This is a genomic window from Anaerococcus tetradius ATCC 35098 (assembly GCF_000159095.1).
Taxonomy (GTDB): Bacteria; Bacillota; Clostridia; order Tissierellales; family Peptoniphilaceae; genus Anaerococcus; species Anaerococcus tetradius.
In genome coordinates this window covers 117,881-162,707 of sequence record NZ_GG666295.1, presented here as the reverse complement: position 1 = coordinate 162,707, position 44,827 = coordinate 117,881, and the positions used below count along the sequence as shown (strand labels likewise).

Sequence of the window (44,827 nt, the reverse complement as noted above, 5' to 3'; positions counted from 1 at the left end):
TATAGGGATATATTTTTGTATCAAGATTAATATCAAATGAAGTATCTTCCATTAGCTTAAAGGCTGTAAGGGTCATTATTGTTTTAGCTACTGATCTAATATTTACTTTAATATCATTTATATTTCCAGTTATTGTCTTATCGGCATTGTTATAGATAATGAAAGAAGTCGCCTTTGAGTTTTTAAGATAATCTTTATAATATTCGGACAGATTTAAAGTCATATCTTACCTTGTTAAAAGAGCTATAGATTCTAAATGTCTAGATCTTGGAAATTGATCAAATATTTCGAAATCTTTTATTATAAAACCTTGGTCGATAAAATCTTTAAAATTTTCTAGCTGAGTCTTTGGATTGCAAGATATGTAGACGAATTTATCTACTTTCATCTTTAGTATTTTCTCTAAGGATTGAGGGGCAATACCCGCTCTAGGCGGATCTAAGATTACTACATCATAACGATTGCTGACTTTCTCTATTTCTTCTAAGACGTCTCCGCAAAGAAAATCAATATTGTCAATTTTATTTAACAAGGCATTTTCCTTAGCCTTTTCTACTGCCTCTTCTACAATCTCTATTCCTGTAGCATGCTTTGCTTTAAGAGCCATAAGCTGAGTAATTGTTCCAGTTCCAGAGTAGAGATCTAAGACATTCATCTTCTCATCAATTCTAGCCAAGTCAAAGGCTTTTTGGTAGAGTTTTTCTGCTGTGAAAATATTTGGTTGAAAAAATGAAAAAGGAGAAATTTTAAAGGATAGGCCCATCATCTCTTCTCTTATGTATTCTTTTCCATAAATTAAATGACTTTCCTCAGCAATTACTGCATCAGCGCAAGAATCATTTATTATATGATAAACTGAAACTATCTTGCCCTCGAGTTTACTATCTAGAAGATAGGATAAAAATAATTTTTTTCTTATACTATCAAAGCTCATATCGCTAGTTGTAACCAAGAGCACCATAATTTCATTAGTCCTATGAGCCTTTCTTACAACTAAATGTCTTAATAGTCCATCTCTTGTACTCTTGTGATAGAAGCTAGCATTCTTTCGTCTAAAATACTCCTCAACCCTAGACCTTATTGTATTAAAGTCTTCATCAATTATGTTACAATCATTTGTCCCTACTATTTCGTAAAATCGATTCTTCCTATGAAGACCTAGGACAAGTTCTCCGCCTTTTTGCCTATCACCAAAACTATATTCCATCTTGTTTCTATAAGCTTTACTTATAGGAGATTGGTTGATTTTTATTTCACCATCATAAGCGATATCATTATCCTTAAATAGATTCTTAATCATATCTACTTTTAGCATTAATTCTGTTTCATAGGCTAGCTTTTGATAGGCACAACCTCCACATATGTCTGGATTAGAACAAGTTTTCGTATTATTTTCTAGGTCAGATTCTTCTATTAAATCCAAATATTTAGCCTTGATTTTATCCTTGCTCTTCTTATTCTCCTTAACTCTTACCAACTGACCTAGTAAGCCTCCCTTAAACTCCACAAGCTTACCATTTTCATTATAGGCCTGGGAAATATTAGGATACTTCATTTTTTCTATTCTAACTTCTTCAATTTTCTTTTTTCTCATCTTTACTCCAAAATTCATCTATTATTGTTTCTGGATTTTCATTTTCATCCAAGTATTTTATATATTTCCAATGTTTGGGAAATAGACTTTGATATTTAGTCCAGGTATATCTATCGTCAACTAAATAGATTATACCCCTATCATTTTCACTTCTAATTACTCTTCCTGCTGCCTGAAAGACCTTGTTAATACCAGGATAAGTATATGAGTAATCAAAGCCTGCCATGTTTTTCCTGTCAAAATATTCTTTTATTAGATTCCTATCAAAGGATAAACCAGGCATGCCAACAGAAATAATCATTGAACCTATCAGCTTATTTCCAATAAGATCAACTCCTTCTGCGAAAACTCCTCCGAGGACTACAAAGGCGATCTCGCTACTATCATCGGTAAATTTCTTTAAAAATCGAGATCTTTCTATCTGATTCATGGATCTATCTTGAATTAGAATTTTTTCATTATGCCTTAGCATATAATCACCTGCAATCTTTTCTAGATAATCAAAAGAAGGGAAAAAAATAAAATAGTTTCCTTTTTTACTTTGCACAAACTCATAAATCAAATCAGAAATCCTAGAAATGTTCGCAAATCTATCCTTATACCTTGTTGATATAGATTTTTGGATAATCATTAGCTTGTCTGATGAAAAAGGCATATCTAACCTAAGTTTAAGGCTTGATTTTGCTCCAAGCATTATCATAAAAAACTTCATAGGCGAAAGGGTAGCAGAGAAAAATACGCTTGTTCTTGCCAAATCATATTTCTTTTTTAGCACATAGGATGGATCAACGCATTTAATTGCAAAAGTCTTTTCTTCATTGTCCTCATCAATGGAGATAACATTATAAAAGCCTTCCATGAATTGATCAGAGATTCTTAGATATGAATTTATCCTAAAATATATTTCCAAAACAAAATCATAGTTTTTGTCGTCTTTTTCTTTAATCAGAAAATTTTCCATTTTTTTAGAAAGCAAGATGAGTTTCTCATCTAAATCCAAAACTTGCTTTGTTGTATAGTAATGGAGTCTTTTTCCGAATTTAATATAATTATTTTCAAAATATTCTATAATATCGTCTACAATTTTTATAATTTTCTTATCCCTTTTAACATCTAGGGAATTTTTAAGTTCGATAAAGTCTGTATTCGAAAAAGAGAAGGAATACATATCTCTAGTCCTATCTAAAAGATTATGAGCTTCGTCTATTAGGAAGATATATCTATTTACTAGCTCATCAAAAAAACGCCTAAGATAAACATTTGGGTCAAAAATATAATTGTAATCGCAAATGATAAAGTCGGAAAAAGTCGATATATCAAATTCAAATTCTAGGGGACATACCCTGTGCTTTTCGGCATAAGAAGTTATTATATCATAGTCCATAATGGACTCATTTGTTAGTATATCTTTGAGAGCATCATTTACCCTATCAAAATGTCCCTTGGCAAATGGACAATCAATTGGATTACATTTTACTTCATCATTAAGACAAACTTTCTCCTTGGAAGTAATTTGCACAGCTTTAAGCCTTAGTCCCTTTTCTTCTAAAAGCTTAATAGCCTTAATAGCTTCTTTTGAAGTAGTATTCTTTGCAGTAAGGTAAAAAATTTTGTCAGCTAAGTCTTCACTAAATGACTTTATTGATGGAAATATTGATGAAATAGTCTTGCCAATTCCAGTAGGTGCATCTATAAAAATATTCTTTTCATCTAGGATAGCTGTATAAATAGCAACAGCCATCTTTCTTTGTCCCTTCCTATAAGAATCATATGGAAAATCAATACTTTTGCTTGTAGAGTTCCTTTGATCGATATTCTTGCTAAGGATTTTTGAAAATTCTATGTATCTATTAAGCAAGTCAATGTAGAAAATTTCTAATTCGTCCTTATTAAAAGTCTTTCTAAAAATTTTAGTCTTATAATTTTCTAAAGAAACATAAGTCAATGTTATATCAATAGTTGATAAATCATTATCACAGGCAAAAAAATAAGCGTAGCACTTAGCTTGGGCCCAATGCATTTGATTAGAACCATCTATCTCATCAAGGTCACGTTTGGTTGACTTTATCTCGTCAATTATATAGCTATCATTTTCTTTTATAAGCCCATCAGCCCTTCCTTCGACAAGAAATTCTGTTTGTGCAATATTTATTCTATGTTTTAACTTATATTCTTTAGTATAATTTTTGCCATATGATTTTTGGATTCTTTGGTGGGCTCTAATGCCTTCAATCATCCTTGCATTATCTCTAAAGCTATTATCAATATCGCCTGATCTCATGACAAATTCTATTAAGTTTCTTACAGAAATTTTAACTAACATCTTATCACCTAAGTAAATTATAGCATAGTGGGTATATAAAGAAAAAGATTGTTAGGAGGAAAAATGAACAATACAATTGATATAGCCTTAAAGCATAGGACTATAAGAGAATTTACCAATGAGAAAATTGACGAGAAAACAATAAATAAATTACTTGAAGTTGCCAATCATTCACCTAGTTCTAATGGTATGCAATTTTCTACTATAATTCGCATAAAAAACAAAACCCTTAAAGATAAGCTAGCAGAAATTGGAGGCCAAGCTTATATGAAAAGAGCTCCTGAGATATGGATATTTGTAGCCGATTTGTTTAGAAACTACAATATTGCAAAGGAGAACTCAAGTGAAAATGATGAAATGATTGGATTTGATAAGTTCATTCAAGCCTTTACCGATTCAATAATTGCTGCCCAAAATGTAGCAGTTGCAGCAGAATCTCTAGGACTTGGAACAAACTATTACGGTAATATCCATAATGATACCCAAAAAATTATTGACTTATTAAAACTACCGAAACTCACTTATCCAGCTATAGGATTAGGTTTCGGCTATCCAAAGCAAAATCCTCAGCTAAAACCTAGAATGCCAATTAATTTAAGAGCCTTCGTCGACTCTTATCAGGTATTTGACAATTATAATGAAAAAATTAGGGAATATGATGAGGAAATGACGAATTATTATGATTTAAGAGATGCAAACAGAAGGAGCGATTCTTTTTCTCTTCAAATTCCTAAAAAACAAGGAACTATTGTTTTTAATAGGAATAAAATGTTTGAGACCTTAATCAATCAAAATTTTATAATAAAATAGAAATAAGCTCTAGCTAAAGGCTGGAGCTTATTTATAATACAATTGAGCTTTTGAATTTCTATCAAGCTTCATAAATTTTTCTATTTTTTTAAATTTCATCCTAAACATACTTACAGTTGTTAAAACAGCAATAGTATCAGCTATCGGTTCTGACAGAAATACTGCAAAGACTTTATCATCAAAAAATCTCGGCAAGATGAAGATTAGGGGTATTAGCACGATCATCTTCCTAAAAATAGCAAGGAAAGTACTTGTTCTGGCATCTGAAAAGGCAATAAATGATTGCTGGCAGGATAATTGCAAGCCAAATAAGAAAATAGATGCAAAAAATACCCTTATAGCCCAAGATGTATTTGCAATTAGTTCAACATTAGAGCTGAAAATCTTTGCAAACAAGCTAGGAAAAATCATCAAGAGTGCCCAAAGGATACTAGTAAAGCCAACACACGCAATAGTTTGAATTTTAAATGCTTCCTTAACTCTACTAAAATCATTTGCTCCAAAATTATAAGATAATATTGCTTGACCTCCTAGGGTTATGCCGTCGACTGGTAATAAGGCAAATTGCATTAAAGAAGAAGTGATTGTCATAGTACCAACAGCGAGGTCCCCTCCAAATTTTAACAGATTATAATTAAAGGCAAGCATTAATACACTTTCTGTCGATTGCATAATAAAGGGTGCTACGCCAAGGGCAAGAGCTGGCAAAAGTATTTTCTTTTCAATTTTCATACATGATTTTCTTATTCTTATAGTTGTCCTTGACCCAGTTAAAAACTTCAAGGCGTGAATAGCTGATAAGGCTTGAGATATTATAGTAGCAAGGGCTGCTCCCCTAACTCCCATAGCAAATACATAGATAAAAATTGGATCTAAAATTATATTAGAAAGAGCTCCTATAATTACGGTTCTCATAGCTATTGTAGAGAATCCTTGAACTGCAATAAAGACATTCATTCCCAAGGTGATATGTACAAAAATTGTTCCTAGAGCGTATATACTTATGTACTCAAGTCCATACGAAATAGTATTAGTGCTAGCACCAAAAATATAAAGTAGCTTTTCTTTAAAAATAATAACAAATATGGATAAGAAAAGGGAAGCTATTAGCAAAGACGTTAGTGAATTACCTAATATTTTTTCTGCCATTTCTTTATCTTTTCTACCAAGATAGATGCTAGATCTAGTAGCGGCACCATAGGAAAAAAGGGCGGCAAAGGAGGATATCAGAATAACTATAGGAAAACCAACGCCTACACCTGTGAGAGCGAGATTGCCAACTTTAGGAATATGTCCAATAAAAACCCTATCAACTATATTATACAAAACATTAACAATTTGTGAGGTAATCGCCGGAATTGCAAGCTTTAAGAGCAAGCCTTTTATGGGATCCTTGCCCAAATCAACATTTCTTTTTTCAACTTTATCTTTCAAATCTAACTCCTTATATAATAGTATATGAGAAAAAACAAATTAATCAAAACTTAAAAAAAGCTCTTCTATTTTTATCAATTTTAGTTTATAATATATCCATCAGAGTAGATAAAGAGCATTAAGTGTTAGGAAATGGGTTGTTGTTCCTAAACGAAGCGAATGCGTGATTCTTTATCGCAACCGCTGCCCTCTGATAGAAAGGGGAAATATGAAAAATAAAATATTAGTAAACAATTTAGTAAAAGCGGCTATGCTTACTGCGTTAAGCATAATCTTATCTAGAGTATTGGGAATACAATTATCTCCTAATATTAAGATATCCTTTGGGACCTTACCTTTGATGCTAGTGGGAATGCTTTTTGGCCCACTCTTAGGTGCCTTAGCAGGTCTTTGTTCAGATATGATAGGAATAATGATAAACCTTGGGGGAACTTTCCATCCAGGCTTTACTCTAGGAGCAATACTAACAGCTATGGTACCAGGATTAATTTTTAAGTACGGAAAAGAGAAAAATATTAACACTAGACTTTTGATAGTCCTTGTTATTCTTTTTGTATATGGAATTAATCACGGTCTACTTACACCTTTATGGCTAACCCAATTATACGGAACTCCATACAAGGTACTATTAGCAGGTAGAGCAATTAAGGTTATACCAGATGCAATCATCAATTATATTTTGCTTCTACTAATTTATGAAAGAATATTACCAAGAATTAAGCACTAAAAAAGGAGCCGTGGATAACCACGCTCCTTTTTGAATTAAAAACTTCTACTAGCTCCACCGCCACCGGTACTTCCACCACCGCCGCTAAAGCCAGATCCAGAAAATCCTCCACCTGAAGACCAACCAGAAAATGGAAAATCATCATCGTCATCATCCCAAAATCCTCTACCAAACCAGCTAGGGAAAGTATTTCTTGGTTGACCATAAAAAGTTCTATTAAAACTTCTAAATCTTGATAATCTGTTGGCAATGATTATAAAAATGATAATCATGAAAAATACATAGAAAGGATTAAATCCATCATCTTGGTCCAATTCCTTTTGATAGCTTTCATAATCACCAGTAAGGTCTACTTGGTATTCTTCGGCAACTTGACTAACAACGGCAGAAAATCCTTGGTTGATTCCCTTTGAGTAATCTCCCTTTTTGAAATCATCCATCATAAAATCATCAATTATCCTGCCGACCTTGCCATCGTTAAGCCTTCCTTCTAGACCATAGCCAGGGATAATTGCAATTTGTCTTTTCTTATCAGCTTTATTTTCAAGAAAAAGAATCAATACTCCATTATCTTTATCCTTAGCCCCTATTTTAAGTTGATTGAATAAATCACTCCCATAGGACATAGCATCCAATCCATCAGGATTGTTTAAGGTCAAAACAAGAATTTGTGATCCAGTTTTCTTTTGAAGTTCCTTATTTGTATTTTTTATATTTTCTTTAGTATTTTCATCTAAAATAGAAAGCTCGTCATAGCAATAGTTATTGATTTTTGATGATAAATCATCTGCCTGAGCAAGCTTTGGAAAAAGGCAGAAGATAATTATAATTATTAAATTTAATTTTATTTTCACGGCCCTTTTCATTTTTTTCTCCTATTTATTGAAATCTACTGTTGGTGCTTCTTGGGCACTTTCACTTGCTTTAAAATATTCTGCTTGTTTAAATCCTGTGACCTTGCCTATTAGATTTGTAGGAAATCTAACTAATTTGCTATTAAATTCTTGACAAGCTTCGTTGTAATTTTTCCTTTCGACTGAGATTCTATTTTCACTACCTGCTATCTCATCCATAAGTGATACGAATTGGGTATCAGCCTTTAATTCAGGATAGGCTTCAACAACTACGTTGATATTTCCTACAGCTTTTGTAAGTTCTTCGTTTGCTTTTGCAAGTTCTTCAGGATTTTTGGCATTGTTTACTCCTGCCCTAGCATTGGTAACTTCTTTTAAAGTATCTTCTTCGTGTTTTGTGTAGCCTTTTACAGTATTTACAAGATTTGGGATGAGATCTGCCCTTCTTTGAACCACATTTTGTACCTGAGCATAGGCCTTGTTTACATTTTCTCTAGAACTAGCTAGATTATTATAAGTTGGGACAATAGCTATTAATAGTATTACGGCTATAGCTATAATTGCGATTATGGCTGAAAAGCCCTTCATTTTTCTGTTTCTATTCATAATTCCTCCTATTAATATTACTTATACCCATTCATAAGAATTATTTTATTCTTATTTAATGAAGCTTTAACATCAATTATCCTCTGATTTGAAGAACCCCTAAAATCTAGGCTTAAATCTTTCAACTCTTCAACAAACTCACCATCAACTAGGACATCTACTAGTTTAAGAATTTCCCTTGCAATATTTATATTATAAAGAACCTCGTATTTGAAGCCACTATAAAGCCAAATTGATTTATCTATTTCTTTTCTTATATCTTTAAGGGCTTGAAGGAGTCCTAGGGGATTTTCTAGAGGTTCTCCACCAAGGATTGTTAGCCCTTCTATCTGATCTAGCTTTAAGTAAGAAAGAACTTCTCTTAAAGCTTCTTCATCCCGTATCTTTCCGAAATTGAAGTCCATATATTCTCTATTGAAGCAGTTTTTACAGTTTCTGTCACATCCTGTTAAGAAAAAAGAGGTCCTGATACCAGGACCATTTGCTATATCGTATTTCCTAATTTGACCATATCTCATATATGAACTACCCTAGCCTTGATTTCTTTGGTTCTTCCTTCATTCCGGAAATTCTCTCCTAGATAGCCACAGGTTCTCCTTACAACTGTTAGGGTATTTCTATCCTTATTGCCACAATTAGGACAATACCAGTTATTATCCTCATCCAATAGTATTTCACCATCAAAACCACATTCACCGCAATAATCGGATTTAGTATTAAACTCTGCATATTGGATATGCTCATATATATATTTTATCATGGTCAAAACTGCCTTGATATTATTATTCATATTAGGTATTTCAGCATAAGAAATGCAACCACCAGTAGATAGTTGTTGGAATTCTGATTCAAAATCAAATTTATCGAAAACAGAAATTTCTTCTCTAACATCTACATGGAAAGAATTGGTATAGAAGCCTTTGTCTGTTACATCCTTTATAATTCCAAATCGTTTTTTATCTATTGAAGCAAATCTGTGGGTCAAGCTTTCAGCAGGAGTTCCATAAACAGCAAAAGCTATGCCGTATTTTTTGCTCCATTCTTCTTTCTTGTCATTTAAAACTTTCATTATTTTAATTGCAAAGTCATGGCCGATTTTACTAGTATGACTCTTACCTGTAACTAAAATACTTGCTTCATATATGCCTATATAACCGATTGTTACTGTAGCATATCCATTTTCAAGAAGAGGTTTTATAGGTTGGTGCCTATTTAGCCTTGCTATAGCACCATGTCTAAAATGTATAGGAGAAGAATCGCTAGTTACCTTAGAAAGGTGGTCATATCTAAGTAGACCTACTCTTTTAATTAGGTCTAATCTCTTATCAAGAATTTCAAAAAACTTATCTTCATCCCCATTTGCAAGGATTCCAATTTGTGGCAGATTTATTGTTGCAACACCCATATTAAATCTTCCATCGAATTTGTAATTTCCAAACTCATCCTTGTATGGTGGAAGAAAGGCCCTGCATCCCATAGGTGAAAAGACATTTCCTTCGTAGTTTTCCCTCATTTTCTTGGCTGATATATAGTCTGGATACATCCTCTTGGCTGTACACTTTGCAGCAAGTTCAGTTAGCTTATAATATTTGCTATCTTCTCTGATATTATTTTCATCAAGAACATAAATGAGCTTAGGAAAAGCTGGAGTTACATATACACCTTGCTCATTTTTAATTCCCATAATCCTTTGCTTTAGGATTTCTTCTATAATTTTTACAGTATTATCAAGATAGGGGTCTTTTTCATCTGTATGCATAAAAAGTGTTACAAATGGAGATTGACCATTACTTGTCATAAGGGTGTTTATTTGATATTGAATAGTTTGTATACCACTTTCCAAGTCCCTTTGGGTCAAGGCTTTTGCCATTTCGATAGCCTTATTATCATCATCTAGGATGCTTTTAGATAAGTCTAAATTTTTCTTATAAGACTTTTCTAAATAAGGGCTAAGGCATGAAATATTGATTGATTGACCTCCATATTGGTTGCTAGCAATTTGTGCAATAATTTGAGTCATAACATTACAAGCAACTTGGAAGGATTTTGGGGTCTCAATCATTTTATCATTAACAACAGTTCCCTTATCAAGCATATCTTTCATATCGACAAGACAGCAATTAAAGATAGGTTGAATAAAATAATCCAAATCATGAATGTGTATGGCAGCTGATTCGTGCGCCTCCACAAGATCTAGGGGAATTAACTTCCTTTTAGCTATATCTTTAGCAACTTCACCTGCGATTAAATCTCTTTGAGTAGATGCTATTATAGGATTTTTGTTAGAATTTTCATCCATAACATCAATGTTTGTTTGATTTAATAGACCTAGGATATCATCATCTGAGGTGTTTATCTCTCTCTTATAAGCCTGAACAGACTTATAGCTTTCATATGATTTTGCTGTTGCTGGATTATTTCTATCAATCAATTTATAGTAGACTTTATCTTCTATATCATAAATTGAAATTTTATCTATATTTAAAGCTTCAGATTCTATTTCGTTTGCTATTTCTAAAGCCTGATTTGAAACAAAGACACCACTTGGTGAGTTCATAGCTTTTTCAATTGCTACTACTATTTTATTTTTTTCAAAGTTGGAAAGACTTCCATCTCTTTTAATTACCTTTAACATAAGACCTCCAATCATTAGTAATTATACCATATATAGTAGTGCAAACAAATATGAATACTATATATGGTGTGTTTCTCTAAAAATAGACCTTGGCTCTTTATTTTTAAAAATGTTTATTCATAAATGAAAATATAAAAAAGCCTCCAAATTCTTAGAGAAATCTTAGAATTTGAAGACTTATTTTGGAATATTTTATTATTTAATTTTAAATTTCAATTGATTATTTTCATCTAAATCTAATAAGGCAGTATCTTTTTCAGCAACTTTTCCTTCAATAATTAATTTACCTAGTTCAGTTTCAACGTGACTTTGTAAAAATCTCTTAACTGGTCTGGCACCATATTCGATATTGTAGGCATTTTTCAAAATATATTCCTTAGCAGCCTTGGATATTTCAAGGTTTATATCTTTATCTTCTAGTCTTAGTCTTATATCATTGATTTGAAGGTCTATAATCTTATAAACTTCATCGCTAGTAAGTGGAGTAAACATTACTATATCATCAATTCTATTTAAGAACTCTGGTTTAAATGAATTTCTTAGGATTGCATCAACTTTCTTCTTGTTTTCATCATCAATTGTTCCATTGTCATTTAAACCGTCAATTAAGTATTCAGAACCAATATTACTTGTCATTATAATTATAGTATTTTTAAAATCAACTGTTCTACCTTGAGAATCGGTAAGCCTTCCATCATCTAATACTTGTAATAAAATATTAAATACATCAGGATGGGCTTTTTCAATTTCATCAAAGAGGATAACTGAATAAGGTTTACGTCTAACAGCTTCAGTTAGTTGGCCACCTTCTTCATAGCCTACATAACCAGGAGCAGCTCCGATTAATCTTGATACTGAGTATTTTTCCATATACTCACTCATATCAATTCTAATCATATTTCTTTCATCATCAAACATAGCTTCGGTTAGAGCTTTGGCTAGTTCAGTTTTACCAACACCAGTTGGTCCTAAGAAGATAAATGAACCTATTGGTCTATTATGACTCTTTAGTCCAGATCTAGCCCTAATTATTGCGTTAGAAACTGCTGTTATAGCTTCTTGTTGACCGATTACCCTTTGATGAAGCTTCTCTGGCAATTTTAGAATTTTACTTCTCTCGCTTTCGACAAGCTTGCTTACTGGAATATTGGTCCAATTGCTAACAACATCAGCAACATCTTCATCTGTTACTTCTTCTTTTATTGAACCATCCTTGCCATCTTTAGACATTTTATTTGCTTTTTCGAGTTTTTGCTTTAACTCTTCAAGCTTTCCATACTTTAATTCGGAGAGTTTTTCGAAGTCATAGTTTCTCTCAGCTTGTTCGATTTCCACATTGACCTTATCAATCTCTTCCTTGATTTTCTTGATATCATCTATGGCGGACTTTTCTTCTTTCCAGCTCATGAAGTCTTCATCGTACTTTTCAGATAAATCTGCAAGCTCCTTTTCAAGTTCTGCTAATCTCTTTTTTGAATACTCATCGTCTTCTTTCTTGAGGGCGGTGATTTCAATTTGCAATTGAAGGAGCTTTCTTTTTTGCTCATCTAGGTAGGTAGGCATAGTATCAATTTCTGTTCTTACTGTTGCGCAAGCTTCATCCATCAAGTCTATGGCCTTATCTGGCAAGAACCTATCTGAAATATATCTATCGGATAATTCAGCTGCAGCTATTACTGCGCTATCTTGTATTCTAATTCCGTGGAATATTTCGTATTTATCCTTTATTCCCCTCAAGATACTTATTGTATCCTCAACTGATGGCTCTTCTACCATAACCTTTTGGAAACGACGTTCCAAGGCTCCATCTTTTTCTATATATTGCCTATATTCGTTAAGGGTTGTAGCACCAATTACCTTTATTTCACCCCTAGCTAGCATTGGCTTCATGATATTTGAAGCATCCATTGCTCCTTCAGACTTGCCAGCTCCAACAATGTTGTGAATCTCATCAATAAACATAATTATCTTGCCATCAGATTTTTGAACTTCATCTATTACAGCCTTGAGTCTTTCTTCAAATTGACCCCTATATTTTGCACCTGCAACAAGAGAACCCATATCCAATGAGAAAATAGTCCTACCTTGGATAGGTTCTGGTACATCATTGTTTACAATTCTTTGAGCTAAGCCTTCAACTATGGCTGTTTTACCAACACCAGGTTGACCAATGAGAACTGGGTTGTTCTTTTTACGTCTTGAAAGAATCCTCAAAGCATTTCTTATTTCGGTATCTCTACCAATAACTGGATCTATTTTACCTTCTCTTGCTTCTTGAGTAAGGTTTCTACCATATTTTTCCAAAGGATTTGTAGTTTCTTCAGGGTTATCGTTATTTACCTTTTGACCTTTCCTGACATTTCCTATAGACTTCTTAAAGTTACTTGCACTAATACCATATTTTTTATTAATAGGATCTACTTGGGTATCCTCCTTTAATAAGCTTAAAAATATATGCTCAGTTGATACAAAGCTATCCCCCATATCCTTAGCATAATCTTCAGCTTTTAGTAGGATTTTTTGGAATAGTTGACTTGGATATATGTTTGAATTGCCTGATTGACTTGGCAAAGAATCTACCTTTTTAGTTAATTCACTCCTATATCCTTCATAGTCAACCTTCATTGATTTTAAGATTTGGCTAACAATTGAATCTGAATTGTTAACCAAGGCGTAGGCTAGATGTATTTCATTTACCTCTGGGTTTGAGTTTTTTATTGCCATAGCTTGTGAGTCATTTATGGCCTCTTGTGATTTTTGTGTGAATTTGTTAATATCCATATTAAGCCTCCTCTTTTAATTGTCTATATAATTCTTCTTGTTTTTTACTTAAATTTTTAGGGTTTTCAATCATTATTTCTAAGATTAAATCTCCTACATTACCTTTTCTATCTTTATAACCTCTACCTTTTAATCTGATCTTTTGACCTGGGTTAACTTTTTCTGGAATATTCACCATCAAAGCTTTTGACTTACTTTGTATTTTTTTCTTAGTACCAAAATAGGCATCCCAAGGAGTTAACCTTACTTTCTTGATAAAATCAATTCCTTCAAGTCTTAAATCGTCATCTTCTAGGATATTGACCTTTACTATAATATTAGCATTAATACCATGGCTTGATCCATCTATTCTGATTTTGTTGTTGCTTTTGATACCCTTAGGGATTTTTACATTAATATCTATAATAGAACCATTATTGTTAACACTTATAGTCCTACTACAACCATTAATTGCTTCATCTATCGATATATCTACACTTGCATCCAAGCTTTGTTTTTTCTTTTTTCCGAAAGTCTGACCAAAGTTTGAAAACTTTGAACCATAGCTTCCTCCACTTGACCTTCCTCCTTGTTGGAATGATCCAAACAAGGTATCAAAAAAATCTGAGAAACCACTTGCTCCTCCAGTAGAGTAAGTATAAGAATTTCCACCAAAGTTATTAAAATCAAATCCAAAATCTCTTGGATCAAAGTTTTGACCTCCTTGGAAGTTGGCATTTTGTCCAAACATATCGTATTTATTACGTTTTTCTGTATCTGATAAAACCTCGTAGGCTTCATTAATTTCTGTAAACTTTTTTTCTGCTTCTTTATCGTTTGGATGAAGGTCTGGGTGATATTTCTTTGCTAATTTTCTATATGCTTTTTTAATTTGGTCGGGACTTGCTTTCTTATCTACTCCCAACACTTCATAATAATCTCTAAATTTCATAATTACCTCCATCGTTTTGACCATCTCTGACCTTAATAAAATTATACTATCTCCCCTGGCTAATGCAAGTTATTTCATATAAATTTGCATTATAAAAGAGTCTCTAAAAGAAACTCTTTAATGATCATATTCTATTAAGGATATAAGCTCATAATCCTTTAGATATTCTCTACCCTTTAGGCTGGTTAACTCAATTAGAAACTCAAAGCAAACAACTTCTCCTCCAACAGCTTCAACTAATTTGGCAGCAGCTTTTGCAGATCCACCTGTGGCTATTAAGTCGTCGATTATTACAACTCTATCACCCTTTTTAAGGGCATCCTTGTGCATTTCAAGTTCACTAGAGCCGTATTCTAATTCATAAGAAACTTTTTCGATTTCACCTGGAAGTTTACCTGGTTTTCTGATTGGTATAAAGCCTTTTTCTAGTCTGTCAGCTAGTGGTGCTCCAAAAATTAGTCCTCTTGATTCTATACCTGCTATGTAGTCAAATTCATATCCAGATAGTTTTTCTTCTAGCTCGTTAATGGTTTGCCTAAAAGCAAGCCTATCCTTTAATAAGGTAGTGATATCCTTAAAAGAAATTCCCTCTGTTGGGTAGTCCTCAATAACTCTGATTTTTGATTTTAAATCCATTTTATCCTCCACTTACATTATCGTCTTTATAAGTATACCCTAATAGGCATAATTTTTTAAATAGGAACTTCTAATTTCGTTGATTGATTCATCATAAACTTCAAAATAGCTAATACCATCATAGTCGACTTCATGGCCATCTAGCCTTACTTGGTTTATATTTGACTTATCCATCCCCCTAAAAGCCATAGCTAATTTAGTTAGCTTTGCAGTATTAATGTTAGTTTTTATTTTATCTTGCATGGCAAGAAAGGCTATAGGTAATTTTGGTAAATTTTTAGCTTTTGTCATCTCTTCTACAAATTGCATTATAAAATTTTGTTGGGTAGATATTCTTCCCAAATCAGCATTTGCATAACCCTTTCTAAAACGCACATAATTTAGGGCTTCTTGACCCTTAAAATGATGGAGACCTGGGCTTATGTCCATAGCTTCGGCTACTTGACTATCAACATCAATATCTATACCACCTATGGCATCTATTCCTTCGACTACTGCTTCAAATGGTATTACCACATAGTAGGTTAGATTAATTCCCATAAAGTCTCTTACGGTTTGCATGGTTAGATCGATTCCGCCATATGAATGGGCAGCGTTGATTTTTTCCGTTGAACCATTTATATCTACCATAGTATCTCTAGGTATAGAAATAAGATCTAAGGTCTTCTTATCAGTATTAGCCTTAATGAGCATCAGTGTATCTGACCTAGTCCCAGTTTCTTCACCTGTACTATCTACCCCAGCCAACAAAAATAGAAATTCGTCGTCATTTCCAGCTAAATTTGTAGTAGAATCTTTCCTAAAGAAATTTATCACGAGAATTATAGCACTAAACAAGACCACGAACATTAAAAATATTATAATTGATTTCAAAAATCTCTTAAAACTCTCTCTCATATTCTTCTCCTTTTATCATTATATACCTTTTTTTGCTAATTATCATATAAATATATCAATTAACTAGTAAGATATAGAAGAGGTAATTATGTTAATTGATAAATTAGACTTATATTTGAATGAAAATTATTATCCCTTTCACATGCCAGGCTCAAAAAGGTCTGACCTACTAAGAAGTGATCTGGCTTACAAAAGGGATTTAACAGAGATAGAAAACTTTGACAATCTAAATGACCCAAAAAGTATATTTGTAGAGATGCAAGATAAAATCGCTGAACTCTATAAGGTTAGAAAATCTATTATTTCAACAAATGGTTCGACATCAGGAATTCTATCTGCTATAAGGGCTTTGACAAGGAAAAATAAAAACATTCTTATCCAAAGATCATCTCACAAGTCAGTTTTTAATGCTTGCGAGCTCAATGAACTTAGGACTTCTTATGTAAATATTAAAACTAATAGTAATCTCGCAATAAAGGATATAGATTATGATGATTTAATTTACAAGCTTTCCCTTAAAGACTATGCAGCCCTTGTCATAACTAGTCCTTCCTATGAAGGCTATAGATTAGACTTGGAAAGAATTTACAAGCTTTGTAAAAAATTAAATGTAAAGCTTCTAGTCGATATGGCTCATGGTAGTCATCTACTTTTAGATGGAACTTACAAAAATACCTTTGATGTGGCCATAACTTCCTTTCACAAAAACTTATCAGCCCTAACTCCAGGAGCAGCTGTTTTAATTAATGACTTAGAATTATATGATGAGATTAAAAGAAATATGGCTATTTTTCAGACCTCTTCCCCTTCTTATCTAATTCTCCAATCTATAGATGAAATGCTAGATAAGTTTTCTAGCTTTTATGGACTCAATGCTAAGCTAACAAAAATGCTGGATAAGTTGTATGAGCTTAAATTAGAAAATTTATATTTAATTGACAATAAGCATAAAGATAAGAGTAAAATCCTTATTTCGACTAAAAATACTAATATTTCTGGAGAAGAATTGCAAAAACTTCTAAGAAAAGAGAAAATTGAAATAGAAATGTCATATCCTGACTATGCCCTGCTGATTGCGACAATTTTTGACAGTAAAGAAGCTTTTGATAGACTGGCTTTGGCCCTTCTTAAAATAGATGAGAAGTTATCAAAACAAGAAGAAAAATTAGAGTTCTTCTTTAATGAAGCCAATAAAAAGTATGAAATTTATGAGGCTCTTAATTATAAAAGGGAAAGGGTTAAATTAAAAGATTCCCTAGGGAGGCTTGCGGCCGATTTTATTTATGCCTATCCCCCTGGTATTCCTATAATAGTTCCTGGCGAAATAATTGACGAAAAAGTCCTTTCAAATATCTATTATTTTCTTAAAAATAAGATTAATGTAAATATCAAAGAAGATTTTATTCATTGTATAATTGACAAGTAGGGGAAAAACTGTTATTATTAAGTAAAGAAAAGGAGAATACATATGAAAAGAATTGTAACTTTAAATACTAGAAATCTCCACAAAAGTAAAAAACATGGCGGCTGTGGCGAATGTCAAACATCTTGCCAATCTGCTTGCAAAACAAGTTGTGGTGTAGCTAATCAAGAATGTGTTAGCAAAAAAAATAAATAATTTATAATGACTTATCTAAGTAAATCCTACTTAGATAAGTTTTTTATTTGTATTAATTAAGTTAAAAGATTCTCAAAAGCTAGTAAAATACTATAGTAATAATAAAGGAGTAATAATGATACACCAATACAAAGCAAAAGGCTTTAATATTGTTTTAGATATATATAGTGGCTCAGTCCACGCCGTTGATGATGTAACTTATGACATCATCAAGGATTATGAAAATAAGGAAAAAAATGAGATTGAAAAATCTATAAAAGAAAAATATAAGCTTGATAGTGATCAATTCGAAGAAGCCTATAAGGAAGTAAAAGATTTAGCAGATGAAGCATTACTTTTTACCGATGATATTTATGAAGGCTTATCAATTGATATTACTAAAAAGCCAACTACTATCAAGGCCTTGTGCCTAAATGTTGCCCATACTTGCAATCTTTCTTGTGAGTATTGTTTTGCTAAGGGTGGTAAATATTCTGGCCCTGATGCGATTATGAGTAAGGAAATCGCAAGGTCTGCTATAGATTTTCTCCTAGAAAACTCTGGCAGCCACTACAATTTGGATATAGATTTCTTTGGTGGAGAACCACTCTTGAACTTTGATGTGGTTAAAGATACAGTAGCTTATGCAAAAAGCAAGGAAGAAGAATACAAGAAACATTTTAACTTTACCCTAACAACTAACGGTCTACTTCTAGATGACGAGGTTATTGACTATCTGAATGAAAATATGAAAAATGTGGTTCTTTCTCTTGATGGAAGAAAAGAAAAGCACGATCAATTCAGGAAAACACTAAACGGTAAGGGATCATATGATGCAGTTGTTCCTAAATTCCAAAATTTTGTCAAAAAACGTGGGGACAAGGAATACTATATGAGAGGTACTTTTACTGCTAATAATCTAGATTTCACCAAGGACTTACAAAACTACATTGACTTAGGTTTCACTAGAACATCTCTTGAACCAGTAGTTGGAAAACAAGACGAGGCTTATGCCTTAAAGGATGAGCATTTAGAGAAAATTTATTCTGAATATGAAAAATTAGCTGATATGTTAATGGAAAAAATCGATAAAAATGAAGAGTTCATTTTTTACCATTATATGATAGATCTTGAAAATGGTCCTTGTGTTCATAAAAGAATATCAGGTTGTGGTTCAGGGACTGAATATATGGCTGTAACTCCAACAGGTGAACTTTATCCTTGCCACCAATTTGTAGGTAACCCAGACTTCGTAATAGGTAACCTCAAAGATGGGATTGTAAATAAGGACTTGGTAAATGAGTTTAAAACATGCAACTGCTATTCTAAAGAAGAATGTAGGGCTTGTTGGGCAAATATGTATTGCTCTGGTGGCTGTGCAGCAAATTCTTATAATGCAACTGGTGATATAAATAATGTTTATGACTATTCATGTAAGTTATTTAAAAAGAGAATCGAGATGGCTATAGCCGTAAAAATTTATGAATATATGAAGGAAGCTCAAGAAATCCATGCTTAGAAAAAATAGCACCGTTAAGATTCGGTGCTATTTTTGAGTTTTTCTTTTCTAATTTTATTTTCTTTGACGATTTTTGTTTTTGAAAATTCTTCTCTTTCCTTTTCTTCAATATTTTGAGAGATAGTTTTAACCATGTCTTCATATTTAGGTATTTGAACTTTTTCAAGACTGTTAACTTTTTTGCTAGTCTTTTTTATCTCCCTATCTAAAGAATTTATAGTAGTGTCAAGTTCTGCAAGTTTAAATATTTTTGACCTAAGTTCATTGAAAGAAAGAATTGCTTCATCAAATCCAGCATTAGTTTCATAAAAGGAATATGAGAGGTTTAGTTTAACTTCATCAAAATCAATTTCTGAAATCTCAGTTTGCATAAATTTGGTGATTTCCAAACTTATACTATCATCTATGGGTACAGTTTTAGAAATTGAATCCATATCAGATTCACCAATACTTACTAGTACCTTTTTAAAATTATGGCTAACGCTTTTTATAGTTTCATTAACCTTTTCATTTAATAAATCACGTTCTTTTATCTTAGAATCATAGGCTTGAATCAAGGCTTTTCTTTTTTTATCGAGGATATCATAACCGCCCTCTAGGAGCTTTAATTCATCCTTAGCCTTGATTAAATTCGCCTTTGTAGCCGCAATATTTGTTTGCATTCTAGTTACCTATAAACTTATCTAAGTTAGCTTTAGAAACCCTGTGAAGCTCATTCCTAGGTAGGATTTTGAGGATATTCCAGCCTAGATCTAGAGATTCATCAAGTTCTCTATTTTCATCTTTGTTTTGAGCGAGGAATTTTCTCTCAAATTCTTCCCCAAATTGCAAATACTTCTTGTCTACATCAGATAAGTCGTCCTCTCCTACTATTTGAGCTATATTTCTAACTTCTTGAACCTTAGAATAAGATTCATAAATTTGGTTCATCAAATCTTCATGATCAGCCCTAGTATATCCTTCTCCTATACCATCCTTCATAAGTCTTGATAGGGATGGTAGAACATTAATTGGTGGATAAATACCCTTATTTGATAAAGCCCTATCAATTACAATTTGACCTTCAGTTATGTATCCAGTAAGGTCTGCAACTGGATGGGTTATATCATCATTAGGCATTGTTAAGATAGGAATTAGAGTAACAGATCCCTTAACACCTTCAATCATTCCTGCCCTTTCATAAAGGCTAGCAAGATCAGAGTATAGATAACCTGGATAACCCTTCCTAGAAGGAACTTCTCCTCTTATAGATGAAACTTCACGCAAGGCTTCAGAATATGAAGTCATATCTGTTATAATTACAAGAACATGGTAGTTTTTCTCATAAGCTAGATACTCAGCAGCGGTCAATGCACATTTTGGTGCAATCAATCTTTCCATTATTGGAGAATCGGCAAGGTTTTGATACATTACTACCTTATCTCTAACACCTGCTTTGTTAAAAGCATCTTCAAAAAACATGGCTTCATCTTTTTTGATACCCATAGCAGCAAAAACAAAGCAGAAGTCCTCGTCTGTCTTTAGCTTTGCTTGTCTTACTATTTGGGCTGCTAATTCATTGTGTGAAAGCCCTGATCCAGAAAAAACAGGTAACTTTTGACCACGGATTAAGGTAGTCAACACATCAATTGAAGAAATACCAGTTTGTATGAAATCTCTAGGATATTCACGAGCAACTGGATTTAGTGGGAGACCTTCAACTGAGTAACAATGATCAGAATAAATATCTCCGCCGTTATCAATAGGATTACCTATACCATTAAAACTTCTACCTAAGATAGATTCATTTAATGGAATCTCCAGTGGCTTTTCGTGAAAGCTTACTACAATATCGTCTAAAGAAAATTCTTCAGTATTACCAAAAACTTCGATTGTTACAGTTTCATCATCTATCTTAACTACTTGACCAACAAAATCCATGCCCAAAGCATGAACAGAGACTACAGCCTTGTAGGCAACATCTGTAACTTTCTCTATTTCTATCATAGATGATTCAATTTTTCTAATCTTAGTATATTCTTTTCTCATCTATCATCCTTCCTTAATACTTACAAAGTGACCATTTATTTTAGAATTTAGTTCAATAAACTTATCTAATTCGTCATTTTTGATATTGTATTTCATCTGAGTTATTTCGTTAATTAAATTCGCATCATATATAGCCTTATGACTTAATCCACTTTTTAGGGCTTCCTTGCTCTTTATATAATAATTATATATAATATCTAGCATCTTAACTTGCTTTTCTAGAGGTACATACTTGTCTATATCATTGTAGGCATTTTGTTGCAAGAAGCCATTTCTAATTAGTCCAGATACATCTAGAATATTTTTTTGACTATTAGATAGGGCGTCCTCTCCTACTAGCATCATGATAGATCTAACTTCATCTTCTTCTAGGAGGACATTCATAAGCTCATTTCTTACAGCAATGATATCCCTGCCCAGTCTTTCTTCATAGTAAGACCTAATCTTTTCTATATAGTTAGAATAGGATGTAAGCCAGTTAATAGCAGGATAATGCCTTGAGTAGGCAAGTTTTCTATCTAGTCCTAAAAATACATTTACACAACGTCTTGTATTTTCAGTTACTGGCTCAGAAAAATCGCCGCCTGATGGAGAAACCGCTCCGATAAGGGTAACTGAACCATAAGATCCATTCAAGTTTCTAAAATAGCCTGCTCTCTCATAAAATTGTGAAAGTCTTGAACCTAAGTATGCTGGATATCCTTCTTCTGCAGGAATTTCTTCAAGTCTTCCAGAAATTTCACGCAAGGCTTCCGCCCATCTTGAAGAAGAATCTGCCATTAAAGCAACGTCATAACCCATATCTCTAAAATATTCAGCCATGGTAATTCCAGTATAGATAGAAGCTTCCCTGGCTGCAACTGGCATGTTTGAAGTGTTGGCTATAAGAATTGTTCTTTCCATAAGTCCCTTACCAGTATTTGGGTCTATAAGATCTGGAAATTCCTCAAGAACTTGAGTCATCTCGTTACCACGTTCGCCACAACCTATATATATAATAATATCAACATCAGAATATTGGGCAAGTTGGTGTTGGAGCATAGTTTTTCCTGTACCAAATCCTCCAGGAATAGCAACAGTTCCACCCTTAGCCAAAGGGAAAAATACATCAAGAACCCTTTGACCAGTTTCAAATAATTTCTCTATAGGTAGATTCGCCATAACTGGTCTAGGATTTCTAACTGGCCAATATTGATAAAGTTTTTCTTCAACTACTTTTTTTTCAGTTTGTATTTTAACAATAGTATCTTCTAGACGATAAGTTGAATCTGGGAGTGCATCTATAACTTCACCATCAACAGATGCCATTAGCCTATGCTCAATAGTTTCTGTTTCTTTGATAGTGGCATATATGTCACCTCTTTTTATCTTATCGCCTTTCTTTACAACAATTTTTACATCCCAAAGTTTTTCGGTATCTAGGTTTTCGAATCCTATACCTGAAGGTATGAAGGATCCATTCTTATCCATAATGTTTTTAAGAGGCCTTTGGATACCATCAAACATATTACCAAGCATACCCGGGCCTAGCCTTACTGAAAGTGGCCTTCCTGTTGGGATGACATCTTCATTAACTTTAAGTCCAGATGTATCTTCATAAACCTGTATGGTGGCTTCTTGACCTTCAAGGGAAATAACTTCACCTATAAGCTTTAATTCACCAACAGATACCATCTCTCTTACTGTAAGATCTCTGGCGTTATTAGCTATTACTACTGGACCATTTATTGTTTTAATTTTTGGATTCATTAAAACTCTCACTTTCAAGAAGTTGATTTAGTTTCTTACCAACTTCATATTTTCTATCTTTCAATTTATTAAGGTAAGTGAAATTATATCTAAAATCACGATCAAGGTTTGAAATATAATATCCACCTATGAAATCATCATCAATAATTTCTTTGTTAGGAAAATCAATTAAAGATAAATCTTTTTCTAAAACACCTACGATTATATCATCATCTGATAAATTTAAGTCTTTCAATGATTGCTTGATATCTTGATTAAGCTTAGCCCTATATTCCTTACTATTTGTGTAGGTAATAAGATTAGCTTTAATCTTTTTTATCAAATCCTCAAGGAGTGATTGTTTATATAAGTAAAGATTATTTTTTGCTTCATATTCTTTTTTTGAAACATTTTCATTTTTTCTTGTCTCAGCAAAAATTTTTCTTTCCCTCAAGCTCTCTTTTAGATTTTCTTCAAGTTCAGACTTCTTATTTTCTATAAGCTTAGAATTTTCTTCTGTTGAATTATATAATTCACTCTCACTTTTTTCTTTTTCTTCATCCCAAACCATCTTTCTAAAGGATGAAATTTTAGCTTGTAAATCTAGCATATCTCCCCCAATCAACCATCAATAACTACGATTAAAGGCTTACTTGCATTTGCTCTATAATCATCAACATAATCTGATATGTGATTATATATATTTTTACTCAAGATAAGAACAGCTAGATTATCATCTTCAACAGATTTCTTAAAGGTTTTAAGACAATCTTCGATATTTTCTACCTGTTCTGTTTCTATAGCTCCAAGCCTAAACATTAAGTTAAGACTTGGATCATTACTTATTAATTTTGCCTTCATTTTATGCGTATAGGATTAGGATTGAGATAATAACACCGAAGATTGCGATACCTTCTGCAAGACCTACGAAGATTATAGTTCTACCAAGGATTGATTGATCTTCTGAAATAGCTCCTAGGGCTGCTGAACCTACAGTACCTACTGCATAACCTGTACCTATAGTTGCTAGTCCTGTTGATAGAGCTGCGCCAATGTATTTAAGTCCATCACTTGCTGCTGCAGCATTTGCACCAGCTTCTGCTGCCCTTGAGCTTGATGGTAAAAGTAGGACAATCATCATTACCATGATTGGCACAAAAGTAAATAAGTTTAGCTTTAGGGCCTTTCTTATTTTTTCCTTAGAACTATCTTCATTAGTTTTTAACAAATACAAACCTGAATAAATTGTCATGACAACAACTGCCAATGCTAAAATTGCAATTCTTAAAATCATATTAACTCCTTAAAATTCTTTAATTGGTCTAAACTTGCGACCATTTCCTTCATAATATTTACTAAACATTTCGTAAAATTCTAGTCTTAGTCCTTGGATGAATACTATCATTCCTTCAAGTCCTATGATTAAAACATTACCTAAAATCAAAATTATAATCCCAATGATGCCTCCGCCAGCAAGCTTTGCCATTACTTCAAAAGCCATATACAAACCAACGTGGTTTATAGCAAAGGCTCCAACTCTTGTAAATGAAACAAGATTAGAAAATACTGATAACAAAGCCTCAACTATAGAAAAGGAGCTTTCAACATAGTAATCTCCTTTGGAACTATCATATAATGGATAATCACCTTCGATTCTTCTTGCTAGAGGCTGTTTAAATATAATCATTACAATAGAGCCTACTAACAATATTATAGCAAATATTATTGGTAGAGGATTTACTTTAACTATATTTAAAATGATAAGGATAAAGGAAATCATCATAATAAGACCAGCAAGTCCTTCTTTACCAAATATTCCCTCTTCGATATTATCCTGTTTTTTTACCTTATTGTAGATTCCTATAATATAGGAAACGACCATCAATAACACACCAAAAGCTACTGATGCTATTAATACAGTCATTATATTATCAAATGGCTTAATCAATAAAGTTGGTATCAATTTTTCTATGCCGAAAAATGAACCATACATTAGTCCAAAAAACGAAGCACTAATACCAATCCTTCTTATAAGGCCGCCAAAGGTCTTATTTATTCTATCAACGTAAAAGCTTAACAAAATAAATACAAGGCCTTGACCAAGGTCTCCAAACATCATTCCATATAGCAATAAATAAGTAATCGCAAAAAATGGTGTTGGATCTATTTCATCATAATTAGGTGAGCCGTACATATTAACCAAAAATTCAAATGGACGAAATAAAATATTATTTCTTAATTTTGTCGGCGGTTGCTGGGAACAGCTCCTATCGTTTATTTTTACCTTAGTTTTTTCATATTTATCTTCCAGTCTCTTGAAATCATTAACCTTTGATTCAGGAACCCAGCCACTAAGGTAGAAGTACTTTTCGCCCTTTGCCATCTTTTCCTTAATACTAGAGCTCTTTTCGTTATAGTCTATTGTATAAGGAATGGCTTCGATGAGATCTTCATTATTATTCTTTAAAGCTTCTATCTCATCTTCTAATTCTTTTATTTCTTTGTTAGTTTCTTCTAATTTTTTATCGATGCTTGATAAGTCATCATCGTCTGGGGTTTGTTTATCTATAAATCCCATAGTATTGACAGCTCTTTTTATATCTTCTGAAACTTGTTTAGGATAAACTAACAAATAATTCTCTTTGCTGTCAATGTTTTTGTTTTTCTTTTTATCTGTCAATTATTTATCCCTTCCTTCTATTATTGATGAAGTAATTTCATCAACTATTTCCTTGCTTTGATTTTCATAAATGTCATCAAGCTTGCCTTTTATTTCTTTGGAATTTGACTTGATTTCTTCTTTAATAACTTCTGCTTCACGCATAATGTTTGAATATATCTCATCTGATTTTTCTTTTGTCATAGCCTGATATTTTTTATCAAGTTCACTAATAACATTGAAAGTATTTTCTTTTTCCTCAGAAATCACTCTGTCAGTATCAGATCTCAACTTACTTGTTTCCTTATCTAGGTTAATAAGTTCATTCAAATAAGTCAAAGAAACATTATCCAAATTATTGTCCAAATGTAGTATCAATGAAGGTAGGTTATCATAGTTATTTTTAAGAATATATCGACCATCCTTGCTAACTTCTCCAAATCTGTGATCGAAATAATTTAGGTTTTTAATCTTTCTTATATCGATACCAAACTTATCTAGAGTTTCAAGGTTTCTCTTGTATTCTTCTAGGTTTTGTTTTTCTTCTAATAATTCATTTTTCTTATCAATCAAGGACTTCAAGCTGTTATATATTCTATCAATATCTTCATCTGAAATATGTTTACTTTTTTGTCTATCAGTAGAACTTATGCTAAACAAGTCTTTTATCAAATTCAACTTTTCAATAATAGCTTTGTTTGGCTTTTCAAAACTAGATATAGTAGATATATCCTCTGTCAACTCGACATTTTCTTTACTAGCCCTGATTGAGAAGGCTCTTGATGCTACTTGATTAAAGGCATCAACTGGTTCAATATCACCTAAGTCGATTACATCTTCTAGAAAATCATCTAAATTTTCCAATTTGGATGTTATATTGACAAGGTGCATCTTTTCTACTGCCATACTTACCTCACAATCACTAGTTCATATCTTTCAGAAAGAGTAAAGCTCTCATCAACCTCTAGCATACTAATCATATTATCTATATTGGTATCTATGATGCTCATAGCAGAAATCACATATAAAACAGTAGACCTTTCTTTGACTATTTCATCTTTGAAAAGTTTCATCTTTTTCCTGTTAACTCTGATATGAGAATACCAAGCATTATCAAATATATCTTTGTATTTGCTTTCATTAAGGTAGTCTAAGAATTCATCTATAGGCAGATTTGACAATTCCTTTAGCCTTTTAGCATTATAGCCCTTGCCTCCTTCTATTAAATAATTAAATATTTCGCTATCATTTAATTCGAAGAATTTCTTTAGCCTATAAAGCATTTCAAAGTTTGATAAATTAATCAATTCACCTATAAAGTCTTCAATCAGCACTCTTTCCTTTGCTTTAAACTTTTTTGCTAATTTCAGAAGGTCTCTAAAATAAAATTTCATTAAAGCGTTACTGGATAAAAATATCAAGGATTCCCTATCCATATTCTTATTTATAAATGGCAGAAGAGTTCTGTAATATTTACTATCTTTTAGTCCATCTATAAATTCCTCTAAAGACATGTCAATTTCAATATTCAAATCTTTAGAAAATGGATTTTCTCGCAAGTTTAATATATTTTTCTCCAAGGTATTGTTCATAATGCACTGAATTACTTCTTGGATAAGATATATTTCGTAAATGGCGAAATATTCTTTAAAGAACTCACTTTCAATACCTTCCAGAAAAAAATCTAAACTTTTTAGTTCTTGATAGAAATTTTTAAATAGCTTAAATTCAACATCCTTTTTGCTATTAGTATCTTCTAAAAAGCTATAATGCGTTTTTAGTAGTCCTATCTTTCTATCCAAATCGCTCTCATGAATCAATTCATTATAGAGATCATCACCGGGTAACTTACCCAATTTTGCTTTCGCTTTTACTGCTACATCTCTCATAACAACCTCTTTCTATTGATACTAATTCATTCTATCACTTGTTTTTGTATAATAAAAGGGTGAAAAATAACCTCTATGAATTAATGATATATAGGATTTTGGAAAGATTATTAATAAAAGTCTTTCCAAAATACAATATTTTCATATTAATTGATAATATTTATCAAATGAGATCTCCAGATATTGTAAATGATGTATTATCCGTTATTTTCACCTTCACAAATTGTCCAATTAATTTTTTATCTGCCTTAACATGGACCAGCTTAAAAGTATCAGTCCTTCCAGTAAGAATTTGTGGATTATTTTTACTTTCAGATTCCAGTAGAACCTCAACTGTTCTTCCAATATATTCCTCATTCTTTTTATTAAAGATAGGATATATTGTATCTAGAAGCCTATCAAATCTATCTTGAACTATAGCATCGTCTATTGTTTTAAGTTTAGCCGCTCTTGTTTTTGGTCTTGGTGAAAATTTAAAGGTATAGGCTGAATCATACTTAACTTTTTCGCATACCTTTAATGTTTCTTGAAAATCTTCTTCAGTTTCTGTTGGATAACCAACTATAATATCTGTGGAAATTGCGATTGAAGGAATTTCTTCTCTCAATTTCAAAGCTCTTTCCAGGTACTTTTCTTGGTCGTATTTTCTATTCATATCCTTTAAGACTTTACTTGAACCGGATTGTAAAGGAAGGTGGAAGTAATTACAAATGTTATCATTATTCTTAATAACATCGATTAACTCATCAGATAAATCTTTAGGGTGGCTCGTGGTAAATCTTAATCTCTTTAGTCCTTCTATATGACTGATTTTTTCAAGTAGTGCTGGAAAAGTCATATCGAAATCCGCCCTATTTCCATAAGAATTAACATTTTGTCCTAAGAGAGTTATCTCTTTATAGCCACGGGATACTAAATTCTCAACTTCATCTAGGATGGATGATGGCCTTCTTGATTCTTCCCTACCTCTTGATTCTGGAACTATACAATAAGAGCAGAAGTTATCGCAACCTGTCATTATGTTTACATAAGCTTGGAAATCATTTGGTGTATTATAGTAGACAAAATCATCTTTGACATTATCAGTCGATATGTCGATTACCCTTTCATTTGTTTCTAAGTATCTAAATATCAAATCAGCTAAGGAATTAATATTTTTGGTACCAAAAATTATATCTACTTCCTTATGTTTATCTATAATAACTTGTCTAGCTGTTGACGTTTGCATCATGCAACCAGAAACTGCTATTATCTTGTCTGGATTTTCTTTTTTAAGTTTTTTTAGGGAAGAAACTTGTCCATATAGTTTAAGTTCAGCGTTTTCTCTTACAAGGCAAGTGTTAAATAAAATAAAGTCTGCTTTATTACGATCTTGTATTTTTTTATAGCCTAAACTCTCCAAAATATAGGAAATTCTTTCTGAGTCATGTTCGTTCATCTGACAACCAAAGGTTGTAATATTGTATGTTTTTCCATCAAAATAGTCTTTGTATTTATCTTTTAAATTCATGTTACTCCTATCAGCAAAAAAGGAGATGAATTAATCATCCCCTCTTATTATCATAAGAAATATATTTATTCTTCTTCGCTTCCTATTAGACCTTCATTTCCTTGTTCAGATAGAGCTAACTCTAAGAGATTACCAAGGTTATTATTTAAGTCATCATCGCCGAAACTTACAGAACTTTCTCTTTCAGGTTTTCTTCTTGGTCTGTCATTGTTGTTTCTAGCAGGTCTCTTTGCTTTTCTTTCAGGTCTTTCTGGAGCTTCTTTAAGAGCCTTAATGCTTAAACCAACTTTTTCTTCTTCTTTGTCAATGCTTATAATCTTAACTTCGATTTCATCACCAACATTTAATTCATCAGATGGTTTTTCAACATGTTCCCAAGAAATTTCTGATACGTGTACTAAACCTTCTACACCATCAGCAACTTCTACGAAAGCACCAAAGTCTAATAGATTAACAACTTTACCAGTTACAACATCTCCAACTTCGTGATGATTTGCAAATGCTTCGAATGGTTTTTCTAGAAGTTGTTTACGTCCTAGAGAGATTCTATTCTTTTCTTGGTTGAGTTTTAGAATTTTTACTTCAATCTCATCTCCAACGCTTAATACGTCAGATGGGTGTTCTACTCTGCTCCAAGCTATATCAGATACGTGGAGAAGACCATCAAGACCATTTACTTCTACGAAAGCACCAAAATCAGTAAGTCTTGCTACCTTGCCTTTAACAACTTGACCTTCTTCAAGCTCATCCCAAAGATTGTCTAATTCTTCTTCAACTACGTCTTTTCTAGAAAGAACTAATCTATTTTTTCTTTCATCGATGCTGATGATTTTTAAATCCCATTGTTCACCGACAAATTTCTTAAAGTTTTTGACAAAGTATGTTGCGATTTGGCTAGCTGGAACAAAACCGTTAACTCCATTTACATTAACTGTTAGACCACCCTTGTTGAAGCTAACAACTTCTCCATGTACTAGTTCGTCATTTTCAGCTTTTTGAGCTAGTTCTTGCCAAACTTTCATTCCTTCTACTCTTCTTGTAGATAAAGCAACATTGCCTTCACCGTCATCTAATTTGATAACGAATACGTCTATTTCGTCTCCAACATTAAAACTGTTTTTTGGATCTTTTGCTTCTTCCTCTGTCATTTCGTCTAGTTTGATAATTCCATCAGCACGGAATTGAATGTCAACGAATACTTCATCATCCTTAACATCAATAACTGTACCTTTTACGATTTCCTTAGGGTAAATCTTCTTTAAACTATCCTCTAGACTGTTCATAAATTCTTCTTTTGTGAATTCATCCATACTACTTACTACCTCCTCGATAATCTTATCAGGTGTAGAGGCACCTGCGATTATACCAACTTTTTTAAATTTAGAGAGCTTTTGCAAAGGTAGATCTTTAACAGTTTCAATCCTAAAAACATTTTTACAATACAAACTAGCTACTTGATATAGTTTATTTGTATTAGAACTATTAAAACCACCAACTACAATCATACAATCAACTTCCTCTGCTAAGGATTTAGCAGCTTTCTGCCTATTTTCAGTCGCCTTGCATATTGTGTTTTCTATTACTACACTATCATTGTTTTCTTTTAACTTGTTAGCAATATCATAAAAATAATCAAGCCTATTGGTTGTTTGACTTACCACATAAAGCTTATTATCAACTTTTATATTTTTTGCTTCAGTCTCATCTGAAACTATTATACCATTATTTAGAAAAGATTCCATAGCAATTATTTCAGGATGTTTTTTATCTCCAACTATTACAACCTGATAACCTTCTGCTTCTTTAGCCATGATTTTTTTGTATATATTCATTAATACTGGACAAGTCGCATCTAGGATTTTATTACCATTTTCAGCTAGTAACTTTTTGAAATCTGCACTTTCTCCATGTGCTCTAATTAATACAGTAGAGTCATTAATGTTTGAAGCTTCATCTTTATCTAGAACTTTTAGGCCACTTGCTTCAAATTCACTTACTAGTTGTGGATTATGTATCAAAGGTCCTATGGAAAACTTATCTCCTTTAATTTTTAATGCCTCATTAGCAAGGTCTACCGACCTTCTTACTCCTCCACAAAATCCGGAAAATTCTGCTATTATTATTTCCATTTACTCTCTCTTTCTATTATTGTGTGATTTTCATATATATTATCAAAAACTTCGTCAGTCATTTTTTTCATAGCTTCTTTATTTTTTAGTGAAAGAAACTTATCTACGCTGACAGCTTTTTTTATTATAATATCTGTTCTCCTAAATAACTTATAGGATGAAATTATTTCGATAGGAAGTATGTCAGCCTTAGCTTTTAAAGCTACGAAGGCTACTCCGTCTTTTACATTTTCTCTTTTTACTTCCTTAACCCTGGTTCCTTCAGGAAATATCCCCAAAACTTTCCCATCATCTACTAAAGATACAGCATATCTTAAAGCTTTAAGATCTAGACCGTTCCTATCAACAGGAAAGGCGTATAAGGATTTTAATATAAATGCAAATACTGGATTTTCAAATAATTCCTTCTTTGCCATGAAGTTGATTTTCATGGGTAGGCTTATAGCCAAAAATATAGGATCAAGCAAGGACTTATGGTTAGCACAAATAATGATTTTTTTATTATTTTCTAAATTCTCAAGTCCAGAAATCTTGATTCTAAAAAGTGGCATAAGTAATATTTTTATAATGATTAAAATGATTTTATAAAACATCTTCTTCATCCATTATACTGATTATAGCATCAAGAGTTTGACCTATGCTCATATTTGAATTATCTATAAGAATAGCATCCTTAGCCTTCTTTAATGGAGCAATTTCTCTTGTTGAGTCATATTCATCCCTTGCTATTATTGATTTTTCTATCTCATCAATACTTAGTTCTGATTCTTGCTGCTCATACCTTCTCCTAGCCCTAACCCTAGGAGATGCTGTCAAGAAGATTTTGTATTTAGCATTTGGAAAGACAACCGTAGCTATATCTCTACCATCTAAGATAAAGGATTTAGACTTAGCTAATTGTCTTTGGATAGTAAGAAGCTTTTCTCTTACATCTTTATTAGCTGAAACCCATGATACATTTTTTGTAACCAAGTCAGACCTTATTTCCCTGCTAACATCTTCTTTATTCAAATAAACTTTTCCATCAATTAGGTCCAAATGAATATCCTTTAGCTTTTCTATGATAGCATCCTTATCATCTTCTTTAATATTTTCATCCAAAAAATATTTTGTAACTGCCCTGTACATTGATCCAGTATTTAGATAATCAATCTTTAGTTTTTTTGATAGCTCTTCTGCTATAGTAGATTTGCCAGACCCACTAGGGCCATCTATTGCAATTATATATGTCATATTTTCTCCTTTATCGCAAGACTTGCCGCATAAGCGGTGCTAAAAGCAATTTGTAAGTTATATCCTCCAGTTAGGGCATCGATATCTAAAACTTCACCTACAAAATATAAATTTTTTACTAACTTTGATTCCATGCTTTGTGGATTAATTTCTTTAACGTCTATTCCACCACTTGTAATAACAGCATTATTGAAATTTTCCCTTGTATCTAAGTTAAGCTTAAATTCTTTTATCATAGTTATTATATCATGCCTCATAGCTTTGTTAAGTTCATAGGATTTTATATCTTTATTTATCTTAGATTTCTCAAGTATTATCTCTAGCAAACTTTCATTAATTAAACTCTTTAAGCTGTTTGTAAGATTTTTCTTTGGACTTTCGTTTATTAGGTCAACAATTACTTTATCTAAGCTCTCTTTACTATAATCTGCCAAGAAATCAATCCACACTTTTGTAAGCTTATCCCTGCATATCCTTGCCTTAAAGCTCATAGCAGCAGGGCCTGTAATTAAGCTATTGCTAATTAGGATGTCACCATATTCAAAATAAGACTTATTTTCTCCTTTAGCATGGATAGCTACATTAGAAATATTTAAAGCCTTAATAGGAAGTTTGTCTTTTATATATAGAGGACTTAGGGAAGCTTTGGGCTCAATTAGCTTATGACCAAAATTCTTGGCAAATTTATATCCATCACCTGTTGAACCAGTCTTAGGATAGGTCAAACCGCCAGTAGCAATAATTAAATCATCAAAAATATAGCTGTCCTTATCCGACTTTATTATAAACTTACCATTGTCCAATCTATCTACTTTAATTATTTGTGATTTGCCGATAAATATGATATTTTTTTTCTTAATTAGCCTATCAAACATATCTATAATTTCTCTTGAATCATCTGATTTAGGAAAAACTTTCCCCTTTTCTTCTATCTTAATATCAATATGTTGGCTTTTTAGAAAATCAATCATCGAATAATTATCAAATTTAGAAAAAGATGAGTACATAAAATTTTTGTTTCTTAAAATCTTATCCAAAAACTGGTCATAATAGGCAGTATTAGTTATATTACATCTACCATTTCCTGTTATTCGTAATTTTTCACCAATTTTGTCGTTTTTATCAAAGAGATAAACTTCATTATTTTCATTTTTTACATTAATCGCTGCAAAAATCCCCGAAGGACCTCCACCTATAATTCCAATTTTTCTCATAATTAAATTTTACCATAAAAAAAGAGATAGACACCTATCCCATCACTTGCTTGACAAATTCTAGTTCATCTGCTGTGAATTGCCTTGTTTCATAGGGCTTCATATTTGATAATTGGATAGGGCCTATGCTTATTCTTTTAAGATTAATAACTTTTGAAGAAAAATATTCAAACATTCTTCTAATTTGTCTGTTATAGCCTTGATGTATAGTAACCTTATACTTGTTAGTCTTCTTATCTATTAGGACGATCTTTGAGTCAGAGGTAACTTCTCCATTTCCTATATCTATTCCCTTTTCAAATAAGCTAATTTCCTTATTATTTAATAACTTACTAACCTTAACTATATAGGTCTTATCAAGTTTTTTGCTAGGATGGATTATCTCGTTAGTAAAATCACCATCATTGGTTATTATTAATAAACCCTCACTGTCCTTATCAAGTCTTCCTGCGGCGAAAAATCTCTTATCTAAGTCTAGCAAGTTATTCAAATCTTTATCATTATAGGGATCAAAATTACTAGTGATAAAGCCAACTGGCTTATAGAGTTTTAGATAGAATTTATCCTCTATTTCAAGTATTTGACCATCAACTTCAACAAGATCATTTTCTTTAACATCTATACCAGGCTCTTTTATTATTTTATAATTCACTTTCACAAGACCATTTTTAATTAATTCATCAGCCTTTCTCCTAGAAGTGTAACCCGATCTTGCTATAAACTTATTAATCCTCATCATTATCCTCATCTTCGTCGAAATCTATGTCAGGGAGATCATCAAGAGATGAAATATTAAAATACTTCAAAAATTGAGTTGTAGTTATATATATAATAGGCTTACCAATCTTATCAAGCCTACCATTTTCTTCTATCAGTCCTTTAGCAAGGAGCGAATCTATAGTAGATTGGGAATTGACTCCCCTTATCTTATCAATCTCAGCCCTTGTAATAGGTTGTTTATAGGCTATTATTGATAAAGTTTCCAAGGTCGAAGTTGATAACTTTTTTTCTGATTTTGTAATTACTTTTTCAAAGTATTTACTATGTTCTTCTCTTGAAGTAAATTGATAAGCTCCATCAAATTCCTTAATGATTAAGCCTGATATTTTGTCAGATCTCTCCTCAATCATCTCATTCAAAGCGATTTTGATATCTTTTTTATCAAAATCAAATATTATCTGGGATAAATCATTGACATCTATAGGCTCTGCCCAAATATATAAGATTTCTTCTATAAGGCCCTTTAAATAATCCTTGTCCATATTACCTCTTCAATACCATAAACGAATTCTTCTCCAATGCTTTAAGCTTAATTTCCTTTAGCTTAACTAATTCTAAAAGGGCAAGAAATGTTGCAATACATTCAGATTTATTGCGGATTCTTTTTGTCAAATCACGTAAATCTAGTTTTTTAGTAAAATTCAAAGTCTTTCTAATTTTCTCTACATAATCGTTGACATCTTCTTGTTTAAGACTCTTTATACTTGGAGTTTGAGACTTTTTATTAAAATTTTTTATAAGCTTTTCGAATTCTTGTGTTAAAAGATTAATATCTTTTGTAATAGAAAGCTCTTCATATTTATCAAATTGACTTAAATCCTCCTGATATTTGCTATAAACCTTTCTAGCTGACTCTTCCATTTCTTTAAATTCATTTTCAACAGCCTTGATTTTCTTATAGTAGATAAGATATGAAATTAATTCTTCTTCAAGATTATTGTTTTCTTCTTTAGGCAAAAGTTTATTTGATTTTATCATCAATAGAATGGATGCTATATATATAAATTCAGAAAGATTGTTAATACTTTCATCCATTTTATTTATCTCTTCGAGAAAAGAATTTGTTATATCCTCTAAATTAATATCGTATATGTCAATTTTATTTTTCTCTATAAGTTTTAATAGCAAATCAAAAGGGCCTGAAAAGGCCTCTAGTTCGATATTTAGTAAAGAATCATTATTCATTATTCATCTTTTTAGCATAAAGAACTGCTATAATACTTTTAGCGTCAGTTAGCTCTCCATTTTCTATCATAGTATATAAGTCATCAACATCGTAAGTAAATGCCTTAACATTCTCATCCTCATCTTGATCAAGGCGAGATTCTCTCAAATCCTTGGCGACAAAAAATGACAACTTATCATTAGTAAAACCAGGGGATGAGTGCATATCGAAAAGATAAGATATATCTTCTGGGAAATATCCAACTTCTTCTTGCAATTCTCTCTTTGCTGTTTCTATTGGCAATTCATTTGATTCTACAAGGCCTGCTGGAATCTCAAGGGTTACTTTGTCGATAGCCTTCCTATATTGTTTAACCATCCATAGCTTACCATCAGCATCAAAAGCTATTATTCCTACGCCCTTTTGATGGTCTACTATCTCTCTTTTAGAATATTTTTTGTTTTCAAGTTCGACTGTATCAACTCTAAGTTTTAAAATCTTACCGTCATATATAGTCTCAGACTTAATTGATTTCTCATAAAATTTTTCATCAGGCATTTCTTAAATCCTCCGCCATTTTTAGCATTTCTTCTGCAGATTTTTCTGTCGTGCTAGTAATATCTACTCCACCTATCATTCTTGCAATTTCTTCTACCCTATTTTTGCCAAATAGATCTAAGCTTTTGCTTATAGTGTACTTGTCTACGTCTTCTTTACTAATCAATATGTGTTTATTTGCCAAAGAAGCAATTTGCGGCAAGTGACTTATAGCTATGATTTGTCTTTTCTTAGATAGGCTAAGAATTTTTTCACCTACCAATTGGGCAGTTCTTCCACTTATTCCTGTGTCTATTTCGTCAAAAATCAAAGTATCTATATTATCTGCATCAGAAAATACTTCTTTGAAAGCAAGCATAATCCTAGAAATTTCTCCTCCAGAAGCTGTCTTAGATAATGATTTAAGTTCATCACCCTTGTTTGTGCTAATTAGAAAATCTATAAGATCCATTCCCTTATGGCCTATACAAGCTCTCTGACCAAAGTCTATCTTGAATTTACCATTTTTTATATTAAGATCTTTTATCTTGCTGTTAATCTCAGCTTCAAGAATTTTACTCTTATTTTTCCTTATATCAGTAAGGGACTTTGCTGCTTCGAGCATTTTATTATTTATATTAGTGATTTTCTTATCAACATTAAGTCTTAAATTATCTATTTCATTTAATTCCAGAATTCTTTTGTTGATCTTGTCGTAATATTCTTTTATTTCCTCTATACTAGACCCATATTTCCTTTTTAGAGTAAAAAGAGTTTGATTAATCATATCCAACTCATACATTCTCTCAGGATCTTGCTCCAAGCCCATCTCATAGGAATCTATATCTTGGTAGCAATCATTAATTAAATCAGAAATGTTCACGAGATTATTGTAGATATTTTCAATCTTATCGTCGACTGAAATATAAGATGAAAGCTCTGATACACATTCATTAATTAAGCTTGTAGCTGATATTTGACCAAACTCTTCTGAGTCAAGCAATTCTTTGATTTTATTGGATGAATTAATAATTGCAGAGATATTGTTTAGCTTTTGATATTCTTTATCCAAACTTTCTTCATCAATTTTAAATATATCAATTTCTTCTATCTCGTTTATTTGATAATTAATTAAATCTCTTTCCCTAGTAACTTCTTCTTCTGATAAATTTAACTTATTAAAATCTTCAAGTAAGGCCTCTTTTTGTCTATAAAGATTTTCTAAGTCATTTCTTAAAATTCTTGTAGCATCATCATTAGTGTAATTATCAATCAAATCAATATAATTAGCACTATTCATAAATGAATTGCTATCGCCTTGTTTATATATATCTACTAGGACCTCTGCTATATATTTCAAGCTTGAAAGATTAGTAATCCTTCCATTGATTCTGATATTGGAAGTCTTTTTTGATATGGTTCTTGTTATAATTAATTTATCGTCATCAAAAGCTATGTCCATATCTTCAAGTAAGGATTTAGATTTTGGATCTAGAGAAAATACAGCCTCAATGATTGTCTTATCGTTAAATCTTCCTATGCTGTCCTTATCAGCTCTTTGACCTAAGGCAAGATTAATAGCCTGTAAGATTAAAGACTTACCTGACCCAGTTTCACCTGTAAGAACATTAAATCCCTTTGAAAAATATATATGATCTCTTTTGATAATAACAAAGTTATCAATAAAAAGCTCAGAAAGCATTATTTTATAAGATTCCTTATATCTTCTACTAAAATATCTATCTTGTCAACATCAGTTGGAGTTATAAAGATTGTGTCTATTCCTGTTACTATTCCACCAACATTATCTAATTTTTCATTTGTAATATAGGCACCACTAACAGTTGCACAATAAGATATGGTCTTTATAACGATTAGTTGAGCAGACTTTTCTATGGAAAGGACAGATTCCTTAAAAATCTTTTCCATCCTCTCTGTTAGAGTATCATAGACTGTATCTACTACTGTATATTTGTATTCATAATCATCAGTCTGAACCTTTGAAATTCTAAGTTCTTTGATATCCCTTGAAATTGTTGCTTGAGTCGCATCAACACCATGATCTTTTAACATCTCAGATAATTGACTTTGAGTCTTGACGTCATTATTTTGTATTATGTCTAGAATTAATCGTTGTCTTGTATACTTTTTCATAGTCGCCTCTAATATTGTCTTTTGGACAGAAATTCAATTAAAAATAGGAAAAATTGATTATTTTCAAAATTTTCGATTTCTTTTTTGCATTGATAATTAATATCTTCTAAAAGTTTTTTGCTGGCTTGTAAATCCATCAAACTTAAAATATTAATTTCATCACCATAATCTTTTTCAAGTAGGTCATCTTGTATCTGAAAACCAAGCCCTAGATAGTAAGCATATCTTTCAAGACTGTTAATTGTATCTTGGTCAAATCCATTAACTAAGGCTCCAGCAACTATAGCTCCTTTGAAGAAATCGGCTGTCTTTTTATCATAAACTTCAATTATAAAATCCTTGTTGTAATTCCTCCTACGTCTTAAATCTAATATTTGTCCTTCTATCATCCCATCTTTACCAGTTTTGCTTAGAAGATATTGACTAGCTTTTATAAAAGAAGAATCTCTAGAAGCAATTTCAAACATAAGTTTTGTTGCTTCGTTGAGCAAAGCATCACCAGTCAATATTCCTAAATCTTCTCCAAAATGTTTATGGAGGCTCTCCTTACCTCTCCTATAATCATCATCATCCATTGCTGGCAAATCATCATGAACTAAGGAGTAAGCTTGAATCATCTCTATGGCCAAAGCGAATAGTAAATCGTTTTTATCGATTTGATTTCGAGAAAGTCTCCTTGTTTCTAAAAATAGGCTAGCCCTTATCCTCTTACCAGCTTCTAGAGCATATAGCATCGCCTCTTCTATTAGAGATTCTCCTTTTATGTAAGTTTTTATTTCATCATCTAGCAAATTCTTGTTATCAACAAGCCTTTGTCTGTAATCAATATCATTCATATTTAGATATAACTTCCACCTTTGCCTTATAATCCTTTAATTTGTTTTCTAAATCTTTGTAAATGCAAGTTGCTTTTTCATAAATCTCTATACTTTTATCCAAGTTATCCTTATTTTCTTCCAATTGCTTTAGAAGATCTTGCATTTTTTTCATATTTTCTTCTAGGGTCTTATCAATCAATTACTTCCACCTTTACAATTCCATCACTAAACTCTATATAAGCCTTATCCTTAACTTTTAGTTGATGAGCTGAAAAAATTATTTCTTGCTTAATGTCCTTTATGTGAATATTCTTTTTGCTTATCTCTATAATATCTTCAAATCTCTTTAAGTCTTTGTATAAGAGTTTGATTTTTTGCTCATTATACGTGATATTAGCTTGTATTTTTAAGTCCAGGTCCTTTTTAAGGTATAAAAGCTCTCTCATCTTTTCTTTCAAAGTAAAAGACGGATTATACTTATCAAGCTCTAGTTTTAACTTAACTAAGTCAAACTCATAGCTTTTAATTCTATCATTAAGAATTCCTTTTATTTGATCTAGGATATTTTTCATATCCCTTTCTAAATTTGAATAAGATTTTACAAGGTAGGAACCTGCTTCTGTCGGCGTTTGTAGGGATAAATCCGCCACTAAATCAAGCAAAGTTTGATCTATTTTATGACCAATAGCCGATATTATAGGTGTCTTAGCATCAAATACAGCTTCAATAACAGCCCTATCATTAAAACTATTCAAATCTTCATTGGATCCACCACCTCTGGTGATTACAATTAAATCTAAGCCTTTCTTATCAAGACTTCTAACCGCCTTGCTAATCATTAAGGAAGAATCAGTCCCTTGAACTTTTACAGGATAAAGATAAATATGAATATCATTGGGCTTCTGATTAATAACTGATAAGAAATCAACAATTGCTGCACCTTCTTGAGAAGTTATTAAGCCGATTTTATTAGGGTATTGGCTTATCTCCTTTTTATTAGAGATGTCAAAATAGCCTTTTTTTCTAAACTCTTCTTTCATCTTTATGAATTGTAAATAATTATCAGAAATGCCTTTTTCTACTACTTCGTTTGCAACAATCACAATTCTAGATGAATAGTTATTATATAATACATTACCCCTAACTAAGATATCTTTGCCAACTTCAAAATCAAAGTCAACAGCCTTATCTTCATAATAATAAATTACACAATCTATGATATCTGTATCTTCTTTTAGAGAAAAATATAAATGGGAATTATTGATCCTAATGTTCGCCAATTGCCCATTTATATAAAGATTTTGAAATATAGGATCGTGTTTTATATTTGATTTAAAATACTCATTAAACTGCTTAACACTTAGTGCTTTTCTCATTGCCATCTTTTCTTACAATTGATCCTAAGATTGAATTAACAAGTTTATAATCCTCTTCATCAGAATATTTTTTAGCTAAATTCACAGCCTCGTTAATTGAAACTGAAACTGGAATATCCATAAAGTAAATTTCATTTATACTTAGATAAAGAATAGACCTAAGCACCTTAGCAATTCTCTTATGTTTACTATCTAGATTAGAATCAACTTTTTCTTCTATTAGTGTGAGTTTGTCTAGATAAGATGAAATCGAAGCCTTAATAAAATCTTCATCTGCCAAATTAAGTTCAGCTAGGATTTTATCTACATCCTCTATTTTACTAATCATGTCTTGATAGATTAATTTAAATACCCACTCTCTTTGCTCAACTCTATTCATTATATTTCAAGATTGTTAACATTGACATCAACTCTAGTTACAGCTATGCCTGTCATATTTTCAACTACACTTTTAACATTCTTTTGTATATCTTTTACAGCATTTCTAACATTGATATTTCTATCAAAGTTGACATCTAGATAAAAATGTAGATAATCGCCTAGTTTTTGAACTCTACTTTTAGGATTCCTATTATAGAAACTAAAAGTTTTATCTTGATCATCTTCACAAAAGACACCGTAAACATCGCTTGCAGCAGCAACTGCTATTTGATCAAGAATTTCATCTGCAATCTTTACTGACCCGTTTACGAAATTTGCTGACATAATCTTCTCCTTATACTCTTGATAGATAATCCCCAGTTCTTGTATCTATCTTAATAACATCACCCTCATTTACAAATACTGGAACTTGAATTACTGCACCTGTTTCTACTGTGGCTGGTTTTGTAACGTTAGTTGCTGTATCACCCTTTACTGCTGGCTCTGTTGTTACTACTTTCAATTCTACAAAGTTTGGTGCTTCAATTTGGAATGGCTTACCATCATAGAACTTAATTTGAACTGGTTCATTTTCCTTAACATAGATGATTGCATCTTTTACTGATTCATATTCAATACCTATTTGTTCAAATGTTTCTGGATCCATAAAGTAATAAAGCTCGCCATCATTGTATAAATATGACATTTCTTTTGTTGTTATTACTGCTTGCTCAAATTTTTCATTTGGGTTAAAAGTAACATCCTTTGCTCCACCGTTCATTACAGATCTTATTTTAGCACGAACAAAAGCTGCTCCCTTTCCAGGTTTAACGTGTTGGAAATCAATTATTTGATAAACCTCATTATTATATACAAAAGTTACGCCTTTTCTTAAATCATTTGCTGAAATCATATATCCTCCTACGCATGTTTCTCTAATTATTATACCATATTTTTTCAAAATAATTAAATTAATCCAAATAATAATAGCCTATATTTATAATATTAAATAAATAATGTATAATAAAGATGGTGATAATATGAAAAAACTTGCAATAATTTCAGAATTTAATCCATTTCACAATGGTCACAAATATCTAATTGAACAAGCAAGAAGGATAATCAAACCTGACCTTGCTGTTAGTCTAATGAGTGGTGATTTTGTTCAAAGAGGCGAAGCTGCCATTATTGATAAATTCGCTAGAGCTAATGTTTCTTTAGCTTGTGGTTTTGATTTAGTTATTGAGATGCCAAACTTCATCAGCCTCCAATCGGCTGAGTTTTTTGCTTACAAGTCTTGTGAGCTTCTAGATAAAATAGGAATTACTTATATAGCTTTTGGCATTGAAAACATGGATCCAGATGTTTTTTTAACTTACGTTAGTAAAATTATTTCTAATGACTCAAAAATAGAGAAGTTAACTAGAAAATTTATTAATGAAAATTATTCTTTTACTGAAGCAAGATATCTGGCACTAAAAGAATTTTTATCTTCCGATTATTTTATTAGTTCAAATAACATCCTCGCCCTTGAGTATATGAGATCCATTTCTAAATTAAGCTCTAAAATCAAGGCCATTCCTATTAGAAGGATGGGGGCTAATAATAGTGATCTTTTAGTTGAAGACAAAAATTTTGCTTCATCTACCGCAATAAGAATGAATCTTAATAGGGATATTAGAAATTTAATGCCTAAAGAATCTAATGAGTCTTTAAATTATTTTTTTAGTAACCACAAGAAGGCTGATTATGACTTACTCCTTGATATTTTTAAGTATAAATTATTAATCAAGAATGATTCAATGGAGGAGATACTCTGCTATGAAGAGGGTATGGATAATTTTTTTAGAAAATTACTAAGTTCTAATCTTACTTATGATACTTTCATAAATGCTTGCAAATCCCAAAGACATAGTAAGTCACGTATGAAAAGACTCATGCTTAATTATATTTTAGACAATAAAAAAGACCTTAACGAGCTTAACTATAATTTTATAAAAGTCTTAGCCTTTAATAATGAGGCTAGGCAATATTTTAGAGAAATTAATGAAAAAATAAAAGTGGTCATGAGAAAGTCGGATACCAAAAAGCTTGATAGCTCTGAGTTAATAATATATGAGAGTATGATAAAGTCTAGTAATTTATATTCGCTTTTGTCTAAGAGAGACCTATTCTTAGATTATAAAAATCCAATAAAAATACAGAAAAACCTATGAAGCCTCAAACTTCATAGGTTTTATCTTACTTACTTTCTAGAATTTTAATTCTATTTTTTTCAAGTTGTTGAGCAAGTTGGCTAAAGTTTTCTACAGATCCTTGGAACAATCTATCTACATAAGCATATGATTGTTGTCTAATTTTTTCAGCCTCAGCATTAGCTTCAGAGATAATTCTATCAGCTTCATTCCTAGCTTGTCTTGTAATTTCATGCTCAGATACTAATTGTTTAAATTTATTTCTTGCTTGTTCTTTGATATTATTAATTTCGTTTTCGGCTTCACTTAGTCTATTCTCAGCTTCATTCTTTGCTTCACCGATGATTCTTTCTTTTTCATCATTAACCCATTGAGCTTGCTTAATTTCTTCTGGCAAAGCATCTTTCATTTCTGTCAATAATTCATATATTTCATCTGGATCAACAGATACTTTTCTTGAAAAAGGAACAGATGATGATTCATCCATCACATCTTCCATCTCATTAATCAAATTTATCAACTTATTTTGTGCCATAATATCCCCCTAATACTCAAACTTCTCTTTAATTTTCAACTCTACATCTTTACTAACAAAAGATGACACATCGCCTTTAAAGCTAGCGACTTCTCTAACTCCACTAGAACTTATGTAAGAATAGTTTGGATCACTGAGTAGAAATATTGTCTCAAGTCCTTCCATTAGTTTAGAGTTAAACATAGCGATGTTTTTCTCATACTCATAGTCTGTAATTTCCCTCAATCCTCTAGCAACGGTCTTTATACCCGTTTTCTTTGCAAAATTCACCAGCAGACCATCAAAAGAAGCTATGCTTATATTTTCAATGCCCTCTTCTATCATTTCTTCTCTAATAATATTTTCTCTTTCTTCAAGAGAAAATACAGAGTTTTTGTTTTCATTAATTAATACAGCAACGACAACTTCATCAAACATTTTAGAAAGTCTCTTGATTATATCAATATGACCAAGAGTTAGTGGGTCGAAGCTACCTGGATAAATCACTTTCATTTCTCGTATATATTTTTATTAGTTTCCTTCCATAAGATTTTTCTTTTAGGATGTTTAGGCCTCCTCTTCCAGAAAAATCTAATTCCCTATCGGATTCTGTTATTATTATACCTTCATCATTTAATAATTCACATTCTATTATTAGCTCAATAGCTTGCTTTAGCATATCCCCATCATAAGGCGGATCCAAGAAAATATAATCAAACTTTAGCTTTTCTTCCTTATAATATTTTAGAGCTTTCCTAAAATCAAGCTTTGTAATTTTAGCCGAGTCAACCTTAATTTTAGAAAGATTTTCTTTTAATATAGAGTGGGTAGATGAGTTTTTTTCATTAAAGTAAACTTCTCTAGCACCCCTAGACAAAAATTCTATACCCATCTGTCCAGTACCAGAAAATAGGTCTAAAGCCACAAAATCAGGTTTATAGGGAAAAAGCATATCAAAGATTGCCTCCTTTACCTTATTATCTGTTGGTCTAGATGAATTAACTTTTGGCGATAATAAATTGAAACCTTTATATTTTCCTGCTACAACTCTCATTAATTTAATATTATCCTCTTATCATTACAAAAAAACTCATCAATAAAGGAAAGATTAACACCCTGATAATTAGAGTCTTTAGTCTTTTTATATATTTCAAAGCTTTTGTCTATTTCTTCTGCTGTCATATTTAGATATTC

Annotated in this window: 48 protein-coding genes and 1 riboswitch (1 of these 49 only partly in view); of the genes, 6 read left to right on the top strand and 42 right to left on the bottom strand. The window is 31.8% G+C overall.

What is annotated here, in order from left to right:
* The 3 genes from HMPREF0077_RS10730 to HMPREF0077_RS00710 form a co-directional block, all read right to left on the bottom strand.
* Nucleotides 1–223, bottom strand: a 223-nt coding sequence (locus HMPREF0077_RS10730; RefSeq protein WP_004835921.1) for a hypothetical protein, incomplete at its 3' end; no start/stop codon positions are given.
* A 3-nt stretch (nt 224–226) separates the two neighbouring features.
* Nucleotides 227–1,594: a 23S rRNA (uracil(1939)-C(5))-methyltransferase RlmD gene (gene rlmD / locus HMPREF0077_RS00715; protein ID WP_040349195.1), complete on the bottom strand. Its 1,368-nt coding sequence runs from the start codon at nt 1,592–1,594 to the stop codon at nt 227–229.
* On the bottom strand, nt 1,575–3,917 hold the full coding sequence (locus HMPREF0077_RS00710; RefSeq protein ID WP_004835919.1) for an ATP-dependent DNA helicase: 2,343 nt from the start codon (nt 3,915–3,917) through the stop codon (nt 1,575–1,577). The genes rlmD and HMPREF0077_RS00710 overlap by 20 nt, the downstream gene beginning before the upstream one ends.
* 63 nt (nt 3,918–3,980) lie before the next feature.
* Between HMPREF0077_RS00710 and HMPREF0077_RS00705 the strand changes: the two genes are divergently transcribed.
* The gene (locus tag HMPREF0077_RS00705) at nt 3,981–4,727 is read left to right on the top strand and encodes a nitroreductase family protein (protein ID WP_004835918.1); all 747 of its coding nucleotides are present in this window, start codon (nt 3,981–3,983) and stop codon (nt 4,725–4,727) included.
* A 27-nt stretch (nt 4,728–4,754) separates the two neighbouring features.
* Here the strand turns inward: HMPREF0077_RS00705 and HMPREF0077_RS00700 are convergent, their stop codons facing one another.
* A complete protein-coding gene (locus tag HMPREF0077_RS00700; RefSeq protein ID WP_004835917.1) occupies nt 4,755–6,161 on the bottom strand; it encodes an MATE family efflux transporter in 1,407 nt (468 codons plus the stop codon).
* A 98-nt stretch (nt 6,162–6,259) separates the two neighbouring features.
* Nucleotides 6,260–6,349, top strand: a riboswitch (THF riboswitch).
* Between the two features lie 20 nt (nt 6,350–6,369).
* On the opposite strand from HMPREF0077_RS00700, the gene HMPREF0077_RS00695 reads away from it, so the two are divergent.
* On the top strand, nt 6,370–6,888 hold the full coding sequence (locus HMPREF0077_RS00695; protein ID WP_004835916.1) for a folate family ECF transporter S component: 519 nt from the start codon (nt 6,370–6,372) through the stop codon (nt 6,886–6,888).
* A 35-nt stretch (nt 6,889–6,923) separates the two neighbouring features.
* Here the strand turns inward: HMPREF0077_RS00695 and HMPREF0077_RS00690 are convergent, their stop codons facing one another.
* The 8 genes from HMPREF0077_RS00690 to HMPREF0077_RS00655 all read right to left on the bottom strand — a co-directional run bounded on the left by HMPREF0077_RS00690 (nt 6,924) and on the right by HMPREF0077_RS00655 (nt 16,228).
* Nucleotides 6,924–7,754: a TPM domain-containing protein gene (locus HMPREF0077_RS00690; protein WP_004835915.1), complete on the bottom strand. Its 831-nt coding sequence runs from the start codon at nt 7,752–7,754 to the stop codon at nt 6,924–6,926.
* Nucleotides 7,755–7,763: 9 nt separating this feature from the next.
* A complete protein-coding gene (locus HMPREF0077_RS00685; protein ID WP_004835914.1) occupies nt 7,764–8,348 on the bottom strand; it encodes a LemA family protein in 585 nt (194 codons plus the stop codon).
* A gap of 17 nt (nt 8,349–8,365) precedes the next feature.
* Nucleotides 8,366–8,866, bottom strand: a complete 501-nt coding sequence (gene nrdG / locus HMPREF0077_RS00680; protein ID WP_004835913.1) for an anaerobic ribonucleoside-triphosphate reductase activating protein — start codon at nt 8,864–8,866, stop codon at nt 8,366–8,368.
* Entirely contained in the window at nt 8,863–10,983 is a 2,121-nt protein-coding gene (nrdD, locus tag HMPREF0077_RS00675) for an anaerobic ribonucleoside-triphosphate reductase (protein WP_040349194.1), read from the bottom strand. Before nrdD ends, nrdG begins: the two co-directional genes overlap by 4 nt.
* Before the next feature lie 195 nt (nt 10,984–11,178).
* Nucleotides 11,179–13,764 carry an ATP-dependent chaperone ClpB gene (gene clpB / locus HMPREF0077_RS00670; protein ID WP_004835911.1) on the bottom strand — a complete coding sequence of 862 codons (2,586 nt, stop codon included), beginning with the start codon at nt 13,762–13,764 and terminating at the stop codon, nt 11,179–11,181.
* Nucleotide 13,765: 1 nt separating this feature from the next.
* Complete coding sequence (locus tag HMPREF0077_RS00665) at nt 13,766–14,695, bottom strand: DnaJ domain-containing protein (protein WP_040349192.1); 930 nt, start codon at nt 14,693–14,695, stop codon at nt 13,766–13,768.
* Between the two features lie 117 nt (nt 14,696–14,812).
* Nucleotides 14,813–15,331 carry an adenine phosphoribosyltransferase gene (locus HMPREF0077_RS00660; protein ID WP_040349191.1) on the bottom strand — a complete coding sequence of 173 codons (519 nt, stop codon included), beginning with the start codon at nt 15,329–15,331 and terminating at the stop codon, nt 14,813–14,815.
* 39 nt (nt 15,332–15,370) lie between these two features.
* A complete protein-coding gene (locus HMPREF0077_RS00655; protein WP_004835908.1) occupies nt 15,371–16,228 on the bottom strand; it encodes an LCP family protein in 858 nt (285 codons plus the stop codon).
* 88 nt (nt 16,229–16,316) lie between these two features.
* Between HMPREF0077_RS00655 and HMPREF0077_RS00650 the strand changes: the two genes are divergently transcribed.
* The 3 genes from HMPREF0077_RS00650 to scfB all read left to right on the top strand — a co-directional run bounded on the left by HMPREF0077_RS00650 (nt 16,317) and on the right by scfB (nt 19,344).
* Nucleotides 16,317–17,654 (top strand): aminotransferase class I/II-fold pyridoxal phosphate-dependent enzyme, encoded by a 1,338-nt coding sequence (locus HMPREF0077_RS00650; protein ID WP_004835907.1) that lies wholly within the window; start codon nt 16,317–16,319, stop codon nt 17,652–17,654.
* Nucleotides 17,655–17,696: 42 nt separating this feature from the next.
* Nucleotides 17,697–17,846 carry a six-cysteine ranthipeptide SCIFF gene (gene scfA, locus HMPREF0077_RS00645; RefSeq protein WP_004835906.1) on the top strand — a complete coding sequence of 50 codons (150 nt, stop codon included), beginning with the start codon at nt 17,697–17,699 and terminating at the stop codon, nt 17,844–17,846.
* A gap of 115 nt (nt 17,847–17,961) precedes the next feature.
* Entirely contained in the window at nt 17,962–19,344 is a 1,383-nt protein-coding gene (scfB, locus tag HMPREF0077_RS00640; protein ID WP_004835905.1) for a thioether cross-link-forming SCIFF peptide maturase, read from the top strand.
* Nucleotides 19,345–19,358: 14 nt separating this feature from the next.
* On the opposite strand, the gene HMPREF0077_RS00635 is transcribed toward scfB, so the two are convergent.
* The 26 genes from HMPREF0077_RS00635 to efp form a co-directional block, all read right to left on the bottom strand.
* The gene (locus tag HMPREF0077_RS00635; RefSeq protein WP_004835904.1) at nt 19,359–20,006 is read right to left on the bottom strand and encodes a V-type ATP synthase subunit D; all 648 of its coding nucleotides are present in this window, start codon (nt 20,004–20,006) and stop codon (nt 19,359–19,361) included.
* 1 nt (nt 20,007) lies between these two features.
* Nucleotides 20,008–21,372: a V-type ATP synthase subunit B gene (locus HMPREF0077_RS00630; RefSeq protein ID WP_004835903.1), complete on the bottom strand. Its 1,365-nt coding sequence runs from the start codon at nt 21,370–21,372 to the stop codon at nt 20,008–20,010.
* Between the two features lie 3 nt (nt 21,373–21,375).
* Nucleotides 21,376–23,121, bottom strand: coding sequence for a V-type ATP synthase subunit A (locus tag HMPREF0077_RS00625; RefSeq protein WP_004835902.1), 1,746 nt, complete (start codon nt 23,119–23,121; stop codon nt 21,376–21,378).
* Nucleotides 23,105–23,710 carry an ATPase gene (locus tag HMPREF0077_RS00620; protein ID WP_040349190.1) on the bottom strand — a complete coding sequence of 202 codons (606 nt, stop codon included), beginning with the start codon at nt 23,708–23,710 and terminating at the stop codon, nt 23,105–23,107. Before HMPREF0077_RS00620 ends, HMPREF0077_RS00625 begins: the two co-directional genes overlap by 17 nt.
* Nucleotides 23,711–23,721: 11 nt before the next feature.
* Nucleotides 23,722–23,961, bottom strand: a complete 240-nt coding sequence (locus tag HMPREF0077_RS00615; RefSeq protein WP_004835900.1) for a V-type ATP synthase subunit F — start codon at nt 23,959–23,961, stop codon at nt 23,722–23,724.
* A 1-nt stretch (nt 23,962) separates the two neighbouring features.
* On the bottom strand, nt 23,963–24,394 hold the full coding sequence (locus HMPREF0077_RS00610; protein ID WP_004835899.1) for an ATP synthase subunit C: 432 nt from the start codon (nt 24,392–24,394) through the stop codon (nt 23,963–23,965).
* A 9-nt stretch (nt 24,395–24,403) separates the two neighbouring features.
* Nucleotides 24,404–25,780 (bottom strand): V-type ATP synthase subunit I, encoded by a 1,377-nt coding sequence (locus HMPREF0077_RS00605; protein ID WP_004835898.1) that lies wholly within the window; start codon nt 25,778–25,780, stop codon nt 24,404–24,406.
* Nucleotides 25,781–26,665: a V-type ATP synthase subunit I domain-containing protein gene (locus HMPREF0077_RS00600; RefSeq protein WP_004835897.1), complete on the bottom strand. Its 885-nt coding sequence runs from the start codon at nt 26,663–26,665 to the stop codon at nt 25,781–25,783.
* Nucleotides 26,666–26,667: 2 nt separating this feature from the next.
* Nucleotides 26,668–27,648: a V0D/AC39 family V-type ATPase subunit gene (locus HMPREF0077_RS00595; RefSeq protein WP_004835896.1), complete on the bottom strand. Its 981-nt coding sequence runs from the start codon at nt 27,646–27,648 to the stop codon at nt 26,668–26,670.
* A gap of 163 nt (nt 27,649–27,811) precedes the next feature.
* On the bottom strand, nt 27,812–29,158 hold the full coding sequence (gene miaB, locus HMPREF0077_RS00590) for a tRNA (N6-isopentenyl adenosine(37)-C2)-methylthiotransferase MiaB (protein ID WP_004835895.1): 1,347 nt from the start codon (nt 29,156–29,158) through the stop codon (nt 27,812–27,814).
* A 65-nt stretch (nt 29,159–29,223) separates the two neighbouring features.
* Entirely contained in the window at nt 29,224–31,287 is a 2,064-nt protein-coding gene (locus tag HMPREF0077_RS00585; RefSeq protein ID WP_004835894.1) for a bifunctional 4-hydroxy-3-methylbut-2-enyl diphosphate reductase/30S ribosomal protein S1, read from the bottom strand.
* Nucleotides 31,278–31,880, bottom strand: a complete 603-nt coding sequence (locus HMPREF0077_RS00580) for a lysophospholipid acyltransferase family protein (protein WP_040349188.1) — start codon at nt 31,878–31,880, stop codon at nt 31,278–31,280. The genes HMPREF0077_RS00585 and HMPREF0077_RS00580 overlap by 10 nt, the downstream gene beginning before the upstream one ends.
* Nucleotides 31,870–32,520 (bottom strand): (d)CMP kinase, encoded by a 651-nt coding sequence (gene cmk, locus HMPREF0077_RS00575; protein WP_004835892.1) that lies wholly within the window; start codon nt 32,518–32,520, stop codon nt 31,870–31,872. The genes HMPREF0077_RS00580 and cmk overlap by 11 nt, the downstream gene beginning before the upstream one ends.
* Nucleotides 32,517–33,734, bottom strand: coding sequence for a BaiN/RdsA family NAD(P)/FAD-dependent oxidoreductase (locus HMPREF0077_RS00570; protein WP_004835891.1), 1,218 nt, complete (start codon nt 33,732–33,734; stop codon nt 32,517–32,519). The genes cmk and HMPREF0077_RS00570 overlap by 4 nt, the downstream gene beginning before the upstream one ends.
* Before the next feature lie 34 nt (nt 33,735–33,768).
* Nucleotides 33,769–34,470, bottom strand: coding sequence for a pseudouridine synthase (locus HMPREF0077_RS00565; protein WP_040349187.1), 702 nt, complete (start codon nt 34,468–34,470; stop codon nt 33,769–33,771).
* A complete protein-coding gene (gene scpB / locus HMPREF0077_RS00560; protein WP_004835889.1) occupies nt 34,460–34,996 on the bottom strand; it encodes an SMC-Scp complex subunit ScpB in 537 nt (178 codons plus the stop codon). Before scpB ends, HMPREF0077_RS00565 begins: the two co-directional genes overlap by 11 nt.
* 1 nt (nt 34,997) lies before the next feature.
* Nucleotides 34,998–35,699, bottom strand: coding sequence for a segregation and condensation protein A (locus tag HMPREF0077_RS00555; RefSeq protein ID WP_004835888.1), 702 nt, complete (start codon nt 35,697–35,699; stop codon nt 34,998–35,000).
* Complete coding sequence (locus tag HMPREF0077_RS00550; RefSeq protein WP_004835887.1) at nt 35,692–36,237, bottom strand: NUDIX hydrolase; 546 nt, start codon at nt 36,235–36,237, stop codon at nt 35,692–35,694. The genes HMPREF0077_RS00555 and HMPREF0077_RS00550 overlap by 8 nt, the downstream gene beginning before the upstream one ends.
* Complete coding sequence (gene recN, locus HMPREF0077_RS00545; RefSeq protein ID WP_004835886.1) at nt 36,230–37,918, bottom strand: DNA repair protein RecN; 1,689 nt, start codon at nt 37,916–37,918, stop codon at nt 36,230–36,232. Before recN ends, HMPREF0077_RS00550 begins: the two co-directional genes overlap by 8 nt.
* Complete coding sequence (locus HMPREF0077_RS00540; protein WP_004835885.1) at nt 37,918–38,370, bottom strand: arginine repressor; 453 nt, start codon at nt 38,368–38,370, stop codon at nt 37,918–37,920. Before HMPREF0077_RS00540 ends, recN begins: the two co-directional genes overlap by 1 nt.
* A gap of 8 nt (nt 38,371–38,378) precedes the next feature.
* A complete protein-coding gene (locus tag HMPREF0077_RS00535) occupies nt 38,379–39,206 on the bottom strand; it encodes a polyprenyl synthetase family protein (protein WP_004835884.1) in 828 nt (275 codons plus the stop codon).
* Nucleotides 39,199–39,360 carry an exodeoxyribonuclease VII small subunit gene (locus HMPREF0077_RS00530; RefSeq protein WP_231723865.1) on the bottom strand — a complete coding sequence of 54 codons (162 nt, stop codon included), beginning with the start codon at nt 39,358–39,360 and terminating at the stop codon, nt 39,199–39,201. The genes HMPREF0077_RS00535 and HMPREF0077_RS00530 overlap by 8 nt, the downstream gene beginning before the upstream one ends.
* A gap of 19 nt (nt 39,361–39,379) precedes the next feature.
* Nucleotides 39,380–40,564: an exodeoxyribonuclease VII large subunit gene (xseA, locus tag HMPREF0077_RS00525; protein WP_004835882.1), complete on the bottom strand. Its 1,185-nt coding sequence runs from the start codon at nt 40,562–40,564 to the stop codon at nt 39,380–39,382.
* Nucleotides 40,542–40,943, bottom strand: a complete 402-nt coding sequence (locus HMPREF0077_RS00520; protein WP_004835881.1) for a transcription antitermination factor NusB — start codon at nt 40,941–40,943, stop codon at nt 40,542–40,544. The genes xseA and HMPREF0077_RS00520 overlap by 23 nt, the downstream gene beginning before the upstream one ends.
* On the bottom strand, nt 40,943–41,269 hold the full coding sequence (locus HMPREF0077_RS00515) for an Asp23/Gls24 family envelope stress response protein (protein ID WP_004835880.1): 327 nt from the start codon (nt 41,267–41,269) through the stop codon (nt 40,943–40,945). The genes HMPREF0077_RS00520 and HMPREF0077_RS00515 overlap by 1 nt, the downstream gene beginning before the upstream one ends.
* A gap of 10 nt (nt 41,270–41,279) precedes the next feature.
* Entirely contained in the window at nt 41,280–41,837 is a 558-nt protein-coding gene (gene efp, locus HMPREF0077_RS00510; protein WP_004835879.1) for an elongation factor P, read from the bottom strand.
* Nucleotides 41,838–41,964: 127 nt separating this feature from the next.
* Between efp and HMPREF0077_RS00505 the strand changes: the two genes are divergently transcribed.
* Nucleotides 41,965–43,140 (top strand): nucleotidyltransferase family protein, encoded by a 1,176-nt coding sequence (locus tag HMPREF0077_RS00505; protein ID WP_040349185.1) that lies wholly within the window; start codon nt 41,965–41,967, stop codon nt 43,138–43,140.
* A gap of 25 nt (nt 43,141–43,165) precedes the next feature.
* Here the strand turns inward: HMPREF0077_RS00505 and HMPREF0077_RS00500 are convergent, their stop codons facing one another.
* The 4 genes in view from HMPREF0077_RS00500 to HMPREF0077_RS00485 are tightly spaced (at most 9 nt apart) and all read right to left on the bottom strand, a layout consistent with a single transcriptional unit that may run on beyond the window.
* Nucleotides 43,166–43,654 carry an ATP synthase subunit B family protein gene (locus tag HMPREF0077_RS00500; RefSeq protein WP_004835877.1) on the bottom strand — a complete coding sequence of 163 codons (489 nt, stop codon included), beginning with the start codon at nt 43,652–43,654 and terminating at the stop codon, nt 43,166–43,168.
* A 9-nt stretch (nt 43,655–43,663) separates the two neighbouring features.
* Nucleotides 43,664–44,146 (bottom strand): pantetheine-phosphate adenylyltransferase, encoded by a 483-nt coding sequence (gene coaD / locus HMPREF0077_RS00495; protein ID WP_004835876.1) that lies wholly within the window; start codon nt 44,144–44,146, stop codon nt 43,664–43,666.
* Nucleotides 44,124–44,687: a 16S rRNA (guanine(966)-N(2))-methyltransferase RsmD gene (gene rsmD, locus HMPREF0077_RS00490; protein ID WP_004835875.1), complete on the bottom strand. Its 564-nt coding sequence runs from the start codon at nt 44,685–44,687 to the stop codon at nt 44,124–44,126. Before rsmD ends, coaD begins: the two co-directional genes overlap by 23 nt.
* Nucleotides 44,687–44,827, bottom strand: the 3' portion of a protein-coding gene (locus HMPREF0077_RS00485; protein WP_004835874.1) for an ATP-dependent DNA helicase RecG. Its footprint extends 1,851 nt past the window's final position; the window shows 141 of its 1,992 coding nt (coding positions 1,852–1,992); the start codon falls outside the window, past its right edge — the gene reads right to left on this strand; its stop codon occupies nt 44,687–44,689. Before HMPREF0077_RS00485 ends, rsmD begins: the two co-directional genes overlap by 1 nt.

Coding starts and splice junctions, on each gene's coding strand:
- rlmD (WP_040349195.1), bottom strand. CDS start 1,594: ATGAGAAAAAAGAAAATTGAAGAAGTTAGAATAGAAAAAATGAAGTAT.
- HMPREF0077_RS00710 (WP_004835919.1), bottom strand. CDS start 3,917: ATGTTAGTTAAAATTTCTGTAAGAAACTTAATAGAATTTGTCATGAGA.
- HMPREF0077_RS00705 (WP_004835918.1), top strand. CDS start 3,981: ATGAACAATACAATTGATATAGCCTTAAAGCATAGGACTATAAGAGAA.
- HMPREF0077_RS00695 (WP_004835916.1), top strand. CDS start 6,370: ATGAAAAATAAAATATTAGTAAACAATTTAGTAAAAGCGGCTATGCTT.
- HMPREF0077_RS00690 (WP_004835915.1), bottom strand. CDS start 7,754: ATGAAAAGGGCCGTGAAAATAAAATTAAATTTAATAATTATAATTATC.
- HMPREF0077_RS00685 (WP_004835914.1), bottom strand. CDS start 8,348: ATGAATAGAAACAGAAAAATGAAGGGCTTTTCAGCCATAATCGCAATT.
- nrdG (WP_004835913.1), bottom strand. CDS start 8,866: ATGAGATATGGTCAAATTAGGAAATACGATATAGCAAATGGTCCTGGT.
- nrdD (WP_040349194.1), bottom strand. CDS start 10,983: ATGTTAAAGGTAATTAAAAGAGATGGAAGTCTTTCCAACTTTGAAAAA.
- clpB (WP_004835911.1), bottom strand. CDS start 13,764: ATGGATATTAACAAATTCACACAAAAATCACAAGAGGCCATAAATGAC.
- HMPREF0077_RS00665 (WP_040349192.1), bottom strand. CDS start 14,695: ATGAAATTTAGAGATTATTATGAAGTGTTGGGAGTAGATAAGAAAGCA.
- HMPREF0077_RS00660 (WP_040349191.1), bottom strand. CDS start 15,331: ATGGATTTAAAATCAAAAATCAGAGTTATTGAGGACTACCCAACAGAG.
- HMPREF0077_RS00655 (WP_004835908.1), bottom strand. CDS start 16,228: ATGAGAGAGAGTTTTAAGAGATTTTTGAAATCAATTATAATATTTTTA.
- HMPREF0077_RS00650 (WP_004835907.1), top strand. CDS start 16,317: ATGTTAATTGATAAATTAGACTTATATTTGAATGAAAATTATTATCCC.
- scfA (WP_004835906.1), top strand. CDS start 17,697: ATGAAAAGAATTGTAACTTTAAATACTAGAAATCTCCACAAAAGTAAA.
- scfB (WP_004835905.1), top strand. CDS start 17,962: ATGATACACCAATACAAAGCAAAAGGCTTTAATATTGTTTTAGATATA.
- HMPREF0077_RS00635 (WP_004835904.1), bottom strand. CDS start 20,006: ATGCAAACAAATATTGCGGCTACAAAGGCGAATTTAATCAAGGCTAAG.
- HMPREF0077_RS00630 (WP_004835903.1), bottom strand. CDS start 21,372: ATGAGAAAAGAATATACTAAGATTAGAAAAATTGAATCATCTATGATA.
- HMPREF0077_RS00625 (WP_004835902.1), bottom strand. CDS start 23,121: ATGAATCCAAAAATTAAAACAATAAATGGTCCAGTAGTAATAGCTAAT.
- HMPREF0077_RS00620 (WP_040349190.1), bottom strand. CDS start 23,710: ATGCTAGATTTACAAGCTAAAATTTCATCCTTTAGAAAGATGGTTTGG.
- HMPREF0077_RS00615 (WP_004835900.1), bottom strand. CDS start 23,961: ATGAAGGCAAAATTAATAAGTAATGATCCAAGTCTTAACTTAATGTTT.
- HMPREF0077_RS00610 (WP_004835899.1), bottom strand. CDS start 24,394: ATGATTTTAAGAATTGCAATTTTAGCATTGGCAGTTGTTGTCATGACA.
- HMPREF0077_RS00600 (WP_004835897.1), bottom strand. CDS start 26,665: ATGGCAGTAGAAAAGATGCACCTTGTCAATATAACATCCAAATTGGAA.
- HMPREF0077_RS00595 (WP_004835896.1), bottom strand. CDS start 27,648: ATGAGAGATGTAGCAGTAAAAGCGAAAGCAAAATTGGGTAAGTTACCC.
- miaB (WP_004835895.1), bottom strand. CDS start 29,158: ATGAATTTAAAAGATAAATACAAAGACTATTTTGATGGAAAAACATAC.
- HMPREF0077_RS00585 (WP_004835894.1), bottom strand. CDS start 31,287: ATGGAAATAATAATAGCAGAATTTTCCGGATTTTGTGGAGGAGTAAGA.
- HMPREF0077_RS00580 (WP_040349188.1), bottom strand. CDS start 31,880: ATGTTTTATAAAATCATTTTAATCATTATAAAAATATTACTTATGCCA.
- cmk (WP_004835892.1), bottom strand. CDS start 32,520: ATGACATATATAATTGCAATAGATGGCCCTAGTGGGTCTGGCAAATCT.
- HMPREF0077_RS00570 (WP_004835891.1), bottom strand. CDS start 33,734: ATGAGAAAAATTGGAATTATAGGTGGAGGTCCTTCGGGGATTTTTGCA.
- HMPREF0077_RS00565 (WP_040349187.1), bottom strand. CDS start 34,470: ATGAGGATTAATAAGTTTATAGCAAGATCGGGTTACACTTCTAGGAGA.
- scpB (WP_004835889.1), bottom strand. CDS start 34,996: ATGGACAAGGATTATTTAAAGGGCCTTATAGAAGAAATCTTATATATT.
- HMPREF0077_RS00555 (WP_004835888.1), bottom strand. CDS start 35,699: ATGAATAATGATTCTTTACTAAATATCGAACTAGAGGCCTTTTCAGGC.
- HMPREF0077_RS00550 (WP_004835887.1), bottom strand. CDS start 36,237: ATGCCTGATGAAAAATTTTATGAGAAATCAATTAAGTCTGAGACTATA.
- recN (WP_004835886.1), bottom strand. CDS start 37,918: ATGCTTTCTGAGCTTTTTATTGATAACTTTGTTATTATCAAAAGAGAT.
- HMPREF0077_RS00540 (WP_004835885.1), bottom strand. CDS start 38,370: ATGAAAAAGTATACAAGACAACGATTAATTCTAGACATAATACAAAAT.
- HMPREF0077_RS00535 (WP_004835884.1), bottom strand. CDS start 39,206: ATGAATGATATTGATTACAGACAAAGGCTTGTTGATAACAAGAATTTG.
- HMPREF0077_RS00530 (WP_231723865.1), bottom strand. CDS start 39,360: ATGAAAAAAATGCAAGATCTTCTAAAGCAATTGGAAGAAAATAAGGAT.
- xseA (WP_004835882.1), bottom strand. CDS start 40,564: ATGAGAAAAGCACTAAGTGTTAAGCAGTTTAATGAGTATTTTAAATCA.
- HMPREF0077_RS00520 (WP_004835881.1), bottom strand. CDS start 40,943: ATGAATAGAGTTGAGCAAAGAGAGTGGGTATTTAAATTAATCTATCAA.
- HMPREF0077_RS00515 (WP_004835880.1), bottom strand. CDS start 41,269: ATGTCAGCAAATTTCGTAAACGGGTCAGTAAAGATTGCAGATGAAATT.
- efp (WP_004835879.1), bottom strand. CDS start 41,837: ATGATTTCAGCAAATGATTTAAGAAAAGGCGTAACTTTTGTATATAAT.
- HMPREF0077_RS00505 (WP_040349185.1), top strand. CDS start 41,965: ATGAAAAAACTTGCAATAATTTCAGAATTTAATCCATTTCACAATGGT.
- HMPREF0077_RS00500 (WP_004835877.1), bottom strand. CDS start 43,654: ATGGCACAAAATAAGTTGATAAATTTGATTAATGAGATGGAAGATGTG.
- coaD (WP_004835876.1), bottom strand. CDS start 44,146: ATGAAAGTGATTTATCCAGGTAGCTTCGACCCACTAACTCTTGGTCAT.
- rsmD (WP_004835875.1), bottom strand. CDS start 44,687: ATGAGAGTTGTAGCAGGAAAATATAAAGGTTTCAATTTATTATCGCCA.